Annotated in this window: 42 protein-coding genes and 1 tRNA gene; 20 read left to right on the top strand and 23 right to left on the bottom strand. The window is 69.3% G+C overall.

The window, feature by feature from the left end; all coding sequences use genetic code 11:
• Nucleotides 1-2: 2 nt before the first annotated feature.
• Nucleotides 3-76 (top strand) — tRNA-Met (locus AC2D9U_RS23720).
• Nucleotides 77-613: 537 nt separating this feature from the next.
• On the opposite strand, the gene AC2D9U_RS23725 is transcribed toward AC2D9U_RS23720, so the two are convergent.
• The 8 genes from AC2D9U_RS23725 to AC2D9U_RS23760 form a co-directional block, all read right to left on the bottom strand.
• Nucleotides 614-1,747 carry a recombinase family protein gene (locus AC2D9U_RS23725; RefSeq protein ID WP_484753976.1) on the bottom strand — a complete coding sequence of 378 codons (1,134 nt, stop codon included), beginning with the start codon at nt 1,745-1,747 and terminating at the stop codon, nt 614-616.
• A gap of 61 nt (nt 1,748-1,808) precedes the next feature.
• Nucleotides 1,809-2,903: a hypothetical protein gene (locus tag AC2D9U_RS23730; RefSeq protein WP_484753979.1), complete on the bottom strand. Its 1,095-nt coding sequence runs from the start codon at nt 2,901-2,903 to the stop codon at nt 1,809-1,811.
• Nucleotides 2,900-4,684 carry a site-specific integrase gene (locus AC2D9U_RS23735; protein WP_484753981.1) on the bottom strand — a complete coding sequence of 595 codons (1,785 nt, stop codon included), beginning with the start codon at nt 4,682-4,684 and terminating at the stop codon, nt 2,900-2,902. The genes AC2D9U_RS23730 and AC2D9U_RS23735 overlap by 4 nt, the downstream gene beginning before the upstream one ends.
• 115 nt (nt 4,685-4,799) lie before the next feature.
• Complete coding sequence (locus tag AC2D9U_RS23740; RefSeq protein ID WP_484753983.1) at nt 4,800-4,991, bottom strand: helix-turn-helix domain-containing protein; 192 nt, start codon at nt 4,989-4,991, stop codon at nt 4,800-4,802.
• Between the two features lie 13 nt (nt 4,992-5,004).
• Complete coding sequence (locus tag AC2D9U_RS23745) at nt 5,005-5,184, bottom strand: hypothetical protein (RefSeq protein WP_484753986.1); 180 nt, start codon at nt 5,182-5,184, stop codon at nt 5,005-5,007.
• A gap of 84 nt (nt 5,185-5,268) precedes the next feature.
• Nucleotides 5,269-6,552 carry a hypothetical protein gene (locus AC2D9U_RS23750; protein ID WP_484753989.1) on the bottom strand — a complete coding sequence of 428 codons (1,284 nt, stop codon included), beginning with the start codon at nt 6,550-6,552 and terminating at the stop codon, nt 5,269-5,271.
• Nucleotides 6,553-7,341: 789 nt separating this feature from the next.
• Nucleotides 7,342-7,647, bottom strand: a complete 306-nt coding sequence (locus tag AC2D9U_RS23755; RefSeq protein ID WP_484753991.1) for a hypothetical protein — start codon at nt 7,645-7,647, stop codon at nt 7,342-7,344.
• A gap of 229 nt (nt 7,648-7,876) precedes the next feature.
• Nucleotides 7,877-9,030 (bottom strand): IS3 family transposase gene (locus tag AC2D9U_RS23760; protein ID WP_484753993.1). Its coding sequence is split into 2 segments (ribosomal slippage): nt 7,877-8,763 and nt 8,763-9,030, totalling 1,155 coding nucleotides; the frame shifts between segments, so codons are not numbered across the junction.
• Nucleotides 9,031-9,381: 351 nt separating this feature from the next.
• Here AC2D9U_RS23760 and AC2D9U_RS23765 point away from each other — a divergent pair.
• Genes AC2D9U_RS23765 through AC2D9U_RS23795 form a run of 7 tightly spaced genes read left to right on the top strand, consistent with a single transcriptional unit; the run spans nt 9,382 to nt 16,826 of the window.
• A complete protein-coding gene (locus AC2D9U_RS23765) occupies nt 9,382-10,227 on the top strand; it encodes a phosphodiesterase (RefSeq protein ID WP_484753995.1) in 846 nt (281 codons plus the stop codon).
• A 10-nt stretch (nt 10,228-10,237) separates the two neighbouring features.
• A complete protein-coding gene (locus tag AC2D9U_RS23770) occupies nt 10,238-11,542 on the top strand; it encodes an ABC transporter substrate-binding protein (protein WP_484753997.1) in 1,305 nt (434 codons plus the stop codon).
• Nucleotides 11,539-12,459, top strand: a complete 921-nt coding sequence (locus AC2D9U_RS23775; RefSeq protein ID WP_484753999.1) for a carbohydrate ABC transporter permease — start codon at nt 11,539-11,541, stop codon at nt 12,457-12,459. The genes AC2D9U_RS23770 and AC2D9U_RS23775 overlap by 4 nt, the downstream gene beginning before the upstream one ends.
• Nucleotides 12,449-13,324, top strand: a complete 876-nt coding sequence (locus AC2D9U_RS23780) for a carbohydrate ABC transporter permease (RefSeq protein WP_484754003.1) — start codon at nt 12,449-12,451, stop codon at nt 13,322-13,324. The genes AC2D9U_RS23775 and AC2D9U_RS23780 overlap by 11 nt, the downstream gene beginning before the upstream one ends.
• A gap of 15 nt (nt 13,325-13,339) precedes the next feature.
• Nucleotides 13,340-14,419 carry an ABC transporter ATP-binding protein gene (locus AC2D9U_RS23785; RefSeq protein WP_484754006.1) on the top strand — a complete coding sequence of 360 codons (1,080 nt, stop codon included), beginning with the start codon at nt 13,340-13,342 and terminating at the stop codon, nt 14,417-14,419.
• On the top strand, nt 14,419-15,216 hold the full coding sequence (locus AC2D9U_RS23790) for a tyrosine-protein phosphatase (RefSeq protein ID WP_484754009.1): 798 nt from the start codon (nt 14,419-14,421) through the stop codon (nt 15,214-15,216). Before AC2D9U_RS23785 ends, AC2D9U_RS23790 begins: the two co-directional genes overlap by 1 nt.
• Nucleotides 15,213-16,826, top strand: coding sequence for an ABC transporter substrate-binding protein (locus AC2D9U_RS23795; protein WP_484754012.1), 1,614 nt, complete (start codon nt 15,213-15,215; stop codon nt 16,824-16,826). Before AC2D9U_RS23790 ends, AC2D9U_RS23795 begins: the two co-directional genes overlap by 4 nt.
• A 355-nt stretch (nt 16,827-17,181) precedes the next feature.
• Here AC2D9U_RS23795 and AC2D9U_RS23800 read toward each other — a convergent pair whose 3' ends face one another.
• From AC2D9U_RS23800 to AC2D9U_RS23860, 13 genes are all read right to left on the bottom strand, one after another.
• Nucleotides 17,182-18,057, bottom strand: coding sequence for an ABC transporter permease (locus tag AC2D9U_RS23800; RefSeq protein WP_484754014.1), 876 nt, complete (start codon nt 18,055-18,057; stop codon nt 17,182-17,184).
• On the bottom strand, nt 18,057-18,986 hold the full coding sequence (locus AC2D9U_RS23805; protein ID WP_484754016.1) for an ABC transporter permease: 930 nt from the start codon (nt 18,984-18,986) through the stop codon (nt 18,057-18,059). Before AC2D9U_RS23805 ends, AC2D9U_RS23800 begins: the two co-directional genes overlap by 1 nt.
• Nucleotides 18,987-18,995: 9 nt before the next feature.
• Nucleotides 18,996-21,017: a dipeptide ABC transporter ATP-binding protein gene (locus AC2D9U_RS23810; protein WP_484754021.1), complete on the bottom strand. Its 2,022-nt coding sequence runs from the start codon at nt 21,015-21,017 to the stop codon at nt 18,996-18,998.
• Between the two features lie 4 nt (nt 21,018-21,021).
• Nucleotides 21,022-22,572 carry an ABC transporter substrate-binding protein gene (locus tag AC2D9U_RS23815; RefSeq protein ID WP_484754024.1) on the bottom strand — a complete coding sequence of 517 codons (1,551 nt, stop codon included), beginning with the start codon at nt 22,570-22,572 and terminating at the stop codon, nt 21,022-21,024.
• 82 nt (nt 22,573-22,654) lie between these two features.
• Nucleotides 22,655-23,536, bottom strand: coding sequence for a metallophosphoesterase family protein (locus AC2D9U_RS23820; RefSeq protein ID WP_484754028.1), 882 nt, complete (start codon nt 23,534-23,536; stop codon nt 22,655-22,657).
• A 10-nt stretch (nt 23,537-23,546) separates the two neighbouring features.
• Nucleotides 23,547-24,386: a carbohydrate ABC transporter permease gene (locus AC2D9U_RS23825; RefSeq protein WP_484754031.1), complete on the bottom strand. Its 840-nt coding sequence runs from the start codon at nt 24,384-24,386 to the stop codon at nt 23,547-23,549.
• Nucleotides 24,379-25,224: a carbohydrate ABC transporter permease gene (locus AC2D9U_RS23830; protein ID WP_484754033.1), complete on the bottom strand. Its 846-nt coding sequence runs from the start codon at nt 25,222-25,224 to the stop codon at nt 24,379-24,381. The genes AC2D9U_RS23825 and AC2D9U_RS23830 overlap by 8 nt, the downstream gene beginning before the upstream one ends.
• Nucleotides 25,225-25,304: 80 nt before the next feature.
• Nucleotides 25,305-26,576, bottom strand: coding sequence for an ABC transporter substrate-binding protein (locus AC2D9U_RS23835; protein ID WP_484754035.1), 1,272 nt, complete (start codon nt 26,574-26,576; stop codon nt 25,305-25,307).
• A 162-nt stretch (nt 26,577-26,738) separates the two neighbouring features.
• The gene (locus AC2D9U_RS23840) at nt 26,739-27,929 is read right to left on the bottom strand and encodes an aminotransferase class III-fold pyridoxal phosphate-dependent enzyme (RefSeq protein WP_484754038.1); all 1,191 of its coding nucleotides are present in this window, start codon (nt 27,927-27,929) and stop codon (nt 26,739-26,741) included.
• The gene (locus AC2D9U_RS23845) at nt 27,926-29,986 is read right to left on the bottom strand and encodes an ABC transporter permease (protein ID WP_484754041.1); all 2,061 of its coding nucleotides are present in this window, start codon (nt 29,984-29,986) and stop codon (nt 27,926-27,928) included. Before AC2D9U_RS23845 ends, AC2D9U_RS23840 begins: the two co-directional genes overlap by 4 nt.
• Nucleotides 29,983-30,981 carry an ABC transporter ATP-binding protein gene (locus AC2D9U_RS23850; protein WP_484754045.1) on the bottom strand — a complete coding sequence of 333 codons (999 nt, stop codon included), beginning with the start codon at nt 30,979-30,981 and terminating at the stop codon, nt 29,983-29,985. The genes AC2D9U_RS23845 and AC2D9U_RS23850 overlap by 4 nt, the downstream gene beginning before the upstream one ends.
• A 32-nt stretch (nt 30,982-31,013) precedes the next feature.
• Entirely contained in the window at nt 31,014-31,967 is a 954-nt protein-coding gene (locus tag AC2D9U_RS23855) for an extracellular solute-binding protein (protein ID WP_484754048.1), read from the bottom strand.
• 110 nt (nt 31,968-32,077) lie between these two features.
• Nucleotides 32,078-32,977: a LysR substrate-binding domain-containing protein gene (locus tag AC2D9U_RS23860; RefSeq protein WP_484754051.1), complete on the bottom strand. Its 900-nt coding sequence runs from the start codon at nt 32,975-32,977 to the stop codon at nt 32,078-32,080.
• 161 nt (nt 32,978-33,138) lie between these two features.
• On the opposite strand from AC2D9U_RS23860, the gene phnA reads away from it, so the two are divergent.
• The 7 genes from phnA to AC2D9U_RS23895 are packed head-to-tail and all read left to right on the top strand — an operon-like array spanning nt 33,139 to nt 41,491.
• A complete protein-coding gene (phnA, locus tag AC2D9U_RS23865) occupies nt 33,139-34,398 on the top strand; it encodes a phosphonoacetate hydrolase (protein ID WP_484754055.1) in 1,260 nt (419 codons plus the stop codon).
• The gene (locus AC2D9U_RS23870) at nt 34,395-35,690 is read left to right on the top strand and encodes an alkaline phosphatase family protein (protein ID WP_484754058.1); all 1,296 of its coding nucleotides are present in this window, start codon (nt 34,395-34,397) and stop codon (nt 35,688-35,690) included. Before phnA ends, AC2D9U_RS23870 begins: the two co-directional genes overlap by 4 nt.
• Nucleotides 35,683-37,221: an ABC transporter substrate-binding protein gene (locus tag AC2D9U_RS23875; RefSeq protein WP_484754061.1), complete on the top strand. Its 1,539-nt coding sequence runs from the start codon at nt 35,683-35,685 to the stop codon at nt 37,219-37,221. Before AC2D9U_RS23870 ends, AC2D9U_RS23875 begins: the two co-directional genes overlap by 8 nt.
• A 17-nt stretch (nt 37,222-37,238) precedes the next feature.
• The gene (locus AC2D9U_RS23880) at nt 37,239-38,072 is read left to right on the top strand and encodes an ABC transporter permease (RefSeq protein ID WP_484754063.1); all 834 of its coding nucleotides are present in this window, start codon (nt 37,239-37,241) and stop codon (nt 38,070-38,072) included.
• On the top strand, nt 38,069-38,980 hold the full coding sequence (locus tag AC2D9U_RS23885; RefSeq protein ID WP_484754066.1) for an ABC transporter permease: 912 nt from the start codon (nt 38,069-38,071) through the stop codon (nt 38,978-38,980). The genes AC2D9U_RS23880 and AC2D9U_RS23885 overlap by 4 nt, the downstream gene beginning before the upstream one ends.
• Nucleotides 38,977-40,596: a dipeptide ABC transporter ATP-binding protein gene (locus tag AC2D9U_RS23890; protein WP_484754069.1), complete on the top strand. Its 1,620-nt coding sequence runs from the start codon at nt 38,977-38,979 to the stop codon at nt 40,594-40,596. Before AC2D9U_RS23885 ends, AC2D9U_RS23890 begins: the two co-directional genes overlap by 4 nt.
• Nucleotides 40,597-40,615: 19 nt before the next feature.
• The gene (locus AC2D9U_RS23895; protein WP_484754071.1) at nt 40,616-41,491 is read left to right on the top strand and encodes a transglutaminase domain-containing protein; all 876 of its coding nucleotides are present in this window, start codon (nt 40,616-40,618) and stop codon (nt 41,489-41,491) included.
• A gap of 124 nt (nt 41,492-41,615) precedes the next feature.
• Here the strand turns inward: AC2D9U_RS23895 and AC2D9U_RS23900 are convergent, their stop codons facing one another.
• On the bottom strand, nt 41,616-42,173 hold the full coding sequence (locus AC2D9U_RS23900) for a phosphonate degradation HD-domain oxygenase (protein WP_484754073.1): 558 nt from the start codon (nt 42,171-42,173) through the stop codon (nt 41,616-41,618).
• Nucleotides 42,174-42,347: 174 nt separating this feature from the next.
• Between AC2D9U_RS23900 and AC2D9U_RS23905 the strand changes: the two genes are divergently transcribed.
• Genes AC2D9U_RS23905 through AC2D9U_RS23925 form a run of 5 tightly spaced genes read left to right on the top strand, consistent with a single transcriptional unit; the run spans nt 42,348 to nt 47,464 of the window.
• Nucleotides 42,348-43,904 (top strand): ABC transporter substrate-binding protein, encoded by a 1,557-nt coding sequence (locus AC2D9U_RS23905; RefSeq protein ID WP_484754075.1) that lies wholly within the window; start codon nt 42,348-42,350, stop codon nt 43,902-43,904.
• Entirely contained in the window at nt 43,901-44,842 is a 942-nt protein-coding gene (locus tag AC2D9U_RS23910) for an ABC transporter permease (RefSeq protein ID WP_484754077.1), read from the top strand. The genes AC2D9U_RS23905 and AC2D9U_RS23910 overlap by 4 nt, the downstream gene beginning before the upstream one ends.
• Complete coding sequence (locus AC2D9U_RS23915) at nt 44,839-45,693, top strand: ABC transporter permease (RefSeq protein ID WP_484754079.1); 855 nt, start codon at nt 44,839-44,841, stop codon at nt 45,691-45,693. Before AC2D9U_RS23910 ends, AC2D9U_RS23915 begins: the two co-directional genes overlap by 4 nt.
• Nucleotides 45,690-46,667 carry an ABC transporter ATP-binding protein gene (locus AC2D9U_RS23920; RefSeq protein WP_484754081.1) on the top strand — a complete coding sequence of 326 codons (978 nt, stop codon included), beginning with the start codon at nt 45,690-45,692 and terminating at the stop codon, nt 46,665-46,667. Before AC2D9U_RS23915 ends, AC2D9U_RS23920 begins: the two co-directional genes overlap by 4 nt.
• Nucleotides 46,664-47,464 (top strand): ABC transporter ATP-binding protein, encoded by an 801-nt coding sequence (locus AC2D9U_RS23925; RefSeq protein WP_484754083.1) that lies wholly within the window; start codon nt 46,664-46,666, stop codon nt 47,462-47,464. Before AC2D9U_RS23920 ends, AC2D9U_RS23925 begins: the two co-directional genes overlap by 4 nt.
• Nucleotides 47,465-47,466: 2 nt before the next feature.
• On the opposite strand, the gene AC2D9U_RS23930 is transcribed toward AC2D9U_RS23925, so the two are convergent.
• Nucleotides 47,467-48,369, bottom strand: a complete 903-nt coding sequence (locus AC2D9U_RS23930) for a CehA/McbA family metallohydrolase (RefSeq protein ID WP_484754085.1) — start codon at nt 48,367-48,369, stop codon at nt 47,467-47,469.
• Nucleotides 48,370-48,539: the final 170 nt, after the last annotated feature.

A 48,539-nucleotide genomic window follows, 5' to 3' on the forward strand; every position in this document is an offset into this window, starting at 1 on the left:
ACCGCGGGGTGGAGCAGCCCGGTAGCTCGTCAGGCTCATAACCTGAAGGTCACAGGTTCAAATCCTGTCCCCGCATCCCACGTTGCCAGCACTTCTCCAGAACAGCCGTTCTCCACTCGGAGGGCGGCTTTTTTGTTACCTTTCTCAGCGCCACCCTCCCCATGTAGGAAGGCCGCAAGGTCGCCACGCAAGGTCACGCTGATCTCGCCGCGGCGCTCGCCTGGATGAATCAGGATTGCGTTGATCAGCCCGCGCAGCGCCTCCGTGGCTGCCATCGCAGTCGTGGGGTCGGCCAGGGCCTGCTCCAGCACCTCCACCCGGCGCCGATACAGCTCTGGCAGCCTGGGATGCAGGATCGGCATCGCCTCGGGGATCTCGGCCGCGGCGATCTCGGCGGCCAGGGCTGCACGCTGGTTCTCGATCGCCCTCAGGTCGGCCACCATTGCCGGGCTGCCGTGACCCTCCTTGATGAGGTCCAGGAAATTCCGAACCTGTCGGTCGAGCTTTGCGTGCCTGGCCTCGAGCCCAGCCCGGCGGGCACCGCGATCGCGATTCGCCGCATTCACCTCCTCGACATAGGCCCGGGCGAACTCCTCCACGAGCTCGGGCGCCATCAGCCGCTCCTTGAGCCCGACCAGCACCCGCTCCAGCAGCCTGTCCCGCAGCACGGTGCGGCGATTGGTACAGGTGCCGCGCTCGACATGGTTCGCGCAGGCCAGCCGGCCACCCGCGCCCGAGACGGACATTGGACCATCGCACAGCCGCAGCGCACGAGCCCGGCCAGCAGCCATTTCGGCCGCCGCGCCGCAGCCAGCCGCGCGCCGCGGTTCTTGGCCTCATCCTTGGACCCAGGTACCGGGCTCACCAGCCGCCTGGCCTCGCCCAGCCGATTTTCGACCGTGGTCCAAAGGTCCAGCTCGATGATCGCGAGTTCAGGCACGCGCGCCGTCACCCAGCTCCCCTCGGGGTTCAGCCGCGCCACCCGCTTGCCGGTGTCAGGGTCCTTTACGAAGCGCTGCCGGTTCCAGACCCGCTCGCCGATATAGAGCCGGTTGCGCAGTAGCCCCGAACCACGGGCAGCGCCCCCGCTCAGCAAGCCAGCCGTCCATTTGCCCCCACGAGGGCCGGGCACCTGCTCCGCATTCAGCATGCGGGCGATGGCGCGCGGGGACTGCCCGGCCGCATAGGCCTCGAACACCCGTACCAGCACCGCCGCCTGCTCGGGGACGATCTCCAACTCACCCGTCACGGGCGAGCCATCGGCCTTGAAGCCTCGGCGCGGCCTGCACCCGTAAGACAGGCCCCCGCCGCTCTTTCCAGCCCGGACCCGTCCCTCCAGGCCCCGATGGGTTTTCTGGCTGAGACCCTTGAGGAACAGCGCCGACATCGTGCCGCCCAGGCCGACATGCAGCTCCGAGATATCGCCCTCGGCCAGGGTCAGCACGCGCACCCCCCGGAACTGCATCTGCTTATGGAAGGCCGCGATGTGCTCCTGGTCGCGGCTCAGCCGGTCCAGCGCCTCGGCGAGGACGACGTCCAGCCTGCCGGCCTGAGCGTCGCCGAGCATCTGCTGGTAGCCCGGCCGCGCCGCGCTGGCTCCGCTCAACGCGCAGTCGGCATAGACCTCGACCACCTGCCAGCCCTCGCGCTCGGCCCGCGCCCGACAAACCCGGATCTGGTCGTCGATCGAGTTCTCGGACTGCATGTCCGAACTGTACCGGGCATAGATCGCGCAGCGCAGCGTCACGGAAGCGCTCCTCCGTAGGTCCTGGGGCAGGCGGGAATCGGGCTGAGCACCACCATAGCGGCTACTCGGCCGCCCGACGCGCGGCAAAGAGGTTCCTTGCCAGGGTCGCCGTCTCCTTGCGCTCCCGCTCCAGCGCCGAGAGAAAACGCCCAGCCACGGCCGCGCGCGGCCCGCGATCGTAGTGCCCGGCCCTCACAGAGGGCGTGATGCCCAGCACCGCCGTGCTGGCCTCGGCCGCCTCAGGGTCCTCGATCGGGCCCAGGGTGGCGATCCCATACCGAAAGCGGTGCGGCCCGAAGGCTTTACCTTTCCCGAACCGCCTCTCCGACCACCAGCGAACGCGGATGCCGACGCCGGGCTCGCGCAGCCTTTCGCCGCTCATACCAATCCAGAGCGCATCATCGATGCGACCACCCAGCAGTTCCGCCCGTTCGACCCCTACATAGCGATCCAGCACCGCCGAGACGCTGGCCGGCAGCCCATAGGCGAGCGGCTTGCCGGTCTTGATGTCGGCCTCCTCGAAGTCGATTTCCCAGCCGGCCTCCCCACGGCGGATATTCACGCCCAGGCGCAGCTCGGAGAGGCTACGCAGCCGGGGCGCGCGGGTGCCCAGCAGCGCGATCATCACCCCATCGCGAAGCATGACCCGGCGTCGCGCATTCCCCTTGAGCGACTTCGCCCGCTCGACCATGCCCAGGCCCCAATCCAGCATGGCCTTGGGGTGATGCACGGTGAGCGCGCGGCGGCGCATCGGCAGGCGCGCACGAATGGGGACACCGCCCGGACGTTCCAGCCAGTCGAAATCCTCGACCGGAGCCAACACCCGCATCGACACCCGCAGCTCGGCCAGGCGGCCCACCACCGTGTAGTCGGCGTTGCCGCGGGCCTGCATCGCGTCGATGAAGCCCGCCACGGCTTCCTCGGTGACCCGCGTGGCTGGCGCGGCGGTGGCCTCCAGGGCGCCGATCTCGGCGAGGTAGCCAAGCCAGCGGCTGTAGCCCCCCAGCGCCTTTTTCAGGGTGCGCGGAGCAATGGTGTCCGCGTAGCGTCGCTGCGTGAAGCGTCGGCGCGTCCCGGGTTCGGTATTGGCCGTCCAGAGCTTGCGATCGCCCTCGGGCCAGTCCGCGAAGGGCAGGCAGATGCGGGGCCCGCTCATGACCGACGCCCCGGCTTGCGGGCCTTGCCCTTGCCCCAGCGGGCGGCAGCCACCGCGCGGGTCGACTGCCGTTCCTGCAGCACGACCTTGTCGAAGCGCATGGCCGCCGCCTCGGCCTCGAAGGCGACGTAGTTCGCGATGGTGGTCTCGACGCTCTTATGGCCGAGCACACGGCGGACGTCCTCATAGGCGCCCGGATGGGCCTTGAGGTAGAGCCAGGCGGCAAAGTGCCGAAGCAAATGCAGGTTCACCTGCGCGCCAGTCTCCTCCTCGATCGTGGTCACCACCCGCTCCGCGAGCCGCCCACCGCTCAGCGCCCCCTGTGGCCCCGGGAAGAGCCAGAGGTTCTCCGGGGTCGAGACTGCGGGGCGGAATTCGCGAATGTAGCTCTCCACCAACGCAGCCGATTCGGCCGGCAGGGGCCATTCGAAGGGAACATCGTTTTTCATGTCGTCGGGCTGCAGGACCAGGTGGGTGATGCGGCGGCCGCGCGCGCCCAGCCGCTGAAGGTGTTCATCCAGCCGCAGGGCCAGCAGGCTGCCGCGGCGCAGGGGACAGTTCAACAGGATCTCGAGCGTCGCCGCCTCCATGGCCATACGGCCGGCCTCCGGGTCGCCAGGACCGATGGCGCGGGCGCGGCGCATGAGCTCGGCCGGCAGGTGTAGCAGCAGGGCCCGAGTGTGCGGCTGGATCAGGGCGCGCAGCCGATCGCGGTTCTTGCGGGTGATGCCCGCGCACCGCTTGCTCTGGGCAGAGCGAGCGAAGCTCCTGATCGCCTCCATCTCCGCCGAGTCCAGTTGGACGTGATGGGCGGCGACCTGACGCAGCGTCTCGGCCACGACGGCGAGCTGGCTGCCCACTGGATTCTCCTCCCCCGTGCGCTCGGCCTGCATGTCGGCGAGGCGGTCCAGGACGATGCAGACACGTTCCAGCGGGTGGACGAGATCCTTCAGGGAGGTGAGCTCGGCAGGCGGGATGCCCGACTGGACGAGCAGCCCCGCGGCCTGACGCAGGGCAAACAGCCGCGTCGCGACCGTCGCCGGACGCCGGCGCCGATGTGCGGTCTTCGAGATCGCGAAGCGGCCCCCGCTGCCGCCGATGCGGTGCTCAAAGCGCATGATCTCGGTCTGGAGGCTTTCGGGAAAGGCCGTGAAAGGCAGGGTATAGGGGGTGCGCCGGACTGGGGCAGCGAGGCGTTGTGTCGGCCACCCGGGCAGACCCGCCGCCACGCAGGCGTTCCAAGCCGAGCTCAGCGTTCGGCCGAGCTCAGCGGTTCTGGCCGCGAGCGTCGTGGCCTGGCGCTCGGTCAAGAAGGCGGCGAGGTGTTCGTCCCGAACCTCGCTGGGCAGCACGCCGGCGCCCCCGCAGAACCGCCCAAAGCGGGTGAGGGCCGCCTGCCGCGCTTTGTAGGGCACCACTTCCAGGATCGCCGCCCAGGCCGACGGCAGCTCCGGGTGCACGCGCCGATGCGGGGCATGCCGGCCGAGCCCGCGAAGCACCGCGCGGAGCAGCGAGACAACATTCCGAAGGCGGCCTTTGGAGATAGCGAAGGCGGCCGCCGGCCGCTTGAAGAGCCGCTCATTGAGCCAGGCGGGATCGCAGGGGATCGCCGCCGGCGGCAGACCCAGCATGCGCGACGCGGTCTGCAGAGCCGAAGCCATGTCGGCGCGGCTCTCTTCGGAGAGATGGGTCCAGCCCGCGCACTGGTTCAGAGCCTCGGCGAAGCTCGGCACGCCGTTCTTGGCCGGCAGGATGAGGGGCAAAGGGGTGTCATATGGCATGGTCAGATCCTCGGTTGGTCGTTTGCGGCCAGGTGCGGCCAATCGTGATCCCGTAGCGCAATTCCTCACCACGAAGAGCGACGCGGAGGGTGCACGAAACGGCACAAGCCACTGATCAGGAACGTTTATTCTCGCCATTAGCGTCGGCGCCGGTGTCAGGTTCCAGGGGCATGCCCAGGGCCTCCAGGAGGGCGCTTTCGGGGATCCACACCGCGCGCCCCAGACGCGCCGCCTGCAGCCTGCCCTCCTGGATCCAGCGACGAACGGTGCGGGTGCTGCGGCCCGTGTAGGCGGCCACCTCGGCCATGCTCAGCAGTCGATCAACGGGCCTCGACATCGTGCTGACCCCGCTCCATCGCCGCCCGGTGCTGCGCGATGTCCTCCCGCGCCGCCTGCCTGCCCATCGCGCGCGCAAGCGTCCGCAGCGCCGTGTGCACGGCCGCCGAGGGCCGATGGGCGGCTTCGGTCTGCTCGGTCGATTCGGGGGTGGTCGCGCTCATGGCGACCGATCAGTTATCGCCCAGAGATCAGGGGCGCGAGCGAACCTTGCTCCAGAAAATCACCAAAACTGTTGGATCGTTCTTTCAGTAGGCTAGGCGACTGCCGTGCAGATCGACCTTCTCGCCTGCATGCGCGGGCGTCAGCCCCGCCATGGTCGCCGCCAGGGCCTGGGCCTGCAGCGCGAGCGACCTCATCTCGCTCGGCGGCAAGGAGGGATCCGTGGACCAGCCCGGCATGATGAGGGAGACGATCACCCCTTTTGCCGCGACCGAAAGCGCGATCTCCCGAACAAGGGCGTGCTGAGCAGCGCCGGCTGCCCGGAGCGTGGCCACCGGATCGTCGAAGCCACTTGCGATGAGGGGCGCCAGTGGAGCAATCACGACCACGCGCTGAGGCAGGCAGGCCGACCCACGCGCGAGCACCTCACGAAGGGCGCGGTGAGGCTCCGAGGCAAGCGCCGCGTAAAGCACCGGCGGGTTGCTCATCAGCCCCTTGCCCTCCTTCGCATTCCTTGGCGCCACGATGACGGTCTCGATGGGCTGGTCGTTGAACCCGCCCAGGAGTTGCGCATCTACCTCTGCTGCGTCCGCGCCATCGCGCGCGGGCCACGCGATTGTCTGGGTATCGACCCCTGCCTCCTTGTAATGCGTCGCCAGCGCCGACCCCAGCTGAGTGTCGACGCCGATGATCAGCACGCTGACGGGCGTCTCTCGAGAGCTATTTGCCTCGGCGTGTGCGGGCCGGCGATAGCCGCTGTGCGAGGGCAGCAGCTCAGCAACCGCATGGCGAACTGTCTCCTCTCCGAATGAGCAGGGGGGACCCGCGAAGAGCGATGTGGCCAATGCGCCGAAACGGCCCTCGACCCTGCCTTGCGTAGGATCACTGCCGCCGTGGCGTCGCCAGATCTCACGAAGATCCTCAAGGCCCCTTGTCAAGGCTGGCGAGCGTGCTGGTCGCCCCCTGCCGGTCGCACCGATCGCGTCGGCATCCTTCCCAAGAGCATCACCGAACAGCCGCAGCGCCCTGGGCGCCCCGTGTACGGCCTGAAGCTTTCGGTGGAGGGGCTCGAAGGCGAAGTCAGCCAGGTACCCATCGCCCATCTGCGAGGCGACCTTGGAGGCTGCGTGAAGCAGGGTGACATCGTCGAGCTGGGCCAGGATGCCGCCCAGCTTTGCCGAGGCCTTGCTTGCCCTGCACAGGATCTTGCGGCGCTCTGCGGCAGGGCCGCGACAGTGCCCAGTCTGCTCATCACGCAGAACAAGCGCGACAAGCCCCTCGAGTTCACTCGCAGCCGAGATCTGGCCGAGATGGTTACTTGCGATTTCACCAAAATTCGGCGGCCCCGCGGCGTGATGGCTGTTTGGCATCGTCTCCGTCTCCTCGGTGTCGGCGGCTTCAGGCGCCTGCACACCCCCTCTCTATGTTCTGCACGGTCGCGACTCTCCCAACTGTCTGTGACCGACCGTGTGAGGAGTGCCTGATCCCCTTTAAGTCGTTCCCGGCAGCCGGATGATCTGGTGGTGAGGCTCGGAGCTCTGGGCAAAGCGGGACCAGCCCCGCGACCTGCGCGAGGTGGCCCGCTTCCCAAGCAAGATGTTCCGGCGGAGCCGGCCCCTCGCCCAGGGCCTGAACCTCCCGAAGGACGGAGGTTCAGCACGCTTGCTTCTTCACGAGGGCTGTCCTCACCCCCGGGCGGCCATGGGCATCAAGCGTTCGCGGTGCCCTTCCTGGTGTATGTCGCCAGCCCTACAGTTCCAGGCTGGGTCGACGCGCTGCCGTCAAACAAACCGACCACGCCGACACGCCGCCGGATTCGATTCCGCTTGGCAACCCCTCACCTAGGAGGGGAATTGAGTCATGTCACCAATAGAAGATCCCTTTCCGGCCGACAAAATATAATTCTTTTGTAAGGGCAATCAGGAGTTAACCGTAGGTTTCGCCGAGCAAGGTTTGGCGAAACTGTCGGTTGACTGGCATTACCTGGTGGCTCGGCAAAACAAGATTTGCCAGCTTCGCTGGTTTACGGGGTTTGGGTAACACTGGGGCGTCAGGCGGGCGCCCTGCTGCCGCAATCGGAGGCGCCCATCATCCCGGCGCCCGGAGCGGCGCCCCCTGAACGCAGAAAAGGCCCCATCCGGGTGGATGGGGCCTCTCTGTCAGGGGTTGTCCTCGGTGGCGGTGACGGCGGCGATGACGGCGCGGCGGCGCTGGGCCATGCTGGCCTCCACCGCCTGGAGCCGCTGCACGGCCTCGATGAGGTGTGCGGTGGCGCGCTGCCAGGCCTCGCCGACCTCCTGCTGCGTGGCCCAGCCGGGAGGACGCAGACGCGCCTCCTCGGTCAGGTGCATCCGGGTCACCTCGGCGAGCCGATGGACGACCCGCTCGAGGTCACTGTAGTCGTTCAAAACGTCGAGCGCTTCGACGCGCGGGGGCGCGACGACGCCCGATTGGGCTTCGGTCATGATGTGTCTTCCTGTTTATGGGGAATGGAGGGCTGCCGATTCGGTCATCCGTCCGGGCGCCGCAGGAGATCAATGACCTCCTCGGCCCACCATAAATAATAACGATAACGCATCATTCAAGCGCCGCGAGGCCTATAAGCGGTCAAATAGTTTCGAAATCAGCACAAGACGCCCCGTAAACCCTCACCAAGCCTCTGACCAGCCCCCATCGAGCGGTCCGGGCGGAATTTTAGAGGGCCATCGCCGCCGCGCCTGCTCCTGAGCTGATCTGCGACCTGGCCGCGGGCGCCGTCTCTGGGGCGGGCGGGCGGTATCCCAGCGACGAGTGCGGCCGCACCCGGTTGTAGTGCCGGCGCCATTCCTCGATCAGCACCTGCGCTTCCTTGAGCGTGTTGAACACCTCGCCGTTCAGCAGCTCATCGCGCAGCTTGCCGTTGAAGGATTCGACGTACCCATTCTCCCAGGGACTGGCCTTCTCGATGTAGGCGCTCCGTGCGCCGACGCCGGCGATCCACGCCTTCACCGCCCCGGCGATGAACTCAGGCCCCTGGTCCGAGCGAATATGCGCCGGCGCCCCGTGCGCGAGGAACAGGTCCGCCAGCACGTCGATCACGTCGGACGAGGTGAGCTTCCGCGCCACCCGGATCGCCAGTGCCTCGCGCGTGAACTCGTCCACCACGCACAGCATCCGGAACTTCCGACCTTCCAGCGTCCGGTCCTCGACGAAGTCATAGGCCCAGACGTGGTTGGCACGCTCCGGCCGCAGCCGGATGCAGGACCCGTCCGCCAGCCACAACCTGCCGCGCTTCGGCTGGCGCTGCGGCACCTTCAGCCCCTCGCGACGCCAGATACGCTCCACACGCTTGCGGTTCACCGACCAGCCCGCATCCCTCAGCAAGGCCGTGATCCGACGATAGCCATACCGCCCGTAGCGCTTCGCCAGCTCGATGATGTCCGCCGTCAGCGAGGCTTCGTCGTCGCATCCGCGTGGCGCCTGCCGCTGCGTCGATCTGTGCTGCCCCAACACCGCGCAGGCCTTCCGCTCCGACACGCCGAGCTCACGTACGACGTGCTCGACGCAGGCCCGCCGTCGGGTGGGGCTCACCACTTTCCCGAAGCAGCTTCCTTCAGAATGACCTTCTCGAGCGTCAGATCCGACACCGCCTTCCGCAGCCGCGCGTTCTCACGCTCGAGCTCCTTCAGCCGCTTCACTTGGTCCAGCTTCAGACCGCCGAACTCCGTCCGCCAGCGGTAGTAGGTCGGTTCCGTCACCCCGATCGCCCGCACCGCTTCGGCCACCGTCTTCCCTTGGCCGATCAGCACCTCCGCCTGCCGGAGCTTCGCCACGATCTCCTCAGGCGTGTGCGCCTTCTTCCGCGCCATCCCAAACACCCCTTCCGCTGCCGCCGGACTACATTACCGGCGGACCGCTTCTACGGGGGAAGGTCAATCTGAGCCACGCCACTGAACATGATCGGCAGCGCCGGCATTATCAGGATTCCTGGCGCCTTGAGGGCTAGCCTCTCCACGAAGTGAAGGCTCCTGGCAGCGTAACTCAAACCAGACAGCCTTCGGCAGACCCGGTGCAGCTTAGTGGACGTCCGCTCGATTCATCGAGCCTTGGTGGCAACAACAATCGCCGCGCTCGCACCCGTCACCACATATCAACAAAAGCAAGATCGTCCTGTCATGGCCCATGCGTAACCAATCCACTCGTGTGGGGGGCATAGCGACGTGAAAATCTACATCATCTCGGACATCCATCTGGTCGCGCCGGGTGCGACCTCGAAGGGCATGGATAGTGCGCAGCGCCTGCAATGGGCGTTCGACGACCTGGCCACGAACCATGCAGATGCCGCCTTGTGCGTGCTACTCGGCGATCTTGCCGACCATGCCGAGGCCGAAGCCTATCGCACCCTGCGCGGCATGATCGCGAGCGTCCGCACGCCGGTGATCACGCTGCTCGGGAACCATGATGATCGCGCAACATATCTGGCCGAGACGCCCGAGGCCGAGACCGATGCCGATGGCTTCGTGCAGGCCGTGCGCGACACGCCCATGGGCCGGCTCATCTTCCTCGACACCGCCGAGACCGGCTACGTCACCGGTCATCTCTGCGCCAGGCGCCAGGCCTGGCTCTCCGCGCGGCTGGATGAGGCGGCGGGCCAGCCCGTCTATCTGTTCATGCATCATCCGCCCTTCGACATTGGTGCGAAGGTCGATCAGCTGAAGTTCAAGGATGGCGAGGCCCTTGCCGCGATGATCGCCCGGCACGGCCAGGTGCGCCACATCGCCGCGGGGCATACGCATCGGATCTGCGGCGGCACCTGGCGCGGCACCGCTTTCAGCAATCTCGGCTCCACCACCTACAACACCGGCGTGCACCTGATCGGCATGCCGGGCTCCGGCGCGCGCTACAGCGAGAGCGTCAATGTCGGCGTCATGCTGGTGAGCGATGAGCAGGTCGTGCTGCACGCGCATGACGTGAACCCCTATCGCCAGCCGCTGCCTATGGTGCTGTTCCCGCAAAAGCGCCTTGAGGAAATCTACGCCCGCGGCGGCAAGCTGGCAGCGGATTGAGGCAATCCCGATGACGATGCCCTTCGGCCGCTCGGCCTTCCTTCGCCTGGGTGCCGCCGCCGCGGCGGGCCTCGCGGCGCCGGCGCGGGCGCAGCAGATTCCGCCGCGCAGCACCACGCCGGTGACGATCTCCTTCTACAACTACAACCTGGCCACGGCGGGGCTCGGCGCGCAGGCGACGCGTGACCTGATCCGCGGCTTCATGCAGGCCAACCCGCATATCCGCGTCGAGGGCGTGGGCGTGACCTCGGGGCAGATCCTCGCGCGCACCCAGGCCGATGTCGCGGCGGGCCGGCCGCCGGATGTGGCGCAGTTGATCTTCAGCGATCTCGATTTCATCGCCAACAGCCTCGGCGTGAAGCCACTGGAGGACATCATCCCAGCCGAGGAATGGGCCGAGCACACCGCCGGCATGGTTCCGAACGGCCTGCGCCTGGGCGCCATCCAGGGGCGGGTCTACGGCATCCCCTATGTCTTCTCGACACCGGTGCTGTTCTACAACGCCAATCTGTTTCGCGATGCCGGGCTGAACCCGGACCAGGCGCCCCGCAACTGGGATGATGTGAAGCGCGCGGCGCTGCAGATCCGCGAGCGCACGCGGCGCAACGGCGTGTTTCCCGGCATCTACTCCTCATTCGATTGGCTGGCGCAATCGCTGGTGCTGTCCAATGGCGGACGCGTGCTCTCGCCGGATCGTCGCCGCCTGATGTTCGGCGAGGCCGAAACGGTCGAGGCTCTGACCATCATGCGCGACCTGATGATCAGCGGCGCCCATGCCCGCCTTGGTGAGGCCGAGGCGATGGACGCCTTCGGCAGTGGCAATCTGGGCATGGTGCTGACAACCAGCGCGCGCCAGCACGCCTTCCTCAGTGCCTCGCGCAACCGCTTTGAGATGCGCGCGGCGGCGATGCCTGCCTTCGGCGACAAGCCGACGCGGCCCACCAATTCCGGCTCGGCGCTGTTCATCCTGGCGCGCGATCCGCTGAAGCAACGCGCCGCCTGGGAACTGATGAAGTACCTGACCACCCGCGAGGCCTATACCGTGATCACCAGCCGCATCGGCTACCTGCCGCTGCGCCTCGACATCGTGGATGACCCGAACTTCCTCCAGGGCTGGGTGCGGGAAAACCCGCTGGTGGTGCCGAACCTTGAGCAACTCACGCGGCTGGAGCCCTGGGAAGCCTATCCCGGCCCCAACTATCTTCAGATCAGCCGCATCTTCGTCGCCGCGGTGAATGAGGCGGTCTATGGCAATGCCGATATCGCCACCGTGATGCGCGATGCGCAGACACGGGCGCAAGCCCTGATGCCGTGACAGCCAGCGTCGTCAGCCTGAAGCAGCGCCGCCCGCCCGCGCAGCACAAGGCGGTGGCGCTGGCGTTGCTGGCGCCGGCGACCCTCACCCTGGTCGCCTGGACCTATTGGCCCCTGGTCGAGAGCTTTCGCCTGAGCTTCTTCCAGTGGAACATCCTGCCCACCACGCCGCAGGTCTTCGTCGGCCTGGAGAATTACCGCCGCCTGCTGGACCTGCCTGAGATCAACACGGCCGCGCGCAACACGGCCATCTACACCTTCGGCCTACTGCCGCTGACCATCCTGCTGCCGCTGGCGGTGGCCCTGGCGTCACAGCGCCTGGCGGGCCCGCTGCGCAATCTCTATCGCGGGCTGATCTTCCTGCCGATGATCATGGCGCCCGTTGTCGTCGCCATCATCTGGCGCTGGCTGCTGCATCCCGATCACGGCTTGGTCAATCGCGGCATCACGGCCTTCGGCGTGGATCCCGTGCGCTTCCTGCAGGACCCCGACATCGCCATCTGGACCATCCTGTTCATCACCGGCTGGAAGCTGATCGGCTTCTCCACCATCCTGATCGCAGCTGCCATCGCCGGCATCGACCGCCATCTGAGCGAGGCCGCGCGGCTCGATGGCGCGACCGAGTGGCAGGTGACGCGCGAATTGACGCTGCCGATGCTCTCGCCGGTGCTGCTGTTCCTGACCATGTTGACCGTGCTGCACGGCGCGCAATGGAGCTTCGTCTATATAAACGTGCTGACGCAGGGCGGGCCGCGCCAAGCCACCACCAACCTCTACTACCTGCTGTGGGACTACGGCTTCGGCACCTTCGCCATCGGCTGGGCAACGGCGGCGGGGATGTTGCTCTTCGCGCTGTTCGGTGTCGCGGCCGCCATCTGCATGCGGCTGATGAGCCGCTATGCCGTCTATGAACGCTGAAGCCCCCGCCATCACCCTGGCGGCGCCGCGCAGCGTCGCGCCGCCGCGGCGCGGTGCGCGACCGCCGAGGGAATTCGGTGCCCATGTGATGCTGAGCCTGCTCAGCCTGATCTCGGTGTTCCCGATCTACTGGATGCTCGTCTCGGCGCTGCGGGCCGATGACGACATCTTCTCGACCGACCTCTGGCCGGCCGCACCCAGCCTCGACAATTTCGCCTATGTCATCGACAGCATCCCGATCGGCGGGATGATCCTGACCACCTTCATGGTCGCCGCGGTTTCGACCATGCTGCAACTCGTGACCGGGCTGCTCGCCGCCTATGCCTTCGCGCGCTGGCGCTTCGCGATCGGCCGCGTCCTGTTTGCGCTGCTGACCGTGACCTGGCTGATCCCGGCGCAGGTCATCATGGTGCCGAACTTCGTGCAGGTCTCGGCCCTTGGCCTGCTCGATACGCCCGGCGCGCTGATCATTCCCCACGCTGCCTCGGCCTTCGCCATCATGATCCTCTACCAGGCGATCCGCAGCTTCCCCGAGGAGCTGATCGATGCGGCACGCCTGGATGGCGGCGGGCACATGACGGTGCTGTGGCGCGTGATGGTGCCGAACATGCGCCCCGCGCTCGCCTCGCTCGGCATCCTGCTCTTCATCTCCTCCTGGAACGAATATTTCTGGCCGCTGTTGGTCACCCGCAGCGTCGAGAACGCCGTGGTGCAGATCGGCCTGCAGATGTTCATGACGCAGGAGGGCGACCAATGGGGCCCGATGATGGCGGCGGCCTCGCTGGTCAGCCTGCCGGTGCTCGCGCTCTACCTCGTGCTCCAGCGCCAGATCATCGAGAGCTTCGTGAAATCCGGCATTCGCTGACGGAAAGGACAGGCCATGGCGCGCATCGCCTTCGAGAAAGTCGTCAAGCGCTTCGGTTCGACCACCGCCGTTGCGGGCTTCGACCTGCGGGTGGAGGATGGCGAGTTCGTTGTGCTCGTCGGCCCGTCGGGCTGCGGCAAGACCACCACGCTGCGCATGTTGGCCGGGCTTGAGGCCGTCACGCAGGGCACCATCCTGGTCGATGGCCGGGACGTGACGGATGTGCCGCCGCGCGCGCGCAACATGGCCATGGTGTTCCAGAGCTACGCGCTCTACCCGCATCTGACGGTGGCCGAGAATATGGGCTTCGCATTGAAACTGTCCGGCATGGGCAAGGCCGAGATTGCCAAGCGCGTCGCCGACGCTGCGGCGCTGCTCGAGATCGGGCAGTTGCTGGACCGCAAGCCCTCGCAGCTGTCGGGCGGGCAGAAGCAGCGCGTGGCGGTGTGCCGCGCCATCGTGCGCAGCCCCGCGGTGTTCCTGTTCGATGAGCCGCTGTCGAACCTCGACAGCCAGCTTCGCGCCACCGCGCGGGCCGAGATTCGCGCGTTGCAGCGGCGCATCGGCACGACCTCGGTCTATGTCACGCATGATCAGGTGGAGGCGATGACCATGGCCGACCGCATCGTCGTGATGCGCGACGGCTTCGTGCAGCAGATCGGCACGCCGCTCGAGATCTTCGAAGAGCCCGCCAATGTTTTTGTCGCCGGCTTCATCGGCAGTCCGGGCATGAACCTGTTGCCGGCGAAGTTCGCCGATGGCCTGCTGCATCTGGGCGATGCGGCGCTGCCGATCATTCTCCCGGGACCGCCACGCGACCTCATTGTCGGTCTGCGCCCCGAGGCGCTGCGGCCGCAGGCGGCGGGCGCGCTGTCGCTTTCGGCAGATACGGTGGAGATGCTCGGCGCGGAGTGCCTGGTGCATGCCCGCCTCGCCGGCGCGCCACTGCTGCTACGCCTGCCGCGCGAGGTCGCGCCGGCCAGTGGCAGCTTCGCGCGCTTCGGCTGGGCGCCCGGCGCGCTGCATCTGTTCGAGGCCGCGGATGGCCGGCGGATCAAGACCGATCACCATGCCACAGCGCTGGAGACCGCGTGATGCAAGGCAGCCCTTCGCTACCGCTCGTGCACGCAATTCCGGGCATCCAGAACCTCCGCGACGCCGGGGGACGCCGCACAGCCGACGGCCGCCGGCTGCGCATGGGCCGTCTGTTTCGCGGTGCGCATCCGGGTGGCCTCGACGAGGCAGGTTGCGCTGCGCTGGCGTCGCTCGGCATCACCACCGTGATCGATCTGCGCGGGCGCGAGGAGGCCGCGCGGCAACCGATGCGCGCGACAGCCGGCGTCATGCGGCTCGCCTTCCCGATCGAGCCGCGCGACACGGCCCCGCTCAACGCCCTGGCGGAGGCGGGGAAGGCAACGCCCGAAGCCATGCGCGCGTGGATGATCGCCGGCTACCGCCGCTATGTCGCCGAGGAATCCGCCGCCTTCGCCGAGGCGATGGCAGCGCTGGTCGAGCATGTCGGGCGCGGCGTCATGGTGCATTGTACCGCCGGCAAGGATCGCACCGGCTTCCTGGTGGCCAGCGTGCATCTGGCACTCGGCGTGCCGATGGCGGCGGTGATCGATGACTACATCGCGACCGATCGCTTCTGGCAGCCGCCGCCAGCCAGGCCCGGCGTGGCCGAGGCCACCCATCGCGCCCTTATGGCCGCCGATCCAGGCTTCCTGGCGGCTGCCTTCGCCGAGGCTGAGATGCGCCATGGCGCCCTCGACGCCTTTCTCGAAGCGGGCCTCGGCCTCTCGGCAGCCCGCCGGGCCAGCCTGTCGGCTGCGTTGCTCACGGAAGCCTCGACCGAAGCCCAATCCCACACCAAGCAGGAGGACTCGCCATGAGGTTACCCATCAGGACGGGGCTGCTCGCGGCGGCGATCGCGCTGGTTGCCCCCGAGGTGTCGGCCCAAACGCCACGCCCGGTTGTGACCGTCGCGGTGCAGGGGCTCAGCACCACCGGCGCGCTGGAGCCGGCCCGCGAGACCTCGAATGTCGCCACGCGAATCTTCGGCTCGCTTTTCGACAATCTGATCGACAGCGATCGTCAGGGCGATCTCTCGCTGCGTCCGGGCATCGTCGAGAGTTGGCGCCGCATCGATGACCGCACCCTCGAATTCCGGCTGCGGCGCGGCGTGCTCTTCCATGATGGCACCGAGATGACGGCCGAGGATGTCGCCTTCTCCTTCGGCCCCTTGCGCATGTGGGGCAATTCGCGCGCCGATCTGTTGGAAGGCGTGGATCCGGCGCTGCGCGCGCGTGCCGCGCAGGTGCCGGGCGACGTCACCGCGGTGTCGCGACGCTTCTATCCGGCGCTACGGCATTTCGAGATCGTTGACAGCCAAACGATCCGCTGGGTCAACGCCACGCCCGACGTGACGCTGGAAGGCCGTCTCGCGCGTGAGGGCGCCGCAATCCTGTCGCGCCGCGCCTTCGCGCGCAGCGCCGATTGGAACGCCTGGCAGCGCGCCCCGGTCGGCACCGGACCCTATCGACTGCGTGAGTATCGCCCCGATGTGCAGGTGGTGCTCGAAGCGCATGACGCCTACTGGGGCGGCGCCCCGCCGGCGCGGGAGATCCGCTTCGTCGTGGTGCCGGAAGTGGCCGGCCGCGTCGCCGGGCTGCTCAGCGGCGCCTATGATTTCATCACCGATCTGCCGCCGGACCAGTTCGACTCGGTGCGCGCCGACCCGCGTTTCGAGGTGGTGGGCGGGCCGATCCTGAACCACCGCATGATCGTCTTCGACACCAGCCACCCCGTGCTGCGCGATGCGCGGGTGCGCCGCGCCATGACCCATGCGGTGAATGTGCGCGCCATCACCGCCTCGGTCTGGAATGGCGAGGCGGAGCCCGCGCCGGGCCTGCAATGGGAATTCTATGGCGCCATGTTCCTGCCCGACTGGACCGCCCCCGCCCACGACCCCGCCCTGGCCCGCCAGCTTCTGGCGGAGGCGGGCTATGCCGGCCAGCCGATCCCCTTCCGTGTCCTCAACAACTACTACACGCTTCAGGTGGCGACGGCGCAGATTCTCCAGGAAATGTGGCGCGGCGTCGGCCTCGATGTCCGCATCGACATGCGCGAGAACTTCGCGCAGATCTACGACCGTCGCACGCAGCGCGGCATCCGCGACTGGTCGAACACCGCCCGCTTCAACGACCCGGTCGGCTCGATGAATTCGCAGCACTGCCAGGAAGGCGGCCAGCAGCAGCAGGGCGAGTGGACCAACGCCGAGTTCAACACCCTCTGCACGCTGCTCGAGACGTCGACCGACCCGGTGGCGCGCCGCGCTGCCTTCCGCCGGATGCTCGAGATCATCGAGCGCGAGGATCCGGGCTATGTGCTGCTGAACCGCTCGGTGCTGCATTACGGCAAGCGCCGCGACATCGCCTGGCGTCCCTCACCGACGCAATCGATGGATTTCCGGCGGGAGAATCTTGCATTCGGGGCGCGGTGAAGCGCGCCGGCGGATGCGTTCGCATAGTGCCGAGATCGCACAGGCCCGGCGGTGTCGCAACGTTCCGGGGGACTCGGCGGTGCGCCGCTCGTGGCTGGCCGTCTGCTGCCGTGGGAGTTGTCGATCGGGGCGAGGAGGCTCCCGGGCGGGGCGCCGGCCTGGTGCAGGTCACGGTGGCGCCACAGCCACTCATCGGCCGCGTCTGGTGCGCCGAGCGGTGCGTCGCCAGATGGCTTGATCGGTGAGGGGTTGTGAATTAATGCCCGAAAGCGCCAAATGCGCAGGAAAAAGCCCAATGATATCAACGGGCATTAATGCACAAACTCGATTCTATCACAGCCTCTGAGCGCGCGATTTACAGGTTCAGCCGCGAATCCAGTCGATCCCGCAGCGCATCGCCCGCCAGGCTCATCGCCAGCGTGGTCAGGAAGATGACCACACCCGGCACCACCGGCAGCCACCACGCATCGGCCACGTAATCGCGCCCGAAGCCGAGCATGTTGCCAAGGCTCGTCAAGGGCGGCTGGATGCCCAGGCCGAGAAAGCTCAGCCCGCTCTCCAGCAGGATGATCTCGGGAAAGCCGAGCGTGAAGTTCACGATCAATGCCGCCGCGATGTTCGGCAGGACGTGTCGGCGATAGATCAGCAGCGGCGGCGCGCGGAAGCCGCGCAAGGCGGTGACATAGCCCTGCTCCATCTCGGCCAGCACCAGGCTGCGCGTCAGGCGCGCATAGCGTTCCCAGCCATGCAGCCCGATCACCACGACGAACAGCACGACGTTGTTGCCGAACAGCGCCAGGACGCCGAGCGCGACCACCATGAAGGGCATCGCCGCCTGCAGATCGACCAGCGCCATGCACACCGAATCCACCACGCCGCGCAGATGCGCGGCCAGGAAGCCCAGCGTGATGCCGAAAGCTGCCCCGATCAGCGACCCGGCCAGGGCCACCGCCATGCTAATCTGGATCGAGTGCAGGAGGCGGCTGAGGATATCGCGCCCCAGATGATCCGTGCCGAGCAGATAGGGCCACTCACCACCCATGCCCACCGGCGGCAGCAGCCGCGCTTCCAGGCTTGTCGCGCGATAGTCGAAGGGGGCTACCAGATGCGCGGTGAGTGCCGCGCACAGCACCAGCGCCAGCCAGGCAAAGGCAAGGTTGAGCAGAATGTCGCCGGCAAGACGCCGCGACCTGCTCTTCGGCACGGGCGCGTGGCGCATACCCTGGTCCATCACGCCCCCGTGGCGGCATGGAGCCGCGGATTGAGCCAGGCGGAGAGCAGATCCACGATCAGGTTGGCGCTCACCATCGTCGCCGCCACCATCAGCACGATCGCCTGCACCACGGCCAGGTCACGCAGCTTGACGGAATCCACCAGCAACCGGCCCACGCCCGGCCAGGCAAAGATGCTCTCGGTAACGATGGCGCCGGCCACCAGCCCGCCCACCATGAAGCCCAAGATCGTCACCAGCGGGATCGCGGCATTGGGCAGCGCATGGCGCCAGCGAACCCGCGCCTCGGTCAGTCCTGCGGCGCGCGCGCCACGGATATAGGGCTGCCCCAGCACCTCCAGCATCGCCGATCGCGCGAAGCGCGCCAGCACGGCAGCCCAGGATGTGCCGAGCGTGACGGCCGGCAGGACAAGGTGCCAGACGGTACCGGCGCCATGGCTAGGCAGCCAGCCATACTGCGCCGCGAAGACCAGGATCAGCAGCACGCCGAGCACGAAATTCGGGATGCAGAAGCCGCTGACTGCGCCGAGCATCACGAGGCGATCAGCCAGGCTGTCGCGCGCCAGCGCCGCCGCCATGCCGGCAGGGATACCGATGAGTACCGCCAGCAGCAGCGACACGCCGCCAAGCTGCAAGGTGTAGGGCAGACGCCCCATCACCAGCTGCCAGGCCGAGGAACCATCCTGCGACGACAGGCCGAAATCGCCCTGCAACAGGCTGCGCAGGTACAGCAGGTACTGAACGCCCAGCGGTTGATCGAGACCCCAAAGCGCGCGATAGCGGGCGATTGTCTCCGGGCCGACATTGTCGCCGAACAGAATTTCCGCCGGATCGCCCGCCAGTCGCAGCACCACGAACACCACCGTGACCGCCAGCAGCAGCGTCGCCGCCGCGCGCACCAGCTTGCTGGCGACCCAGGCGCCGTTCATCGCCCGGCCTCACGCATCGCCATGCACCACATGGCAGGCAACCGCCTCACCGGGGGAAAGCGCGCGCAGGGCCGGCGCTTCGACGCGGCAGCGCGGCCGCGCCTGAGCGCAGCGCGGATGGAACCGGCAGCCGGGCGGCGGGCGCAGCGGGCTAGGCGGTTCGCCAGGCAGCGGCGGCTGCGAACGGCGCGCCCCCACGGCCGGGGACGGCACCGCAGCCAGCAATGCGCGGGTGTAGGGGTGTTGGGGCGCGCCGAACAGGCGCGCGGCGGGGGCAGTCTCCACGATCCGGCCGGCATACATCACCGCGACGCGCCCGCAGATCCGGCGCACGACGCGCAGATCATGGCTGATGAACAGCAGCGTCAGCGCCTCGCGCGCCTGCAACTCGGCCAGCAATTCGATCACCTGCGCCTGCACCGAGACATCCAGCGCGGAGAAAGGCTCGTCCGCGATCAGCAGCGGCGGGCGCAGCGCCAGGGCACGCGCGAGCACCACGCGTTGCCGCTGCCCGCCGCTCAGCCGATGCGCGAAGGCTTCCGCCAGCGTGGCGTCCAGCCCCACCGCATGCAGCAGACGCAGCACCTCCGCCCGGCGCGAGGCGGCATCGCCGATACGGTGGATCTCCAGCGGCTCGGCGATCTGCGCGGCGATGCGCTGCCGCGGATCCAGGGCGCCGAGCGGGTCCTGGAAGACAAGCTGCGCGAAACGCGGTGCAGGCACGCCAGCCGCCGCGCCGCGCTCGGGCGCAAAGCGCAGTTCTCCGGCGCTCGGGGCGAGCAGGCCCGCGATCATGCGGGCCACGGTCGATTTGCCGCAACCGCTCTCGCCCACCAGGCCGAGGGTTTCGCCCCGGTGCAGCGTGAAGCTGACGCCGTCCACCGCCTGGACGGCGGCACCGCGCGCGAAGAGTCCCAGCACCCGCCGCGGGGCGTAGCAGAGGCCCAGCGCCCGCGCCTCGACCATCGGCGCGCCGAGGCGATCGGCGCCGGCCTCCAACCGCACCAGTCCGGGCGCCGCCGGCGGGCCATCCTGCGGATGCAGGCAGCGCAAGCCACGCGCCCCGTGCCGCTCCAGGCGCGGCACGCCGAGCTCGCAGGCTCGCGTTGCGCGATCGCAGCGCGGCGCGAAACTGCAGCCGGGTGGAAGCTGGCCGGGCTGCGGCAGCGCACCGGGCATGGCCGACAGGCGCGCGACCACCTGCTCGATGCGCGGCAACGAGGCGAGCAGGCCGCGCGTATAGGGATGGCGCGGCGTGGCGAAGATCTCCGCGGTCGGTCCCTGCTCGACGATGCGCCCGGCATACATCACCGCGACGCGCGCGCAGCTTTCGGCGATCAAGCCGAGATCGTGGCTGACCAGCACCATCGCCATGCCGGTCTCGCGCTGCAGGTCGCGCAGCAGCTCCAGGATCTGCGCCTGCGTCGTGACATCCAGCGCGGTGGTCGGCTCATCCGCGATCAGCAGCTTGGGCTTGCCGGTCAGCGCCATCGCGATCATCGCGCGCTGGCACATGCCGCCCGAAAGATGATGCGGGTAATCCTCCAGCCGCTGCGCCGGATCGGCGATGCCGACCCGCGCCAGCGCGGCGATCGCCGCCGCCTGCAATGCCGCACCGCCCAGACCCTGATGCCGCACCAGCCTTTCGCGCAGCTGCCAGCCGATGGTCTGCGTCGGGTTCAGTGCCGCCGCCGGGTCCTGGAACACGATGGCCATGCGCCCGCCGCGCAACGACTGCAGCCGCGCCAGTGAGATGCGGGCCACATCCTCGCCGCCAAAGGCGATGCGGCCACCGATCTGCGCTTCCGCCGGCAGCAGCCGCAGAGCGGCGAGGCAGGTGACGCTCTTGCCGCTGCCGCTCTCGCCCACCAGGCCGAGCGTCTCGCCCGGCAGGATGTCCAGGTCGATGCCGTGCAGCACGCGAACCCTGCCGCCGCCGCGCGCCGCGAAATCGACCGTCAGCCGCGACAGCGCCAGCAACGGCGCGGCCTCGACCTGCCTCACCGGTGGCGCGGCGAGCGCCAGGGTCATTCGCTCAGCGCCGGGCGATCGCAAGCTGCATGCGCGGCCAGTGACCGTTGGCCGGCGTCCACGCCAGGTCGCTGCGCGCGATGTGGAAGGCGGCGGTGGTGTGCAGCACCAGGACCGCCGGATCATCCCATTCGATCAGGCGCAGGATGCGACGCCATGCTGCCTTGCGGACCGCCGGGTCGATGGTCGCCATCATCTCGTCCCCGAGCCGGTCGACCTCGTCATTCTGCCACCACCGGTGAGTCGCGGAGACGAAGCCGCCACGGCCGAACTGGCCCAGGATCGGGAATGGATCGGGGAAGTCGTCGTAGTTCATCGACGTATTGCGGATGTCGAGCGGTGCCGTGTTCACCTGCGCCCGGTTCTCCACCACGTTGAGCCGCACATTGATGCCCACGGCGCGCCACATCTCGACCATCGCCTCGGCGGTCGCGACCTCGTTGATGTAGTAGTTGTTCATCAGCGTCCAGTTCAGCGGCTCGCCCTTGTAGGCGGAGGTCGCCAACTGGCGGCGCGCCTCAGCAGGATCGAAGGTCGCGGCGTGCGGCCAGTCGCGGTCCTCGATGCGCATCGCGCCCATCGTGGGCCACTGCATGCCCTCGGGCACGGTCGGGTGGCCGCCCCACAAGGCGCGGGTGATGCGCTGGCGATCGATGGCGAGGCCGAGGGCGCGGCGCAGCGGCACGTCGCGCATCAGCGGGTTGTCGCGCCGCGACAGGTAGATCGCGCGCATGTTGTTGACCGGGCCACCGACCGCGCGGGCTTCGCGGCGCCCCTGCACGCGGCGCAGTTGATCAACCGGAATGTCCGCCGCGATGTCGAGGCTGCCGGCGATGACGCCGGAGATGCGTGTGGAGACCTCTGGGACAACCTGGAAGACCAGACGCTCGAATTGCGGCTTCGCGCCCCAATAGGCACCATGCGCGTCCAGGATGACATGGCGGCCCGGCGTCAATTCGCGCAGGCGATAGGGGCCGGTGCCGACGCTGGCGCGCATCCAGGCCTCGAAGCTGCCCGCCGCCAGATAGGCGCGGCGGTTGATGATCGCGGCTGCCCATTGCGCGAACAGCGCTTCGATCACCGGGTTGTCGGCGCGCATCACGACCCGGGCGGTGTAGCGATCCACCGCCTCGACGCGCTCGATCGGGCCCATGTAGCGGCCAAGCTCCCCGCGCGTCGGCGCGTCCGCGTTCAGCAGGCGTTCCGGCCCGAAGGTGAAGGCCACGTCCTCGGCCGTCATTTCGTCGCCATTGTGGAACATGACACCGCGCCGCAGATGGAAATCCACCGTACGGCCATCGACGCGATTCCAGCGCTCGGCAAGCACCGGCTTGAGGCGCCCGGGCGTGTCGAAATCCACCTCGACGAGGTTCTCGAACATCTCGCCGACCACCTTGCCCTGGTGGATGCCGACATCGAAGGCGGGCTCGGCGCCGACGGAGACGCGGTTGACCCCGATGTTCAGCACGCGGGGCGTCTGCGTGGCGGCGATGCCCGGCAGCAGGGCGCCTGCGGCCAGGGCGGGAACCAGACCAAGCTGGCGTCGTGTCGGCATCATTGCGGGTACCTCCCTGACGATTCCTAACTGGCCTGCGCGATTGCGGCGTGACACGTCGGCGAAGATCGCGTGACGCGGGTTACGACTCCTTCGGCCGCACAGCCGCGAACGCTGCACGCAAAGGCGGTGCCTGCATCGGGCCGCCATGTTCGAGCGACACGACATAGCTCTCATGGCGCGTCAGCCAGTCGCGGCCGAGCAGCCGCTGGCGCGTGCGCCGTCCGTCGAGCCGGTGCTCGACGAAGCCGACGTCGCGCAGCCCCCAATTCTTCGCGCTCGGCGCGCCGTTCACCGATGCGGTGGATGGGCACCAGACATGCCGCACGCCATCGAGATCGAAGGCACGCCATTGATGCTTGTGGCCGCTGGCGACCAGGCGCAGGTCGCGCCCGGCAAGGGCCGCGAGCACGCCGCGCCGGGCTTCGAGGTCGAGCGAGGATTGGTCCATCGCCGTCTCGCTCGGGTGATCCATGAAGAGCGGCTTGTGCAGGAAGAGCGCAACGGGTGCGGCAGAGTCGGCCTGTGCCAAGGTCTCGTGCAGCCACGCCTGCTGCTCGGCCTCCGCCGCGAGGCCCGGCGCGTTGAGGATCTGCGCGTTGAGCCCAAGCAGCAGCCAGCCATCCAGGCTGAGCGACCAGCGATCCGCGCCGAAATGGCGCTGCCATCGCGCAAGGCGCGCCGCATCCACGCGCTTGGCCATCGCACCGGAGACCAGATTGTCGCCGATGTCGTGATTGCCCGGCAGCACGCGCCAAGGGGCCGGCAGACGTTCGAGCTGTTCGCGCGCGAAACGGTGGTCATCCTCCACATCGGGGTCGGACAGCACGACATCGCCGGTGACGAGGATGAGATCGGGCGGGTCAGCCGCCAGAATCTCCAGCACCTGTTCCCAATTGTCCTGATGGAAGGCGCGTGCGGCGGAGAGATGCGGGTCGGAGAGCTGGATGAGGCGAAGGCTCATGGGGGACACGTCAACCTTTCAGGCCGGCACTGACGAAGGTTTCGAGGATGCGGCGCTGGAACCACAGGAACACCGCCATGGCCGGCAGGCTGACCAGCACGACACCGGCCATGAGCGGGCCGAGGTCGTCGCCGCGCTCGGCGTCGAGGAAGCGGCGGATGCCGATCTGCACGGTCATCGCGTGCTCGCTCTCGGTGATGACCAGGGGCCAGAAGTATTCATTCCAGCAATCGATGAACAGCAGGATGGCGATGGCCGCCAGGGCTGGCTGGATGTTGGGCAGGATCACCAGCCACAGCGCGCGCCACGGCCCCGCGCCATCGATCGCGGCGGCGTCCAGCAGGTCGCGCGGGAAGGCAAGCATGTGCTGGCGCAGCAGGAACACGCCGACCGGTGCCGCAAGGTTGGGCACGATCAGCCCCCACCAGGTATCGAACCAGCCGAGCCAAGAGATCATCAGGTAGGTCGGCAGGAAGGTCAGGCTGTGCGGCAGCATCATCGCCCCCAGCGTCAGGGCGAAGAGCAGGTCGCGGCCGCGGAACTCGAAGCGCGCGAAGGCATAGGCAGCGAGCAGCGCGATCACCAGCTGGCCGCCGACGCGCAGCGACGTCGTCGCCACGCTGTTCCAGAAATACAGGCCGAGCGGAATCTTGTCGAAGACCTCAACATAGTTCCCGCCCGTGGGTGATTGCGGCCAGGGCAGGCCGCCATGGATCTCGATGGCGGGCTTCAGGCTGGTGGCGATCACCAGCAGCAGCGGCACCACGATCGACAGCGAGGCCAGGAACAGCACCATGTTGCCCAGCGCCCGCCAGGGCGGCGTCAGCGTCAGCGGCGCGGTGTCACGCATAGTGCACCCGCCGGCCGAGCAGCCAGGCCTTCAGCGCGGCCAGTGCACCGAGACCCACGAAAAGCAGCAGTGCGGTGGCCGAGGCGAAGCCGATGTTGAAGCTCTCGAAGGCCATCTCATAGGCGAGGTAGAAGAGGTTGGTGGTGGCGTTGGAAGGCCCGCCGCCGGTCATGATGTTGATCGGCGTGAACACCTGCTGCACGGTGAACAGCACCGAGGTGATCGCCACGAAGTAGATGGTGGGCGAGAGCAGCGGCAGCAGCAGGCTGCGGGTGATGCGCCAGTCGCTCGCCCCATCCAGGCGCATGGATTCGATCAGCTCGCGCGGGATGGAGGCGAGGCCCGCCAGGTAGAGCAGCGCGTTGAAGCCGATCACCTTCCAGGCGGAGATGCCGATGATCGCGTAGATCGCGGTTGCCGCGTCGGACAGCAGCGGCGGCATCTGCAGCCCCAGGGGCCGCAAGCCCGATTGCAGCATGCCCATCACCGGGTTCAGCATCCAGATCCATACGATCGAGACCACGACGAAGGACAGCAGCGTCGGCACGAACAGGATGGAGCGGTGCAGCGCCGCCATGTGGGCACCCGCGCACCAGACGAAGACGGCGATCGGGATCGGCAGCAGGACCTTCAGGGGCAGCGACAGCGCGATGTAGATCAGCGTGTTCCAGGCGGCCTGCGCGAAGGAGGGGCTGCGGAACAGGCCGCTGTAGTTGGCCAGACCGACGAAGCGATCGGGCTCGAACAGACGGACATCCACCACGCTGAGATAGATCGTATGCAGGAGCGGCCAGTAGGTGAAGGCCGCGAGCAGCAGCAGCAACGGTGAGAGCAGCATCCAGGGAAGCAGGCGCCGCAGGCGGTGCGCGCTGGCCGGCCTTGCCCGGCTAGCACCCGCAGGCAGGGTGGGGGCGACGCTCACCGGCTTTCGGCGATGAGTCGCGTGATCTCCGCCTCGGCCCTCGGCACCAGCGTGCTGGCCGGGCCGCTGCCCTGCATCAGCGCCTGCACCATGTTCTCCAGCACGATCTGGATCTCGACCACGCGGTTCCCGGGCCAGCGCGCGGTGATGACCGTGTCCTGCATCTGCGCCACTGGGATGCGCCAGCGTGGCTCACGCTCCAGGTACTCGCGCAGCCCGGCATCCTCCAGCGGGTTGGGCGCCAGCGGCAGGTAGCCCGAGGTCCAGGACCAGCGATTCGTGATCGCCGGGCGCATCATGAAGGCGAGCAGCTTGAAGGCGGCGGCCCGGCGCTGCGGGTTCTGGGCGAAGATCATCATCGTGGAGCCGCTGTTGGGCACGCGGCGCGGCAGGTCCTTCCACAGCGGGTAGTGCGCCACGCCGAACTCGAAACGGCCCGCCGTGTCGCGGCGAAAGCCCTGGAAGCTGGCGACCGAGCCCTGGAACATGCCGATCTGCCCGCTCAGCCAGAGCGTGGTCTGCTCGCGCTCCGACAGCGTGGCGTGGATGCGGTGCGTGACCGCCATGTCCTGCCACAGCTGCATCGCCGCGATGGCGCCCGGCGTGGCGAAGGTGGCGCGGGTCAGGTCGGGCGCGAGCATGGTCGCACCCGCATTGACCATCATCTGCTGCTGCGCCACGTCGCGGCCGCTCTGCGAGATGAACAGGGCGTAGTTTCCGGTGCGCTCGCGGATCTGCCGCCCCATCGCCACGACCTCATCCCAGTTCGCCGGCGGACGCTCGGGGTCCAGGCCGGCGGCGGCGAAGACGGATTTGTTCCAATACAGCAACGGGGTGCCGAAGGAATGCGGCACGGCATAAGGCTTGCCGTCGAGGATGCCGACCTCCCGGAAGCGCGGCAGCACGTTGTTCAGGAAGGCGCCGCGATCCTCGCCGGAATCCAACGGCACGGCGCCGGCATTGCGCACCAGCCCCACCGTCAGCCGCGCAAGGATCTGCCCGACGTCGGGCGGCCGACGCGCGAGCGCGGCCGCCTGAACCTCGGTGGCGATCGTGCCGACATCCTTGGGCACGTCGGTGACGCGGACTTCCGGATGCGCCTCATGGAAGGCGGCGAGCACCTCGCGCAGCGCGGGGATGTTGGCAGTCTGATAGTGCCACAGGCTGATCTCGGTTCGCGCCTGGGTGAACGCCGGCGCGGCCAGGGTGGCGAGGCCGGCGCCAAGCGTGGCACGGCGTCCGAGGGTCGTGAAGGGAGTGACGGTCATGGCGGCCCCGCTGGAATGCTACCGATGCCCTAGCTTCAATTGGTGATGCTTGAATGACGGTTGACGGACGCTTGAATGACCAGCCCCAAGCTGCCCGCAGCGTTGCGCCATGGTCACGACATGCCAGGAGGATGTCTTGCATCGCGCAATGCGCGCGGCGGCTCAGCCGTGCAGGGCCTGCGCCAGCATGCCCGTGGCCAGCGTGATCTCATCCTCGGTGATGAGCAGGGGCGGCGACAGGCCGATCGCGTCGCGCCCCTTGGCGGTGCAAGAGAAGCCCAGCGGCCGCAACCGCGCCACCAGCGTTTCCGCCCGCCCCGCCCAGGCGCCTTCCAGCGGCAGGGCCCGCAACAAGCCGAGCCCGCGCGGCGTGAGGCCTGTGGCCGCCTGCACGGCGCCGCACAACGCCGCGCCCATGGCTTCGGCGCGCGCCGCCAGCCCTTCCTCGGCGATGATGCGCAGCGTCTCGACCGCCGCGCGGCAGGTCAGCGGGTTCTTCTCATGCGTGTAGTGGCCAAGGTTGAGTTCGGGTGCCACGTTCAGCGCCGCGTCGGCGATCACCGCGGCGATCGGCACGATCCCGCCCCCGAGCGACTTGCCCAGCACCACGGCATCCGGCATCACACCGAAGTGTTCGAAGGCGAAGAAGCGCCCGGTCTTGCCAAGGCCGGAGGGGATTTCGTCGAAGATCAGCTTGGCGCCATGGGCATCGCACAATGCGCGCACCGCAGCCCAGAGGCCCGGTGGCGGGACGTGGCAGTTAGAGCGCATCGGCTCCGCCACCACCGCGGCGATGCCGGTGGGGCTCGCGGCGAAGGTGGTGCGCATCTCGTCGAGCATCCGCCCGGCATCGACCCAATAGGGCGTCACATGGTGGCGCCCCGGCAGCAGCGGACCGAGACGCGGATCATGCCGCGCCGAGCCCAGGCCGAGCGCGCCGAGCCCATCGCCATGGTAGCTGCCTTCGAGGGAAATGCTCTCATGCCGCCCGGTGGCGACGCGCGCGAGCTTGAGCGCGATCTCCATCGCATCAGACCCGCCCGTGGCGAACAGCACGCGCGCCGGCGAACCGGGCCAGCGTGCCAGCAGCGCCTCCGCCAGTTCGACCGCCGGCAGGTTGGTGTGCCGCCGCGGGCAGAAGGGCAGTTCCTGCAATTGCGCCTGCAGGGCGGCAATCAGACGCGGATGCGCGTGGCCGATGTGGTGCACGGTATTGCCGTGGAAATCGAGCATGCGATGGCCATCCGCATCCTCGATCCAGCACCCGCCCACGGCGCGCAGCGCGGCGAGGCAGGGCGAGGAGCCGCGCTGGTGGAAGAAGGCCGCCGCATCGCGCGCCACGAGATCGTTCATCGAAGCCCCGCCAGGCGGCGTCCGCCGCGTTGTTCCAGCCACCAGATCACCGCCATGGCCAGGCCCGCCCAGGCCAGGATCACCACGCTCTTGGCCGCTGCCTGGCCGTAATCGCCGCTGCCCGCATGGTTGAAGATCGCCACCGAGGCGAGTTTGTGGTCGCCACTGACCAGGAAGATCACCGAGGACAGTGTCGTCATCCCATCGACGAAGACGTACAGCGTGCCGAGCAGCAGTGCGCCGCGCAGCAGCGGCGCCGTGATCTCGATGAAGCGCCGAAGCAGCCCCGCGCCGAGCCCCTCGGCGGCTTCATCGATGGCCGGATCCATGCGTTGCAGGCTGGCACGCGCCGCCAGCACGGCCACGAACATGTTGCCGAACAGGATGTTCAGCACCAGCACCGCGCCGGTCCCGGTCAGGGCGAGGGATTCGAGGCCGAAGGGCAGGTTGAAGGCCAGGATGTAGCCGATGCCGAAGATCAGCCCCGGCAACACCGCGGGCAGCAGCGCTAGGAAGGCCAGCGCCTCGCGCCCCGGCGGGCGGATTCGCTCGATCACATAGGCCAGCAGCACGCCGAGCGCACCACCCAGCGGTGCGGCCAGCGCGGCCACCCACAGGCTGTCCCACACCACCGCCACGCCGCGCTCGCTGCTGCCATAGCCGGTGCCTGCGGCGGCGAAATGCATGAAGGTCGGCTCCCAGGCCACGCCCCATTCCTGCGTGAAGGCGCCCGCGACCACCGTCGCGTACACCGCCAGGATCGAAGCCGCGACCAGCAGCGAAACCGCCCCCAGTCCCCGCCGCCAGGCCACCGGCAGGGCCGCTTCCGGCGCGGTGCCCGCACCTGCGCCGGCATCGTAACGCTTGCGCCGGCCCAGGCGTTCCAGCGCCAGATGCACCAGAAGCCCCGGTGCCAGAAGCAGGACGCAGAGCGCAGAGGCCAGGCCGGTATTCCGGAAGGCCGTCATCTCGTCATAGATCACGGCTGCGATCACCGGCACGTCGCGCCCGGCCAGCAGCAGCGGATTGCCAAAATCCGTCAGGCTGAGGATGAACACCAGCACCACCGCACGCTTCAGCCCCGGTGCCGCCAGCGGCAGCGTCACCTCCCAGAAAGTGCCGAGGCGTGACGCACCCAGGATGGCCGCGGCTTCCTCCATCCGGCCATCCTGCCGGCGCAGCGTGTTGTCCAGCACGATGAACGCCGCCGGCACGAAGGAGAGCACCTGCGCCAGCATGACGCCGGCGATGCCGTAGATATTGGTCGTATCGGCATCGATCAGGCCGAGGCCCTTCTCCAGCAACCCGTCCGTCACCAGGCCCCGGCGGCCGAACAGCATGATGACGGCGGTGGCGACAAGCACGGGGGGTGCGACAAGGGGCAACAGCGTGATGGCGCGCAGCAGGCCGGGCCAGCGCACGCCGCCGCGATTCACCGCGAAGGCCAGGGCAAAGGCGACCGCCGTGGTGACCACGCAGGCGAACAGCGCGAAGCCCAGGCTGTTCAGCGCGGCGCGGCGCAGATGCGGATCGGCCAGCGGCGCGAGGTAGTGGTCGAGGCCGATCCGCCATTCCTCGCCGGTGCGCAACGCCTCGAAGGCGTCGGGCGGCAATTGGTCCCGCACCTGGAAGGCGAGGGCGACGCGCCGGTGCCGCATGATGGCGGCGATGGGCAGCGCCTGCGCGATGCGGGCCTGCGCCTCCGTCGCCAAGGCGGCACGGGCCGCGGCGGCGGCCTCGCGCTGCGTGTCGAAGGGGGCGGCGAGGTCCCAGCTCGGCGTGATGCCGGCCAGGCGAAAGGCGGTGGCCAGCGCCTCCACCTCCTCCCGGGTGGAGCGGGGCACGGCCCAGCGCGCCACCGCCGCCGCGCGCCGGTCTTCCGGCAGGAGGGCGAGGGCCTGTTCCGTCGCATCGCGAAGGCGCCATTCCGGCATCGGCCCGGCGACGACGAAGCCGCGCGCCAGCACCATGCCGATCGGCCAACCGATGAAGATCAGCACGGGCAGCGCGACCAGCGCTGCCAGCAGCAGGCCTGGCAGGCGCCGCCGAAAGCTCATCGCGGGACCAAAACGGGCGTCGCGACGGGCCGCAGCGACAGCGACTCGCCAAGGGCGGGGCGCGGCGCGCGGCAAGGCAAATCGGCCATGAGGCCGGTGCCGCAGGGTAGCACCAGGCCGACCCGCAGCACGGCCCCGAGGTAGCGAACCCAGGCGACCGTACCGACCAGCGGGCCATCAGGGTCGGCCGCCAGTTCCTCCGGACGCAGCACCATCAGCCAGAGGCCGTCGGGGCATGGCTCGGCCATGGGCCAGGCCAGGCCCAGCGCCTGTGGGACACCCTGGACGACCTCGGCCTCGATCAGCGTGCTCTGGCCGATGAATTCGGCAACAAAACGGCTGGCCGGCCGCAGATACAGGGTGGCCGGTGCCGCCGCCTGCTCGATGCGCCCCTCATGCATGACCACCACCCGGTCCGAGATCGCCAGCGCTTCCTCCTGGTCGTGCGTGACGTAGAGGGCCGTCATGCCAAGCCGGTCGGTGAGCGCGCGGATCTCGTCGCGCAGACGGTGGCGAATGCGTGCATCCAGCGCGGCGAGGGGCTCGTCCAGCAGCAGCATGCGCGGCGCCGGCGCGATGGCGCGGGCCAGCGCCACGCGCTGCTGCTGGCCGCCCGACAATTCATGCGGGTAGCGGTCAAGCAGGGCCGTGATGGTGACCAGCGCCGCGACCTCGCGCACCCTTGCTGCGATCTCGGTCTTCGGGCGGCCGGCGACATGCAGGGCAAAGCCGATATTCTCGGCCACCGTCTTGGTCGGGAACAGCGCGTAGGATTGAAACACGAAGCCCATGCCGCGCGCGGCCGGCGGCGCGGCGGTGGCCTCGGCGCCGTCGAGGAGGATGCGCCCGGAATCGGGGGCGGTGAAGCCGGCGGCGATGCGCAGCAGGGTGGTCTTGCCGCAGCCTGATGGACCAAGCAGCGTGACGAACTCGCCCTGGCCCACCGCCAGCGTCACGCCATCTACCGCCTGGGCGCGGCCGAAGGCCTTGCGCACGCCCTCCAGCAGCAGCCGCGGCCTTGCGGGGCTCAGCGCTGGAACCTCTCGGTGAAGCTGCGGCGGAAGGCGGCCTGATCAACGGGACGGCGCATCTGCCACAAGGTGATGGTGTTCAGATCGACCAGCCCGAAGCCGGGAACGGCCGTGGCGCCCACCAGATTGGTCAGCACGCGCGCCGCCGCCTCGCTCGCCATGAAATCCAGGAAGAGTTGCGCCTCGGCGCGGTTGCGCGCGCCGGCCACCAGCCCGCCGCCTTCCATCACATTGGGGGTGATGCGGCCATAGACGATCTCGACCGGCCGGCCCTGCGCCTTCTGGGCGTGGCAGGTGGTGTCGAAGGACAGCCCGATCGCCAATTCGCCGCGCGCCGCCAATTGCGCGCCGCCCGATCCGCCATCGGAATAGCTGCGGACGTTCTGATGCAAATTCTCGACGAAGTTCCAGCCGAAGGCATCGACGAAGGTGGTCAGGATCGCCACCCCCGTGCCCGAGCGCAGCGGCGAGGGCAGCGAGATCTCGCCGCGATAGACCGGGCGGACCAGATCCTCCCACGCCACGGGCATGGGCAGGCGGCGTTCGGCCAGGCGTTCGGTGTTCACCACCATGCACATCGTGGTGGCGAAGTGCATGACGTAGAAATCATCCGGCTCGCGGAATTGCGGCGCAAGCTCGGCGCCGCGCGGACGATAGGGTTCGAAGACGCCGGCGGTCTTGAGTTGCTCAAGGGCGAGGTTGTTCACCAGATAAACCACATCGGCTTGCGGCCGCGCCCGTTCGGCGATGGCGCGTTCCGTGATGGGCCCGGTGGAGCCGGAGACGAAGGTGACGCGGATATCCGGATGCGCCTGGCGGAAGGCCGCCAGCAGCGGCGTGTTGACGCTGTCGGAGGCGTTGTAGATCACCAACTCGCGCGCCTCGGCCGGATGGACGGCAACGCCCAGCAGCAGTGCGGCGCAAAGCGTGAGAATGCGGAGTGTGCGCATCGGGATTGATCCTTCGCTGGCCGGCCATTCATGGCAGTGGCCCAAGGATCGGCCAGCGGCGCCGACAGGCGGATGACAGTTCAGGGACCGGCGGATGACGTCGTGTGCGGTTACGACGCCGGAGCGATCGCCAGGCTTTCGAGTTCCGGATAGAGCCAATCCAGGAAGGGGGCTGCGCGGTTCCGCATCGCGGCGGTCGCCGGCATGACGATGCTATAGGCGGCACCCGGCACGGTGATCTGCGGCCATGGCGCCACCAGGCGCCCTGCGGCGACATCGGCCGAGGCCAGCACGGTCGGCGCCACGATCAGGCCTTCCCCGGCCAGCGCCGCTTCATAGGCGATGTAGAAATGCGCGAAGCGACGGCATGGCTGGCCAAGCCGCTGCACGGAGGCCGCGACGAGCCAACGTTCCAGGTCGCCGGATCGCGTCCCGCTTTCCAGCAGCGGCGCCTCTTCCGGCGTGGCGATACGCGCCGCCAGCGCCGGGGCGAGAAAGGCGGTCAGCGTCTCCCGCAACAGTGATTGCGCCTCGTAGCCGGTGGGCACGAAGCCGTCCCGGCGGATCGCGACATGATGCGGCAGCGTCAGCCAATCATCATGCGTGTTGGTCTGTCGCAGCGTGACCTGCAGCAGGGGCGCGACACGCTCAAGCCGGTGCAGGCGCGGAATGAGCCATTTCATGGCGAAGGTCGCCGGTGCCAGGACGCTGAGCTGCGATCGCTCACCGTGCTGGGGCCGCAGAGCCGCGAGTCCGTCGTCGATCTGCGCCATGCCGGCGGTGACGGATTGGGCAAGGCTGCGCCCTGCCTCGTTGAGCATGATGTCGCGCCCATCCTCGGCGAACAGCTTCAGGCCGAGCCATTGCTCCAACGCCCGAAGCTGCTTGCTGATGGCGCCCGGCGTGACGTTCAGCTCGGCGGCCGCGGCGCTGCGCGAGCCCAGACGCGCCGCGGCCTCGAAGGCCTCGATCATGCGAAGCGGCGGGCGCAGGCGCGGGGAGCGTGTCATCGTGATGAATCCGCGAATAAATCGTGACACTCACATGTCAGCACGAAATAGCGGCGCATCCCTGACGAATATTCGTCATTCGACCACGCCGTCCGCTTGCGACATATACCGCTCCGCACCGGTGTTCCGGAAGGGTGGCAGGCTGAATGCAGGCGGAAACGATGTCACAGCGGCGCGATATTCTGGTGAACGGGCGCCGCTATCGTCATCCTGACGGTGCCATCGCCGTCATCTGCCTGGATGGGTGGGACCCGGCCTATCTGGCGCTCTGCCTTGCCGCCGGCGAACTCCCCGCCATCGCGCGCTGTATCGCTGAGGGCTTTCACGGCCCTGCCGTCTCGGCGATGCCGAGCTTCACCAACCCCAATAACTTCTCCCTCGTCACCGGCGTGCCGCCTTCGGTGCATGGCGTGTCCGGCAACACCTATCTGGACCGCGCGACCGGCGAGACGGTGATGGTCACCGGCGATGCCGAGCTGCGCGCACCCACCATCCTGGCCGCGCTGGCCGGCGCCGGCGTGCCCGTCGCGATCGTCACCGCGAAGGACAAGCTGCGCCGTGCCCTGGCGAAGGGCCTGCCGATCGGCGCCCAGGGCATCGCGGTCTCGGCGGAACGCGCAAGCGAGGCGCGGTTCGACACCCATGGCGTGGACGACCTGCCCGGCCTGGTCGGCGCGCCGGTGCCGGGGCAGTACTCGGCCGAGCTGTCGCTCTTCGTGCTGGATGCCGGCCTCGCTTTGCTGCGGGCCGGGCGCGCGCGTTTCCTGTATCTTTCGCTGTCCGACTACGTCCAGCACCGCCATGCGCCCGAAGCGCCGGAGGCGCGCGCCTTCCTGCGCGCCGTGGACCGGCGCATCGGCGCGCTGATGGCGGAAGGTGCGCTGGTCGCCGCGACGGCCGACCATGGCATGACGGACATGGCGCTGCCCGATGGCAGGCCGAACATCGTCTTCGTCGGTGATGTGCTCGACGCGCGCTTCGGCGTCGGCGCGGCGCGCGTGATCTGCCCCATCACGGATCCCTTCGTGCGCCACCACGGCGCGCTGGGCGGCTTCGTGCGCGTCTATCTCGGCGCGGGCGGCCCGACGGCCGAGGCGGTGATCGCCTGTCTGCGGGCGACCCCCGGAATCCATCTGGCGATGACCGGCGCGCAGGCCTGCGCGCGCTATGACCTGGTGCCCGAGATGGAGGGCGATGTCGCCGTGCTCGGCGCGCGCGGCGTGGCGCTCGGCGCCCGCGCGGCCGAGCATGATCTCGGCCAGTTGTCGGGCGAGCGGCTGCGCTCGCATGGCGGGCTGTTCGAATGCGCGGTGCCCTTCCTGCTGTCCCGGCCGCTCGATCCCGCCTGGCGGGCGGCGCATCCGGCGCCGCGCAACTACGACCTCATCGACGCCGCCTTGAACGGGACAGCCTCGCCATGACGCGCCGCGCCATCATTGTCGTGCTGGACGGGCTGCGCCGCGACATGCTCGGCGCCGAGACCACGCCGGCGCTGGCCGCCTTCGCCGCGGCATCCACGCGCTTCGCCGCGCATCGCTCGGTCTTTCCCTCCGCCACCCGGGTCGTCTCGGCCAGCTTCGCCACCGGCTGCCTGCCGGCGCGCCATGGCCTGGCGGGCAACAGCGTGGCGCTGATGGAGGAGGGCATGCTGGTCGGCCACGATGTCGGCCGGCCCGATTTCATGGACGTTTTGCGCCGGAGCCGCGGCCGCACGCTGGAGGTGCCCACGCTGGCGGAGCGGCTCGCCCGCGCAGGGCGGGAGGCGATGGTGTTCTCCAACGTCTCGCCCGGCGCGGCCCGCGCGCATGACCCCGACGGGCATGGCTGGGTGTTGCACCGCGCCTGGGCGCATGGCCCCGGCCTGCGGCGGCTGGAGGGGGAGGAGGCCGTCGCCGCCGTCACGCTCGACGCCGCGGGCGATGCGATGCTGACCGAAGCCTTCCTCGCCCGCGCGCTGGCGGGACGGGAAGCGGCGCTGGGCGTGCTGTGGCTGGGCGAGCCGGATGCGACCCAGCATGCCGTGCCGCTCGGCGCGCCGCGCGCCATGGCGGCCATCGCCGCCGCCGATGCGCGCTTCGCCGAGGTGCGCGCCGCCGTCGTGGCACGGCGCGAGGCCGGTGAGGATATCCTGCTCGTCGCGTGCTCCGACCATGGCCACCAGACGGTCGAGGCGGTGGTGGACATCGAGGCCGAATTCGTCGCCGCCGGGCTGAAGCGCGATGCGGCGGATGCAGGCCTGCTCTCCGTCTCCAACGGCACGGCGGCGCTGGTCTATCTGCATCCGGACCGACAGGGCGATGCCGATGCCGTGCTCGGTTTCCTCGCCGCGCGCCCCTGGGCGGGCGGTGTCTTCGCCGGCGCGGCGCTGGCCGAGATCGGGCACGCGGCGCGCGACCACCTTCTGTGCGCCGTGGCGATGTCGACGCGGACCGCGCCGAACGAATACGGCATCCCTGGCCTTGCCTTCGCGGCGCGGCCCGCCGGTGCCAAGCCGGACCGCCTGGGCTGCGGCCAGCATGGCGGCCTGGGCGAGGCGGAACAGATGCCCTTCCTGATGATCGAGGGCGCGGGCTTCGCCGCCGGCGCGACGCGCGCCACGCCGAGCAGCCCCATCGACCTTGCCCCCACCATCCTGCGGCACCTGCGCCTGCCCGCGGAGGGCTGCGACGGCGTCGCACTTCAGACACCCATAGGGGAGAATGACGATGACTGATGTTCCGCTGCACCTGCTGCGCCGCCACCTGCTGCTGGGCGGCGCCGCGCTGGCCCTGCCGGCAACGGCGCTGGCGCAGGCCGCGCCGCGCGCCGGCACGTTGAAGGTCGCCTTCCTCGGTCTGGATACCGCCGATCCCCATCGCCACACCGGCTCCATCGCCGTGCAGCAGGTCTATGTCGAGACGCTGACTTCGATCGCCGATGACGGCACGGTCAAGCCCTTCCTGGCCACCTCCTGGGAAATCAGCCCGGACGGCAAGCGCTACAGCTTCACGATCCGCGAGGGCGTGCGCTTCCACAATGGCCGGCTGCTGACCGCCGAGGATGTGCGCGCCAATGCGGTGCGCGTGCGCGACCAGGTGCGCGGCGGCTGGCTCTCGGCGCCGATGCGCCTGGTCGATTCGCTGGAGGCGCCCGACGCGCGCACCTTCGTGATGACGATGAAGGAGCCCTACGGCCCGCTGCTCAACCTGCTCTCCGAATTGTGGATCGTGGCCCCCGAGAGCGAGGGCTGGGCGCAGACCATCCGCCAGCCGATCGGCACCGGCCCGTTCCGCTTCGGCCGCTGGCAGCCCAATGTCAGCTTCCACGCCCCGGCCTTCGCGCAATACTGGCAGGCCGGTCTGCCGCGCGCGGAAGCGGTGGAATTCTCGCTGCGCGACGATTCCGACCTGTCACTGGCGCTGCGCGCGGGCGACCTGCACATCGCACGCGTCGGCTACGACAAGCTGGCCTCGGTGCGCGCCGATCCGAACCTGGAAGTGCAGTTCATGAAGGACACCACCTGGTGGTTCTGGTCCTTCAACAACCGCAGCCCACGCGCGCCCTTCAACGACATTCGCGTGCGCCAGGCCGTGGCCTTCATGCTCGACAAGCCCGCCTTCATGCGCTTCGTGGCCGGTGAGGCCGGCGCGGTGACGAACCAGATGGCCGCCCCCGGGCAGTTCTTCTGGGACAAGGCGATGCATGATGCCGATGTGCACGCCGCCCCGAATGAGGAGCGCGCCCGTGCCCTGCTGCGCGAGGCCGGCGTGAATCCGGCCGCCACGCCCTGCCGCATCGTTTCCTGGCAGAACGCCTATTCCGAGATCGCGGTGCAGGCCATGCGCAAGCTCGGCTTCCAGGTGGAGCACCTGGCGCTCGACGACATCGGCGCGCAGCGCCGGCTTGGCCAGTATGACTGGGATCTTGCCCCCTTCGGCTCCGGCCCGCGGGCGGACATCTTCCTGCGCTTCGTGCGGCTGATGAGCGATGGCCCGAATGTCGGCCTGTGGGGCGGCACGCGTGATGCGGAGTTCGACCGGCTGGTGCGCGCGGCCATCGCCGCCGTGGACCTGAACGAGCGCCGGCGCCTCTACCTCGCCGCCTGGCAGCGCGCGATCGACAACTACTACACCGTCGTCATCGGCCATGCGCCGGAGCCGATCGTGAACCGTCGCGACGTGACTGGGTATTCGCCCGGCTTCACCTGGGGCCAGCATCGTGTCGATGGCGGGCTCGCCTTCGGCGCGCTGACGGCGCGCGGTTGAGCATGTCCGCCAGCGCGATGGCGCCGCCGCGTCGCGCCGGCGGCATCAGCGGCTTCGCGCTCGGGCTCGTGATCCTCGGGGGCGCGCTGGCGGTCGCGCTGGTCGGGCCGGGCTTGGTGCCGCACGACCCGCTGGTGCAGGAGCTGGCGGCGCGCAACGCGCCGCCGGATGCGCTGCACTGGCTGGGCCGCGACCATCTGGGACGCGACGTGCTGGCGCGCCTCGCCGCCGGCACGCGCATCTCGCTCGCCGTGGCGCTGGGCGCGACGCTGCTGGCGCTGCTGCTCGGCGCCGGGCTGGGGCTTGCGGCGGAGGCGCTGGGGCGCTGGCCCTCCTTCCTGGTCTTCGGCGCCTTCGACATGGTGCGCGCCATGCCCTCCATCCTGCTGGCGCTGACGCTGATGGTCGCACTCGGCATCGGCATCTGGCCGCTGATCCTGGCCCTTGGCGTGGCCTATGCGCCCCACATGGCGCTGGTCGCGCGCGCAGCGTGGCGGCGTGAGGGGGCGAGCGGCTATGTCGCCGCGGCGCGGGTGATGGGGGCGGCGCCGCTCGCCACGCTGTGGCGCCATGTGCTGCCCAACATCGCCGGCGCGCTGGTGACGCAGGCCGCCATCATCATGCCGCGCGCCATCACCACCGAGAGCGTGCTGTCCTTCTTCGGCCTGGGCGTGTCGCCCGAGACGCCGAGCTGGGGCCGCATGATCTCCGGCGCCTCGCGCTTCGCGGAATCCGCCCCCCATGCCGTGCTGGCGCCGGTGCTGGCGCTGTGCGTGGTGACGCTCGGCTTCGCCCTGGTCGGCGACCGGCTGCGCCTGGCCCTCGATCCGCTGCGGGAGCGCGGAAGATGACGATCGCGCTCCAGGCGGGGCTTGGCCTGCTGCGCCAGGCGCTGCTGCTCGCCGGCATCGCCATCGCGGTGTTCCTGCTGATCCGCATCGTGCCGGGCGATGTGGTGGATTCCATGGCGCTGGAAGGCAGCCTGGATGACGAGGCCATCGCGGCGCTGCGGGCCGAGCTCGGCCTCGATGCCGGGGCCCTGACCCAGTTCCGCATCTGGGCGGGGCGTGCGCTGATCGGCGATTTCGGCAATTCCCTGCGCTTCGACCGCCCGGCGGCCGAGCTGATCCTGGCGGCGCTGCCGACCACGCTTGGCCTGGCGGTGCTCGCCCTCGGCAGCGGGCTCGGCTTGGGCATCGGTCTCGCGACCGCGGCCGCGCTCTGGCCACGCTCGGCCTTTCCGGCCCTGGTGGAGGCGCTGAACCTTTGGTCGATCGCGCTGCCCACCTTCTGCGTCGGGCTTGCCGCCATCCTGGTCTTCTCGGTCTGGCTCGGCTGGCTGCCGGTGATCGGGCAATGGCTGTCGCCGGTGCTGATCCTGGCGGTGGACATCGCGGGGCAGGTCGCCAAGCCGCTGCATGAGGATCTGAAGGAGGCCACGACCGCCAGCCATATCCGCACGGCGCGCGCCAAGGGGCTCTCACCGTTGCGCATCGTGCTGCGCCATCTGCTGCCGAACGCGCTGACCACGGTGGTCGCACTTGGTGGGCTGATCCTGGCCGGGATGATCGGCGGCGCGCTGACCATGGAGGTGCTGTTCGGCCTGCCGGGCCTGGGCACGCTGGCCTATCAGGCGATCTCGGGGCGCGACTACCCGGTGATCCAGGCCGTGGTGCTGGTCTTCGCGGCCGGCGTGGTGGCGGTGAACTGGCTGGCCGATGTGCTGCAGCGCGGCTTCGACCCGAGGCTGCGCCGATGAGCGGAACCCCGCTGGTCGAGCTGCGCGATTATCGCGTGCGCTTCGGCGATTCGATCGCGGTGGATGGCGTCAGCCTCTCGCTCCAGCCCGGGGCGACGCTGGCACTGGTGGGCGAGAGCGGCTCGGGCAAGTCGCTGACCGCGCTGGGCATCGCCGGGCTGGCGCCAACGGCGGCGCAGCTCTCGGGCAGCCTCAGGATCGACGGTGTGGAGATGCTGGGCGCGCCCGAACGCGCCTGGCGCGCGCTGCGGGGGCGGCGCATCGGCATGGTCTTCCAGGAGGCGATGGGCAGCCTCAACCCCTCCATGCGCGTCGGCGCGCAGATCGCCGAGGCCATTGCCGCGCATCGCAGCCTGCCGAAGGCGGACATCGCGCGGCGCGTTCTCGATGCCCTGGCCGAGGTCGGGCTGCCCGATCCGCAGGGCAAGGCGGCCGCCTTCCCGCACCAGCTCTCGGGCGGGCAGCAGCAGCGCGTGATGATCGCCATGGCGCTGGCCGCCGATCCGGCGCTGCTGATCGCCGATGAGCCGACCACCGCGCTTGATGCCACGGTGCAGGCCCAGATTCTTGCCTTGCTGAAGGCGCTGCAGGCGCGGCGCGGACTCGCCATGCTCTTCGTCTCGCATGATTTGGCGGTGGTCGAGGGCATCGCGCAGCAGGTGGCGGTGATGCGGCATGGCAAGGTGGTGGAGGCCGGGCCGACCGCGCGGATCTTCGCGGCACCGTCCCACCCCTACACCGCCGCCCTGCTCGCCAGCCGCCCTGGGCGCATCCAGCCTGCCGGCGCGGTCGATGCGGCGGCGGTTCCGGCGCTCGAACTGCGTGACCTCGCGGTGGTGTTCCGGCCGCATCGCGTGGGGGGTGCGAAGCTGCGTGCCGTCGATGGTGTGTCCTTTCGCATCGCACCTGGCGAGGCGCTGGGCCTAGTGGGGGAGAGCGGGTCGGGCAAGAGCACCATCGCGCGCGCGGCGGTCGGCCTCGTGGCGCCCTCCGGCGGCACGATCCGCGTCTTCGGCCAGGACCCGGCGGCGCCCGGTGGCCGCAAGGCGATGGCGCGGGCCGTGCAGATGGTGTTCCAGGACGCCGCCGGCAGCCTCAACCCCCGCCTGACCATCGCGCAGATCCTGGCCGAGCCGCTCGCGGTGCATGCGCTGGCCCCGCCCGCCCAGCGCCGCGCCCGCGCGCAGCGCCTGCTGGAGGAAGTCGGGCTCGCCGCCGCGCATCTGGACCGCTACCCGCACCAGCTCTCCGGCGGGCAGCGCCAGCGCGTGGCGATCGCGCGTGCCCTGGCGGTGGATCCGCTTCTGCTGGTCTGCGATGAGCCGGTCTCGGCGCTGGACATGACGGTGCAGGCACAGGTGCTGGACCTGCTGGCCCGCATCCGGCGCGAACGCGGCCTCGCTTTGCTGTTCATCGGCCATGACCTCGAGGCCGTCGGCGCCGTGTCCGAGCGCATCGCAGTGATGAAGGATGGGCGCGTGGTCGAGATCGGCCCGGCCGAGGCGATCCTGCAACGACCTGTCACCGCCTATGCGCAAGCCTTGGTCGGCGCCATGCCGCGACGCCTGGCGCGGCCGTCCGGCGCCCTCGCATCGCTTGTGGCTGCCGGCAACTGAACCCAGGGGAGTTCGCGTCTTGCCCATCGTCACCGTCAACCTCACCGATCCGGTGCCGCCCGGCGCGCCGCTGCTGCTGGCGCCGATTTTTCCCGACGCCTTCGGCTTCCGCCTCGACAGCTTTGAGGTGGAACATGGCGAGATCCTGGAGCGGGTGACGGCGACCAACGCCGCGCAGGAGGCCTTTCTGATCCGCCCGACGGCCGCGCCGCGCCGCCCCGTGCTGCGCTACCGGATGGAAGCCTTCGCCGGCGATCCGCCCGATTGGATCTGGACCCCGCCAGCCACGCGCTATGTCGTGCCATCGCCCGAACTGCGCAGCTTCGTCGCTGCGCTGGTGCAGGGGGCATCGAACGAGGCGGAGGCGCTGCAGCGAATCATCGATCACGCAGCGGGCCATTTCTGGTACGGGCACGGTCCGGGAAGCCTGATGGAGGGGCGCAGCACGGTGCCGCTGCTCACCGTGCCGACCCGCGGGCATTGCCTGGACATGCATGGCTATTGCGTGGCCGCTTGCGTCGCAGCCGGCATCACCGCGGCCTACACGGCCGGTTTCTGGTTCAAGGCCGGCAGCAACCACGCGCCGGGCATGCATTGCTGGTTCGTGGCGAAGGTTGATGGCACGATCGTCCATTACGACGTCTCGCACCAGTTGAAGCTGCCGACCTGGCCGGTGCGACCCGGGCTCAATCCAGTACCGGGGGTGCGCTTCCTGGCCGCGGTGGGCAAGGGCCTGACTTTTCCGGTCGGCGATCGCCTGGTCGAACTCGCGCATTTCGCCAAGTTCGTCTGGTTGACGGAGGATGGGCGCGAGCATCATCCCGCCCATGCGCTGCTTCTCGATGTGAAGGCGCCTGGTGCCGATCGCCAGTCGCTGGATGGACCAGCCTGCTGATGGTTGATCGGCGTGGAAGAAGAACCAGGATAGCGCCCTTGCATGGGCACGGTGGCGCCTTCGAACCATTCCGCCAGGTTGGTATCAGCCCCGTCCTGTCCCGGCTCGCGCCCTTGGCCGCAACCTATGACTTCAGGCTGCGCGCCACGGCAGGCATGAAATGCGCGACCGCCGGCGTCTCCAGCCCCTTCACCTTGGCTTGCTCGTCATAACGGCGCAGTTGAACCGCCTCGGCGCTGTGCGGCAGTGCCTCGAAAGCTCGGACTTCCTCGGCCGACATCGGGCCGCCCTGGAGTGCCAGGCTCTTCACGCTGTCCGGCGAGAGTTTGGCGAAGTAGTCCGGCTCCACGGCACAGAGGTAGCGCTTGGCGGCCACATGCAGGCGCACGGGCTCTGTCACTTCGGGGCCGAAATGGTTGGCCAGCCAGGCATGGCCCAACTCCTCATGCCGGTCGTCGATGCCGGCATCGGCCGGGCTCTCACCCAAATCGTGCACCATGTGGCCGATATCGTGCAGCAGGGCGGCGGCGACCAGCGCATCGGCATGCCCCTCGCGTTCGGCGAGCGTCGCCGCCTGCAGCGCATGCTGCTGCTGGTTGATCAAGGTGAGCCCGTATTGCCCGCTGGCCTTCTGCTCGAGCAGATGACGGATCTCCGCGATGATGGTGGCAGCGTCGGCCATGGGAGCGCTCCTTGAAGGTGGTGCCGGGCGACGCACCGCGCAGCGCCGTCATCATCCTGTCATTTGATTATCGAATGGACGTTCATCTAAACATAGATCGAGCCTATGTTCCAGCGTCAGTCGTTTCCATCGACCGGCAATTGGCAGGGGCGCCACGAAACGGGAGATCCGCCCATGTCGCTCGCTCGCCGCGACCTGATGGCCGCCGCCGCTGCCGGTACCTTGGCGTCGGCCATGCCGATGCCCGCCATGGCCAACCCGCGTGAACTGCGCGTCGGCGTGCAGACCCACACCCGCACGCTCGATTTCCAGGCCGAGACCGGCAACAACACCGCGCAATTCCTCGATTGTCTCTGCGACACGCTGGTCGAGATCGACACGCGCAGCCCCACCCCGCGCTACCTGCCTGGGCTCGCCACGGAATGGCGCTCGATCTCGCCCACCGTCACGGAATTCCGCCTGCGCGAAGGCGTGCGGATGCATGACGGCACGGTGATGGATGCCGATGACGTGGTGTTCTCCCTCCAGCGCGTCTTCACCCCGACCGAGGCGCGATATCGCGGCAATCACGGCCGCTACTTCTCCAACTTCGCGCGCGTCGAGAAGCAGGATGCGATGACGGTGCGCATCGTCACCCACCGGCCCGATCCGCTGGTGGAGGCGCTGCTCTCCTGCCGCAACGCCGGCATCGCCTCCAAGGAACAGGCCGACGCCATCGGCCTGGATCGCGCCGCGCAATCGCCGGCCGGCAGCGGGCCCTATCGCGTCGGCAGCTTCCGCCCCAATGCCGATCTCACGGTCGAGCGCTTCGCCGACCATTGGGGCCCCGCCGCGCCGCTCGATCGCGTGCGCTTCACCCGCGTCGCCGAGATGGCGCCGCGCGTCACCGCGCTGCTCAACGGCGATGTGGATTTCATCGTCTCCATCCCGCCCGACCAGCAGGCGCCGATCCGCGCGCGGCGCGGGCTGCGCCTGGTCGAGACGACCTGGCCGATGTTCTTCCTCTACGTTCTGAACATGAATCGGCCCGAGATCGCCGACCCGCGCATCCGCCGCGCCATGAACCTCGCCATCGACCGCAACGCGCTGACCGCCGCGCTGTGGGGCGGCAAGGCGCATGCGCCGCGCGGGCATTACTTCCGCGGCTTCGCGGACCATGATTTCCTAAATGACCTCAACCTCCTGCCCTACGACCCCACCGAGGCACGACGCCTGATGCGCGCCGCCGGCTACAATGGCGCGGAGATCGTGCTGTCCTTCCAATCCGCCTACTACACCTATGGCGACCAGGGCGCGCAGGCGGTGCTCGACATGTGGAAGGATGTCGGCTTCCGCGCTCGGCTGCAGGTGATCGAGGGCTTCGGCCAGGACAGCAGCCAGTTCTTCACGCGCGACTGGTCGAACCCGCTCTACTACCCCGACATGCTCGGCGCCTTCGACACGCATTGGGCGCAGGCATCCTGGGTGACGCGCGACAAATGGTTCGCCCCCGAGAAGTTCCCCGCCTACCAGCCGCTCTATGACGCGGTGCGCTTCGGCACCGATCCGCAGGCACGGCGCGACGCCTATCGGCGCCTGGTGATCCTGACCGAAACGGAAATGGTGCCCTGGGTGCTGCTGTATCAGCCCGCCGAGGCCTATGCGATGCGCGCCAATATCGCCTGGGAGATCCCGCACAATGTGCGCCCCTACCAACTGCCCTTCCGCGCCGGGCTGGTGAACATCAGTTGATCGGCTTCCTCGCGGGACGTGTCGCGCGGGCGGGCATCACGCTGCTGCTCGTGCTGGTGGTGACCTTCGCCGGCGCGCGCATCTCCGGCAATCCCTTCGACTACCTCTACGATGACGGGCTGACCGCCGAGCAGCGCGCCGAACTCTCCGCCGAGTTCGGGCTCGACCGACCGCTGCCGGCGCAGTTCGCCGCCTATGTGGCGGCGCTGGCCTCGGGCAATTTCGGCGTGAGCATCGCACAGCGCCGCCCGGTGCTGGATCTGTATGCCGAGGCGCTGCCCTCGACGCTGGGCCTTGCCGTCTCGGCCTTCATGCTGACGCTCGCGGTGGGGCTGCCGCTGGGCGTGCTGGCGGCGGTGCGGCGCGGGCGCTTCTGGGGCGGGGTGGCCATGGGTGTCGCCTTCTTCGGCTATGCGGTGCCGCATTTCGTGCTGGCGATCATCCTGGTGCTGGTCTTCGGCCTTGCCCTGTCCTTGCTGCCGTCGGTGGGTGGCGACACGCCCTGGCATTATGTGCTGCCCACACTCACCCTGGCTGCCGGGCTGGTCGCATCCGTGGTGCGCTTCCTGCGCGGCGAGATGCTCGAGGTGATGGGCCAGGACCATGTGCGCACCGCGCGCGCCACGGGGCTTTCGGCGCCACGCGTGCTGTGGGGCCATGTGGCGCGCAACGCCGCGCTGCCGGTGCTGACCATCATGGGCCTGCAACTCAACGGGCTGATCAATGGCAGCCTGATCATCGAGACCGTCTTCGCCCTGCCCGGCATCGGCCAGACCTTCGTCGGCGCGGTGCAGGTGCGCGACTATCCGGTGCTGCAATTCGGCGTCATGGCCTATGCGCTGGTCGTGGTGGTCATCAATCTCGGGGTCGATGCGCTCTACGCGGTGGCTGATCCGCGCATCCGCCGCGGCAGCGCGACACGAATGGCGGAGGCGTGAGCGCCACCAGCACATTGCGCCGCGTCGCGCCGCGAATCCCCTGGCCGGTCGTCCTTGCCCTGGCGATGGCGGTATTGCTGCTGGTCGCCGCCCTGGCCGCCCCCTGGATCGCGCCCTTCGACCCCGACCGCACACAGCTGCTCCGCCGGCTGCGCCCACCGGCAGGTTTCGAGGGCGCGCACCCGGCGCATTGGTTCGGCACCGATCAGCTCGGGCGCGACCTGGTCTCGCGTGCCCTGCACGGCCTGCGCACCTCGCTCGGCATCGCGTTGATCGGCTCGGTGATCGGCTGCCTGATCGGCACCGGCATCGGCCTGCTCGCGGGCTATCTGCGCGGTCGGGTCGAAACCGCTTTGATGGTGATCGTCGATGCGCAGATCGCGCTGCCCTATCTGCTGCTGGTGCTGCTGGGCCTCGCGGTGTTCGGCACCTCCACCTGGGTGGTGATCGCGCTGGTCAGCCTCGCGGGTTGGGAGAATTACGCGCGGCTGGCGCGCGGCCAGGTGCTGTCGCTGCGCGAGCGGCCCTTTGTGGAGGCGTCGCTGGCTTTGGGCGCCGGTCCGGGTTGGGTGCTGCGCCAGCACATCATGCCGCATCTGGCGGCCCCGCTGGTCGTGCAGTTCACGCTGGGGCTGCCGGCGGTGCTGCTGTTGGAATCCTCCCTCTCCTTCCTGGGCATCGGCGTGCAGCCCCCCACGGCGACGCTCGGGCGGATGATCGGCGAAGGGCGGCACCAGATGCTGACCGCGCCCTGGGTGGTGGTGGTGCCGACCCTCGTGATCCTGGCGCTGACGCTGTGCGTGCAGGCGATCGGCGACTGGCTGCGCGATCGCGCGGACCCGCGCGCATGAGGCCACCGCTGCTCTCGGTGCGCGGCCTGGCCGTGACCTTCACCACGCCCTTCGGGCCCGTGCGGGGGCTGGATGGCGCGGATTTCGACGTGGCAGGCGGCGAAATCCTGGCCCTGGTGGGGGAGAGCGGCAGCGGCAAATCTGTCGCCTCCCTGGCCGTCATGGGCGTGCTCGGCCCAGGCGGCGATGGGGCGCGCGCGCAGGTGGAAGGCCAGGCCCTGTGGGAGGGCAGCACCGATCTGCTGCGCGCCCCCCACCGCCCTGGCCTCGCGATGGTGTTCCAGGAGCCGATGACGGCGCTCAACCCCGTGCTGCGCATCGGCCGCCAGATCGGCGAGGCGGTGGCGCGGCATGACGGCGTGCGCGGCGAGGCCGTGACGGCGCGCGTCACCACGCTGCTGGCCGAAATGGGCCTGCCCGACCCGGTGCGGGTGGCGCGCGCCTATCCGCACGAGCTTTCGGGCGGGATGCGCCAGCGCGCGCTGATCGCGCTCGCCATGGCCTGCCGGCCGCGGCTGCTGATCGCCGACGAGCCGACCACGGCGCTGGACGCGACGGTGCAGGCGCGCGTGCTGGGGCTGCTGGCGGGGCTGCGGCGCAGCCATGGCCTGGCCATGCTGCTGGTGACGCATGATTTCGGCGTGGTCGCGCAGATCGCCGACCGGGTGGCGGTGATGTATGGCGGGCGGGTGGTGGAGACCGGCCCGGTCGCCGCCCTTCTGGCCAGCCCGGCGCATCCCTACACGCGCGCCCTGCTGGCCGCCGTGCCGCGCCTCGATCTGGTACGCGGCGAGGCGCTGCCGGCCGAGGAAATGCCCGGCACGCCGCCCGATCCGCGGAATCCGCCGCCCGGCTGCCGCTTCCACCCGCGCTGCGCCCTGGCGCGCCCGGGCCTGTGCGATGCCGGCCCGCCACCGGAGCCGCGCGCGCTCGGCCCAGGCCGCGCCGCCGCCTGCCACCTGCTCGCCGCATGACGCCGCTTCTGGAAGCCGCGGGGCTGACACGGCGCTTCGGCGCGAGGCTCTTCGCCCGCCGGGGCGGCGTGACGGCGGTGGCCGATGTCAGCCTCACCTTGATGGCCGGGGAGGCGGTGGGCATCGTGGGCGAGTCCGGCAGCGGCAAATCCACGCTGGGGCGGCTGCTGCTCGGCCTGATTCCGCCCTCGGCCGGGGAGGTGCGCTATCGCGGGCGGCCGCTGGGCGCGGCACTGGCCGCCGACCGCCGCGCCGTGCGCCGCGCCTTGCAGATCGTGCAGCAGGATCCCACCGCCGCGCTCGACCCGCGCTGGGATGTGGCGCGACTGGTGCGCGAGGGGCTGGATATCCACGGCCTCGGCACCCCGGCCGAGCGCGCGGCGCGGGTGGCGGGGCTGCTGGCGGATGTCGGGCTCGATGCCGGCTTCGCGGCGCGCCGGCCGCACGAGCTCTCGGGCGGGCAGAAGCAGCGCGTGGCGATCGCGCGTGCCCTGGCGCTCGCCCCGGAATTCATCTTTGCCGATGAGCCGGTCTCGGCGCTGGATGTGTCCGTGCGGGCCCAGGTGCTGGGGCTGTTGAACCGCCTGCGCGCGGCGCGCGGCATCGGGCTGCTGATGGTCTCGCACGACATCGCGGCGGTGGCGGCCTGCTGCGAGCGGATCCTGGTGATGCAGGGCGGGCGCATCGTCGAGGACGCGCCGCGCGCGACGCTGCTGCGCGCACCCGCCCACCCGCATACGCGCGCCCTGCTGGCGGCCGTGCCGCCGCCGCCGGCCGCCCTGCTGGCGGCGGTGTGAGGTCAGGCGAAGAAGTGCGGGTTGGACCAGGCGCGGCGGCCCTGCGCGTCGGCCACCACGATGCGGGCGAAGCCGCCTTCCCGCAGCTTGCCCAGCGGCAGGCTCACGCGCGTCTGCAAGGGTGCGACGGCCTGCGCGGCGCGCGAGCCACGGCCCAGCACCATGACGCTGGCGGCGGGCGAGCAATGCACCTCCACGCTGTCAGCGCCCCAGGCGATGCCCTCGATCTGCGGGCCCTGCGTGGCATAGAAGCGCCCGGCCTTCAGCGCGGCCAGCAGCGCGTCCGGTTCATTGTCGGTGGCCTTCACCATGACCCAGCCGCCGAACCAGTCGGGGCAATGGAAATGCGCGTCATCGACCGCGATCAGCGAGATGCGCCGCCCCTCGGCGAGCAGTTGGTCCGCCAGATGGCTGCCATCACCACGATCGGTGCGCAACTGCGTGGTGTGGTTGTAGATTTCCACCGCATGCGCGCCTGTGAGCGTGTTGGCATCGGCTGCCGACAAGGCATACCAGCCCGGATGCGCGATGCCGACGAAGGCACCGGCGGCAACGCAGCGCGCGGCGAGTTCCGCGCCCGTCTCGCCGGGCGCGGTCGGCGCGAAGTCCAACGGCAAGCCAACGGCGAGGATATGCCAGATCTCGCCGAACGATGTCGCCGGCGCATGCACCTCCGCGCCGAGCAGGGTGGTTAAGCCGGCGCTGCGGAAGGGCCGCGTATCGACGATCGGGAAGCCATATTTCGCCAGGAAATGATCGGTCAGCGCCATGAAATCATAGCCGCCCGCGCGATAGGCCGCGCAGACCTCAACCGGGGCGAGGCGCGCGTCGGAGACGTTGGAATGGGTGTGGATGTTGCCCTTGAGGAAGCGGCTGGGCGCGGCGAAGGTGGGGTCGGTCTGCATGATGCTCTCCGCGTCGGCGCCGGGCGCCTGTTGCCGTGGCCCATAGATTTTTTCTACCCTGACCTTCCCCCGTAGAAGCGGTCCGCCGGTCATGTAGTCCGGCGGCAGCGGAAGGGGTGTTTGGGATGGCGCGGAAGAAGGCGCACACGCCTGAGGAGATCGTGGCGAAG

The organism is Roseomonas sp. TF40, from assembly GCF_057219975.1.

What these genes read in the sequence shown, in the direction of transcription:
- AC2D9U_RS23730 (WP_484753979.1), bottom strand. Translation starts at nt 2,903, where the DNA reads ATGAGCGGGCCCCGCATCTGCCTGCCCTTCGCGGACTGGCCCGAGGGC.
- AC2D9U_RS23735 (WP_484753981.1), bottom strand. Translation starts at nt 4,684, where the DNA reads ATGCCATATGACACCCCTTTGCCCCTCATCCTGCCGGCCAAGAACGGC.
- AC2D9U_RS23740 (WP_484753983.1), bottom strand. Translation starts at nt 4,991, where the DNA reads ATGGCCGAGGTGGCCGCCTACACGGGCCGCAGCACCCGCACCGTTCGT.
- AC2D9U_RS23745 (WP_484753986.1), bottom strand. Translation starts at nt 5,184, where the DNA reads ATGAGCGCGACCACCCCCGAATCGACCGAGCAGACCGAAGCCGCCCAT.
- AC2D9U_RS23750 (WP_484753989.1), bottom strand. Translation starts at nt 6,552, where the DNA reads ATGCCAAACAGCCATCACGCCGCGGGGCCGCCGAATTTTGGTGAAATC.
- AC2D9U_RS23755 (WP_484753991.1), bottom strand. Translation starts at nt 7,647, where the DNA reads ATGACCGAAGCCCAATCGGGCGTCGTCGCGCCCCCGCGCGTCGAAGCG.
- AC2D9U_RS23770 (WP_484753997.1), top strand. Translation starts at nt 10,238, where the DNA reads ATGACGATGCCCTTCGGCCGCTCGGCCTTCCTTCGCCTGGGTGCCGCC.
- AC2D9U_RS23780 (WP_484754003.1), top strand. Translation starts at nt 12,449, where the DNA reads ATGAACGCTGAAGCCCCCGCCATCACCCTGGCGGCGCCGCGCAGCGTC.
- AC2D9U_RS23785 (WP_484754006.1), top strand. Translation starts at nt 13,340, where the DNA reads ATGGCGCGCATCGCCTTCGAGAAAGTCGTCAAGCGCTTCGGTTCGACC.
- AC2D9U_RS23790 (WP_484754009.1), top strand. Translation starts at nt 14,419, where the DNA reads ATGCAAGGCAGCCCTTCGCTACCGCTCGTGCACGCAATTCCGGGCATC.
- AC2D9U_RS23795 (WP_484754012.1), top strand. Translation starts at nt 15,213, where the DNA reads ATGAGGTTACCCATCAGGACGGGGCTGCTCGCGGCGGCGATCGCGCTG.
- AC2D9U_RS23800 (WP_484754014.1), bottom strand. Translation starts at nt 18,057, where the DNA reads ATGGACCAGGGTATGCGCCACGCGCCCGTGCCGAAGAGCAGGTCGCGG.
- AC2D9U_RS23805 (WP_484754016.1), bottom strand. Translation starts at nt 18,986, where the DNA reads ATGAACGGCGCCTGGGTCGCCAGCAAGCTGGTGCGCGCGGCGGCGACG.
- AC2D9U_RS23810 (WP_484754021.1), bottom strand. Translation starts at nt 21,017, where the DNA reads ATGACCCTGGCGCTCGCCGCGCCACCGGTGAGGCAGGTCGAGGCCGCG.
- AC2D9U_RS23815 (WP_484754024.1), bottom strand. Translation starts at nt 22,572, where the DNA reads ATGCCGACACGACGCCAGCTTGGTCTGGTTCCCGCCCTGGCCGCAGGC.
- AC2D9U_RS23820 (WP_484754028.1), bottom strand. Translation starts at nt 23,536, where the DNA reads ATGAGCCTTCGCCTCATCCAGCTCTCCGACCCGCATCTCTCCGCCGCA.
- AC2D9U_RS23825 (WP_484754031.1), bottom strand. Translation starts at nt 24,386, where the DNA reads ATGCGTGACACCGCGCCGCTGACGCTGACGCCGCCCTGGCGGGCGCTG.
- AC2D9U_RS23830 (WP_484754033.1), bottom strand. Translation starts at nt 25,224, where the DNA reads ATGCTGCTCTCACCGTTGCTGCTGCTGCTCGCGGCCTTCACCTACTGG.
- AC2D9U_RS23835 (WP_484754035.1), bottom strand. Translation starts at nt 26,576, where the DNA reads ATGACCGTCACTCCCTTCACGACCCTCGGACGCCGTGCCACGCTTGGC.
- AC2D9U_RS23840 (WP_484754038.1), bottom strand. Translation starts at nt 27,929, where the DNA reads ATGAACGATCTCGTGGCGCGCGATGCGGCGGCCTTCTTCCACCAGCGC.
- AC2D9U_RS23845 (WP_484754041.1), bottom strand. Translation starts at nt 29,986, where the DNA reads ATGAGCTTTCGGCGGCGCCTGCCAGGCCTGCTGCTGGCAGCGCTGGTC.
- AC2D9U_RS23855 (WP_484754048.1), bottom strand. Translation starts at nt 31,967, where the DNA reads ATGCGCACACTCCGCATTCTCACGCTTTGCGCCGCACTGCTGCTGGGC.
- AC2D9U_RS23860 (WP_484754051.1), bottom strand. Translation starts at nt 32,977, where the DNA reads ATGACACGCTCCCCGCGCCTGCGCCCGCCGCTTCGCATGATCGAGGCC.
- phnA (WP_484754055.1), top strand. Translation starts at nt 33,139, where the DNA reads ATGTCACAGCGGCGCGATATTCTGGTGAACGGGCGCCGCTATCGTCAT.
- AC2D9U_RS23870 (WP_484754058.1), top strand. Translation starts at nt 34,395, where the DNA reads ATGACGCGCCGCGCCATCATTGTCGTGCTGGACGGGCTGCGCCGCGAC.
- AC2D9U_RS23875 (WP_484754061.1), top strand. Translation starts at nt 35,683, where the DNA reads ATGACTGATGTTCCGCTGCACCTGCTGCGCCGCCACCTGCTGCTGGGC.
- AC2D9U_RS23880 (WP_484754063.1), top strand. Translation starts at nt 37,239, where the DNA reads ATGGCGCCGCCGCGTCGCGCCGGCGGCATCAGCGGCTTCGCGCTCGGG.
- AC2D9U_RS23885 (WP_484754066.1), top strand. Translation starts at nt 38,069, where the DNA reads ATGACGATCGCGCTCCAGGCGGGGCTTGGCCTGCTGCGCCAGGCGCTG.
- AC2D9U_RS23890 (WP_484754069.1), top strand. Translation starts at nt 38,977, where the DNA reads ATGAGCGGAACCCCGCTGGTCGAGCTGCGCGATTATCGCGTGCGCTTC.
- AC2D9U_RS23900 (WP_484754073.1), bottom strand. Translation starts at nt 42,173, where the DNA reads ATGGCCGACGCTGCCACCATCATCGCGGAGATCCGTCATCTGCTCGAG.
- AC2D9U_RS23905 (WP_484754075.1), top strand. Translation starts at nt 42,348, where the DNA reads ATGTCGCTCGCTCGCCGCGACCTGATGGCCGCCGCCGCTGCCGGTACC.
- AC2D9U_RS23920 (WP_484754081.1), top strand. Translation starts at nt 45,690, where the DNA reads ATGAGGCCACCGCTGCTCTCGGTGCGCGGCCTGGCCGTGACCTTCACC.
- AC2D9U_RS23925 (WP_484754083.1), top strand. Translation starts at nt 46,664, where the DNA reads ATGACGCCGCTTCTGGAAGCCGCGGGGCTGACACGGCGCTTCGGCGCG.
- AC2D9U_RS23930 (WP_484754085.1), bottom strand. Translation starts at nt 48,369, where the DNA reads ATGCAGACCGACCCCACCTTCGCCGCGCCCAGCCGCTTCCTCAAGGGC.